The sequence below is a fragment of the Pseudomonas sp. GW821-FHT07F01 genome, assembly GCF_059418825.1.
Window position 1 is genome coordinate 660,040 of record NZ_JBWKQO010000006.1, and the last position, 55,293, is coordinate 715,332.

Annotated in this window: 54 protein-coding genes and 1 pseudogene (2 of these 55 cut by a window edge); 22 read left to right on the forward strand and 33 right to left on the reverse strand. The window is 64.7% G+C overall.

Annotated elements, in window-relative coordinates; translation table 11 throughout:
• A protein-coding gene (gene gcbA, locus AC07R1_RS24765; protein ID WP_495111025.1) for a diguanylate cyclase GcbA crosses the window boundary here: on the reverse strand, nt 1-840 show its 5' portion. 828 nt of this gene lie to the left of the window's left edge; 840 of the gene's 1,668 nt are visible here — the first part of the coding sequence; it begins with the start codon at nt 838-840; its stop codon lies off the left edge, out of view.
• Nucleotides 841-1,128: 288 nt separating this feature from the next.
• Between gcbA and AC07R1_RS24770 the strand changes: the two genes are divergently transcribed.
• The 4 genes from AC07R1_RS24770 to speA all read left to right on the forward strand — a co-directional run bounded on the left by AC07R1_RS24770 (nt 1,129) and on the right by speA (nt 5,428).
• Entirely contained in the window at nt 1,129-2,196 is a 1,068-nt protein-coding gene (locus AC07R1_RS24770) for a DUF2333 family protein (protein ID WP_011059045.1), read from the forward strand.
• A gap of 3 nt (nt 2,197-2,199) precedes the next feature.
• Nucleotides 2,200-2,736, forward strand: coding sequence for an NUDIX hydrolase (locus tag AC07R1_RS24775; RefSeq protein WP_011059046.1), 537 nt, complete (start codon nt 2,200-2,202; stop codon nt 2,734-2,736).
• A gap of 184 nt (nt 2,737-2,920) precedes the next feature.
• Nucleotides 2,921-3,292 carry a translation initiation factor Sui1 gene (locus AC07R1_RS24780; RefSeq protein ID WP_015634001.1) on the forward strand — a complete coding sequence of 124 codons (372 nt, stop codon included), beginning with the start codon at nt 2,921-2,923 and terminating at the stop codon, nt 3,290-3,292.
• 222 nt (nt 3,293-3,514) lie between these two features.
• Nucleotides 3,515-5,428, forward strand: a complete 1,914-nt coding sequence (speA, locus tag AC07R1_RS24785; protein WP_041115725.1) for an arginine decarboxylase — start codon at nt 3,515-3,517, stop codon at nt 5,426-5,428.
• Between the two features lie 86 nt (nt 5,429-5,514).
• Here the strand turns inward: speA and AC07R1_RS24790 are convergent, their stop codons facing one another.
• Together AC07R1_RS24790 and AC07R1_RS24795 are read right to left on the reverse strand one after the other, a co-directional pair.
• Nucleotides 5,515-6,861: an MATE family efflux transporter gene (locus AC07R1_RS24790; RefSeq protein ID WP_495111026.1), complete on the reverse strand. Its 1,347-nt coding sequence runs from the start codon at nt 6,859-6,861 to the stop codon at nt 5,515-5,517.
• Nucleotides 6,862-6,928: 67 nt separating this feature from the next.
• Nucleotides 6,929-7,222: a hypothetical protein gene (locus AC07R1_RS24795; RefSeq protein ID WP_011059050.1), complete on the reverse strand. Its 294-nt coding sequence runs from the start codon at nt 7,220-7,222 to the stop codon at nt 6,929-6,931.
• Nucleotides 7,223-7,412: 190 nt separating this feature from the next.
• Here AC07R1_RS24795 and AC07R1_RS24800 point away from each other — a divergent pair, with 190 nt between their 5' ends.
• The 5 genes from AC07R1_RS24800 (at nt 7,413) to AC07R1_RS24820 (ending at nt 11,834) form a co-directional block, all read left to right on the forward strand.
• A complete protein-coding gene (locus AC07R1_RS24800) occupies nt 7,413-7,718 on the forward strand; it encodes a MazG-like family protein (RefSeq protein WP_011059051.1) in 306 nt (101 codons plus the stop codon).
• Entirely contained in the window at nt 7,715-8,464 is a 750-nt protein-coding gene (locus AC07R1_RS24805; protein WP_011059052.1) for a methyltransferase, read from the forward strand. Before AC07R1_RS24800 ends, AC07R1_RS24805 begins: the two co-directional genes overlap by 4 nt.
• A gap of 11 nt (nt 8,465-8,475) precedes the next feature.
• Nucleotides 8,476-9,084 (forward strand): DUF4136 domain-containing protein, encoded by a 609-nt coding sequence (locus AC07R1_RS24810; protein ID WP_015634003.1) that lies wholly within the window; start codon nt 8,476-8,478, stop codon nt 9,082-9,084.
• A gap of 38 nt (nt 9,085-9,122) precedes the next feature.
• Complete coding sequence (locus tag AC07R1_RS24815; protein ID WP_011059054.1) at nt 9,123-9,680, forward strand: DUF4136 domain-containing protein; 558 nt, start codon at nt 9,123-9,125, stop codon at nt 9,678-9,680.
• 159 nt (nt 9,681-9,839) lie between these two features.
• Nucleotides 9,840-11,834, forward strand: coding sequence for a pilus assembly protein TadG-related protein (locus AC07R1_RS24820; RefSeq protein ID WP_495111027.1), 1,995 nt, complete (start codon nt 9,840-9,842; stop codon nt 11,832-11,834).
• Here AC07R1_RS24820 and AC07R1_RS24825 read toward each other — a convergent pair.
• Nucleotides 11,819-14,587 (reverse strand): ATP-binding protein, encoded by a 2,769-nt coding sequence (locus AC07R1_RS24825; RefSeq protein ID WP_495111028.1) that lies wholly within the window; start codon nt 14,585-14,587, stop codon nt 11,819-11,821. The genes AC07R1_RS24820 and AC07R1_RS24825 overlap by 16 nt on opposite strands.
• On the reverse strand, nt 14,584-15,021 hold the full coding sequence (locus AC07R1_RS24830; protein ID WP_011059057.1) for a TadE/TadG family type IV pilus assembly protein: 438 nt from the start codon (nt 15,019-15,021) through the stop codon (nt 14,584-14,586). The genes AC07R1_RS24825 and AC07R1_RS24830 overlap by 4 nt, the downstream gene beginning before the upstream one ends.
• A gap of 74 nt (nt 15,022-15,095) precedes the next feature.
• On the opposite strand from AC07R1_RS24830, the gene AC07R1_RS24835 reads away from it, so the two are divergent.
• On the forward strand, nt 15,096-15,563 hold the full coding sequence (locus AC07R1_RS24835) for a prepilin peptidase (protein ID WP_220223638.1): 468 nt from the start codon (nt 15,096-15,098) through the stop codon (nt 15,561-15,563).
• 126 nt (nt 15,564-15,689) lie between these two features.
• Nucleotides 15,690-16,481, forward strand: a complete 792-nt coding sequence (locus AC07R1_RS24840; protein WP_065364925.1) for a response regulator transcription factor — start codon at nt 15,690-15,692, stop codon at nt 16,479-16,481.
• A 43-nt stretch (nt 16,482-16,524) separates the two neighbouring features.
• On the opposite strand, the gene AC07R1_RS24845 is transcribed toward AC07R1_RS24840, so the two are convergent.
• The 8 genes from AC07R1_RS24845 to cpaB are packed head-to-tail and all read right to left on the reverse strand — an operon-like array spanning nt 16,525 to nt 23,987.
• Nucleotides 16,525-16,794: a DUF3613 domain-containing protein gene (locus tag AC07R1_RS24845; protein ID WP_015634009.1), complete on the reverse strand. Its 270-nt coding sequence runs from the start codon at nt 16,792-16,794 to the stop codon at nt 16,525-16,527.
• On the reverse strand, nt 16,794-17,528 hold the full coding sequence (locus AC07R1_RS24850) for a tetratricopeptide repeat protein (protein ID WP_492618003.1): 735 nt from the start codon (nt 17,526-17,528) through the stop codon (nt 16,794-16,796). Before AC07R1_RS24850 ends, AC07R1_RS24845 begins: the two co-directional genes overlap by 1 nt.
• An 11-nt stretch (nt 17,529-17,539) precedes the next feature.
• Entirely contained in the window at nt 17,540-18,424 is an 885-nt protein-coding gene (locus AC07R1_RS24855) for a type II secretion system F family protein (RefSeq protein ID WP_011059062.1), read from the reverse strand.
• Between the two features lies 1 nt (nt 18,425).
• On the reverse strand, nt 18,426-19,307 hold the full coding sequence (locus AC07R1_RS24860; RefSeq protein ID WP_103290402.1) for a type II secretion system F family protein: 882 nt from the start codon (nt 19,305-19,307) through the stop codon (nt 18,426-18,428).
• Nucleotides 19,308-19,323: 16 nt separating this feature from the next.
• On the reverse strand, nt 19,324-20,598 hold the full coding sequence (locus AC07R1_RS24865) for a TadA family conjugal transfer-associated ATPase (RefSeq protein ID WP_011059064.1): 1,275 nt from the start codon (nt 20,596-20,598) through the stop codon (nt 19,324-19,326).
• Nucleotides 20,595-21,782: a CpaE/TadZ family protein gene (locus AC07R1_RS24870; RefSeq protein ID WP_015634013.1), complete on the reverse strand. Its 1,188-nt coding sequence runs from the start codon at nt 21,780-21,782 to the stop codon at nt 20,595-20,597. The genes AC07R1_RS24865 and AC07R1_RS24870 overlap by 4 nt, the downstream gene beginning before the upstream one ends.
• Nucleotides 21,779-23,032 carry a type II and III secretion system protein family protein gene (locus tag AC07R1_RS24875; RefSeq protein ID WP_495111029.1) on the reverse strand — a complete coding sequence of 418 codons (1,254 nt, stop codon included), beginning with the start codon at nt 23,030-23,032 and terminating at the stop codon, nt 21,779-21,781. Before AC07R1_RS24875 ends, AC07R1_RS24870 begins: the two co-directional genes overlap by 4 nt.
• 19 nt (nt 23,033-23,051) lie before the next feature.
• A complete protein-coding gene (cpaB, locus tag AC07R1_RS24880) occupies nt 23,052-23,987 on the reverse strand; it encodes a Flp pilus assembly protein CpaB (RefSeq protein WP_495111030.1) in 936 nt (311 codons plus the stop codon).
• Nucleotides 23,988-24,314: 327 nt separating this feature from the next.
• Here cpaB and AC07R1_RS24885 point away from each other — a divergent pair, with 327 nt between their 5' ends.
• Together AC07R1_RS24885 and AC07R1_RS24890 are read left to right on the forward strand one after the other, a co-directional pair.
• Nucleotides 24,315-24,521: a Flp family type IVb pilin gene (locus AC07R1_RS24885; protein WP_065364927.1), complete on the forward strand. Its 207-nt coding sequence runs from the start codon at nt 24,315-24,317 to the stop codon at nt 24,519-24,521.
• A gap of 182 nt (nt 24,522-24,703) precedes the next feature.
• Nucleotides 24,704-25,114, forward strand: a complete 411-nt coding sequence (locus AC07R1_RS24890; protein ID WP_011059069.1) for a response regulator — start codon at nt 24,704-24,706, stop codon at nt 25,112-25,114.
• Between the two features lie 75 nt (nt 25,115-25,189).
• Here AC07R1_RS24890 and AC07R1_RS24895 read toward each other — a convergent pair whose 3' ends face one another.
• Nucleotides 25,190-26,866, reverse strand: coding sequence for a ShlB/FhaC/HecB family hemolysin secretion/activation protein (locus AC07R1_RS24895; protein ID WP_072451982.1), 1,677 nt, complete (start codon nt 26,864-26,866; stop codon nt 25,190-25,192).
• 191 nt (nt 26,867-27,057) lie between these two features.
• Nucleotides 27,058-28,569: a collagen-like triple helix repeat-containing protein gene (locus tag AC07R1_RS24900; protein ID WP_373939653.1), complete on the reverse strand. Its 1,512-nt coding sequence runs from the start codon at nt 28,567-28,569 to the stop codon at nt 27,058-27,060.
• A gap of 416 nt (nt 28,570-28,985) precedes the next feature.
• Here AC07R1_RS24900 and AC07R1_RS24905 point away from each other — a divergent pair, with 416 nt between their 5' ends.
• Nucleotides 28,986-29,435 (forward strand): DMT family transporter, encoded by a 450-nt coding sequence (locus AC07R1_RS24905; RefSeq protein ID WP_011059072.1) that lies wholly within the window; start codon nt 28,986-28,988, stop codon nt 29,433-29,435.
• Nucleotides 29,436-29,441: 6 nt separating this feature from the next.
• Here AC07R1_RS24905 and AC07R1_RS24910 read toward each other — a convergent pair whose 3' ends face one another.
• On the reverse strand, nt 29,442-30,296 hold the full coding sequence (locus AC07R1_RS24910; protein ID WP_495111031.1) for a MaoC family dehydratase: 855 nt from the start codon (nt 30,294-30,296) through the stop codon (nt 29,442-29,444).
• A gap of 2 nt (nt 30,297-30,298) precedes the next feature.
• Nucleotides 30,299-31,651, reverse strand: a complete 1,353-nt coding sequence (locus AC07R1_RS24915) for a 3-oxoacyl-ACP reductase (protein ID WP_495111032.1) — start codon at nt 31,649-31,651, stop codon at nt 30,299-30,301.
• A 130-nt stretch (nt 31,652-31,781) separates the two neighbouring features.
• On the opposite strand from AC07R1_RS24915, the gene AC07R1_RS24920 reads away from it, so the two are divergent.
• Nucleotides 31,782-33,059, forward strand: a complete 1,278-nt coding sequence (locus AC07R1_RS24920) for an acetyl-CoA C-acetyltransferase (protein WP_011059075.1) — start codon at nt 31,782-31,784, stop codon at nt 33,057-33,059.
• An 83-nt stretch (nt 33,060-33,142) separates the two neighbouring features.
• On the opposite strand, the gene AC07R1_RS24925 is transcribed toward AC07R1_RS24920, so the two are convergent.
• A complete protein-coding gene (locus AC07R1_RS24925; RefSeq protein WP_370059466.1) occupies nt 33,143-33,910 on the reverse strand; it encodes a methyl-accepting chemotaxis protein in 768 nt (255 codons plus the stop codon).
• A gap of 90 nt (nt 33,911-34,000) precedes the next feature.
• Nucleotides 34,001-35,089 (reverse strand): annotated as a pseudogene (locus AC07R1_RS24930) (cache domain-containing protein); the annotation flags it as partial.
• Nucleotides 35,090-35,532: 443 nt separating this feature from the next.
• On the opposite strand from AC07R1_RS24930, the gene AC07R1_RS24935 reads away from it, so the two are divergent.
• Nucleotides 35,533-36,429, forward strand: a complete 897-nt coding sequence (locus AC07R1_RS24935; protein ID WP_011059077.1) for a PA4780 family RIO1-like protein kinase — start codon at nt 35,533-35,535, stop codon at nt 36,427-36,429.
• A gap of 236 nt (nt 36,430-36,665) precedes the next feature.
• Here AC07R1_RS24935 and cueR read toward each other — a convergent pair whose 3' ends face one another.
• From cueR to AC07R1_RS24950, 3 genes are all read right to left on the reverse strand, one after another.
• Nucleotides 36,666-37,070, reverse strand: a complete 405-nt coding sequence (gene cueR / locus AC07R1_RS24940; protein WP_011059078.1) for a Cu(I)-responsive transcriptional regulator — start codon at nt 37,068-37,070, stop codon at nt 36,666-36,668.
• The gene (locus AC07R1_RS24945) at nt 37,067-39,463 is read right to left on the reverse strand and encodes a heavy metal translocating P-type ATPase (RefSeq protein ID WP_065364933.1); all 2,397 of its coding nucleotides are present in this window, start codon (nt 39,461-39,463) and stop codon (nt 37,067-37,069) included. The genes cueR and AC07R1_RS24945 overlap by 4 nt, the downstream gene beginning before the upstream one ends.
• 149 nt (nt 39,464-39,612) lie before the next feature.
• Entirely contained in the window at nt 39,613-39,996 is a 384-nt protein-coding gene (locus AC07R1_RS24950) for a hypothetical protein (RefSeq protein ID WP_011059080.1), read from the reverse strand.
• Between the two features lie 145 nt (nt 39,997-40,141).
• Here AC07R1_RS24950 and AC07R1_RS24955 point away from each other — a divergent pair, with 145 nt between their 5' ends.
• Nucleotides 40,142-40,339, forward strand: a complete 198-nt coding sequence (locus AC07R1_RS24955) for a heavy-metal-associated domain-containing protein (RefSeq protein ID WP_495111033.1) — start codon at nt 40,142-40,144, stop codon at nt 40,337-40,339.
• Between the two features lie 93 nt (nt 40,340-40,432).
• Complete coding sequence (locus tag AC07R1_RS24960; protein WP_011059082.1) at nt 40,433-41,629, forward strand: multidrug effflux MFS transporter; 1,197 nt, start codon at nt 40,433-40,435, stop codon at nt 41,627-41,629.
• 1 nt (nt 41,630) lies between these two features.
• On the opposite strand, the gene AC07R1_RS24965 is transcribed toward AC07R1_RS24960, so the two are convergent.
• From AC07R1_RS24965 to AC07R1_RS24975, 3 genes are all read right to left on the reverse strand, one after another.
• Nucleotides 41,631-41,807 (reverse strand): hypothetical protein, encoded by a 177-nt coding sequence (locus AC07R1_RS24965; RefSeq protein WP_015634024.1) that lies wholly within the window; start codon nt 41,805-41,807, stop codon nt 41,631-41,633.
• A 143-nt stretch (nt 41,808-41,950) separates the two neighbouring features.
• Nucleotides 41,951-42,964 carry a zinc-binding alcohol dehydrogenase family protein gene (locus AC07R1_RS24970; protein ID WP_495111034.1) on the reverse strand — a complete coding sequence of 338 codons (1,014 nt, stop codon included), beginning with the start codon at nt 42,962-42,964 and terminating at the stop codon, nt 41,951-41,953.
• A gap of 34 nt (nt 42,965-42,998) precedes the next feature.
• Nucleotides 42,999-43,292, reverse strand: coding sequence for a putative quinol monooxygenase (locus AC07R1_RS24975; protein ID WP_015634025.1), 294 nt, complete (start codon nt 43,290-43,292; stop codon nt 42,999-43,001).
• A 116-nt stretch (nt 43,293-43,408) separates the two neighbouring features.
• Here AC07R1_RS24975 and vimR point away from each other — a divergent pair, with 116 nt between their 5' ends.
• Nucleotides 43,409-44,320, forward strand: coding sequence for a transcription regulator VimR (vimR, locus tag AC07R1_RS24980; RefSeq protein WP_015634026.1), 912 nt, complete (start codon nt 43,409-43,411; stop codon nt 44,318-44,320).
• A gap of 135 nt (nt 44,321-44,455) precedes the next feature.
• Nucleotides 44,456-45,832, forward strand: coding sequence for an MFS transporter (locus AC07R1_RS24985; protein ID WP_041115768.1), 1,377 nt, complete (start codon nt 44,456-44,458; stop codon nt 45,830-45,832).
• Between the two features lie 78 nt (nt 45,833-45,910).
• Here AC07R1_RS24985 and AC07R1_RS24990 read toward each other — a convergent pair whose 3' ends face one another.
• From AC07R1_RS24990 to AC07R1_RS25000, 3 genes are all read right to left on the reverse strand, one after another.
• Nucleotides 45,911-46,864: an adenosine deaminase gene (locus AC07R1_RS24990; RefSeq protein WP_011059088.1), complete on the reverse strand. Its 954-nt coding sequence runs from the start codon at nt 46,862-46,864 to the stop codon at nt 45,911-45,913.
• 180 nt (nt 46,865-47,044) lie between these two features.
• Entirely contained in the window at nt 47,045-48,010 is a 966-nt protein-coding gene (locus tag AC07R1_RS24995) for a 2-oxoglutarate and iron-dependent oxygenase domain-containing protein (RefSeq protein WP_495111035.1), read from the reverse strand.
• Between the two features lie 65 nt (nt 48,011-48,075).
• Entirely contained in the window at nt 48,076-49,158 is a 1,083-nt protein-coding gene (locus AC07R1_RS25000) for a BMP family ABC transporter substrate-binding protein (protein WP_495111036.1), read from the reverse strand.
• 324 nt (nt 49,159-49,482) lie between these two features.
• On the opposite strand from AC07R1_RS25000, the gene AC07R1_RS25005 reads away from it, so the two are divergent.
• The gene (locus AC07R1_RS25005) at nt 49,483-50,571 is read left to right on the forward strand and encodes a calcium:cation antiporter (RefSeq protein ID WP_011059091.1); all 1,089 of its coding nucleotides are present in this window, start codon (nt 49,483-49,485) and stop codon (nt 50,569-50,571) included.
• Here AC07R1_RS25005 and AC07R1_RS25010 read toward each other — a convergent pair.
• The 3 genes from AC07R1_RS25010 to AC07R1_RS25020 form a co-directional block, all read right to left on the reverse strand.
• Nucleotides 50,568-51,575, reverse strand: a complete 1,008-nt coding sequence (locus AC07R1_RS25010; protein ID WP_015634030.1) for a formylglycine-generating enzyme family protein — start codon at nt 51,573-51,575, stop codon at nt 50,568-50,570. The two genes, AC07R1_RS25005 and AC07R1_RS25010, sit on opposite strands and share 4 nt — an antisense overlap.
• Before the next feature lie 111 nt (nt 51,576-51,686).
• A complete protein-coding gene (locus AC07R1_RS25015; RefSeq protein WP_194237374.1) occupies nt 51,687-53,045 on the reverse strand; it encodes an 8-oxoguanine deaminase in 1,359 nt (452 codons plus the stop codon).
• Between the two features lie 192 nt (nt 53,046-53,237).
• Nucleotides 53,238-53,921 (reverse strand): SDR family oxidoreductase, encoded by a 684-nt coding sequence (locus AC07R1_RS25020; protein WP_011059094.1) that lies wholly within the window; start codon nt 53,919-53,921, stop codon nt 53,238-53,240.
• A 162-nt stretch (nt 53,922-54,083) separates the two neighbouring features.
• On the opposite strand from AC07R1_RS25020, the gene AC07R1_RS25025 reads away from it, so the two are divergent.
• Nucleotides 54,084-54,236: a hypothetical protein gene (locus AC07R1_RS25025; RefSeq protein WP_495111037.1), complete on the forward strand. Its 153-nt coding sequence runs from the start codon at nt 54,084-54,086 to the stop codon at nt 54,234-54,236.
• On the opposite strand, the gene AC07R1_RS25030 is transcribed toward AC07R1_RS25025, so the two are convergent.
• Entirely contained in the window at nt 54,233-55,159 is a 927-nt protein-coding gene (locus AC07R1_RS25030; RefSeq protein WP_019092790.1) for an ABC transporter permease, read from the reverse strand. The two genes, AC07R1_RS25025 and AC07R1_RS25030, sit on opposite strands and share 4 nt — an antisense overlap.
• Nucleotides 55,159-55,293: the 3' end of an ABC transporter permease gene (locus AC07R1_RS25035; protein ID WP_011059096.1), read on the reverse strand. Its footprint extends 972 nt past the window's final position; the window shows 135 of its 1,107 coding nt (coding positions 973-1,107); the start codon falls outside the window, past its right edge; its stop codon occupies nt 55,159-55,161. Before AC07R1_RS25035 ends, AC07R1_RS25030 begins: the two co-directional genes overlap by 1 nt.

The window sequence follows — 55,293 nt, forward strand, 5'->3', positions numbered from 1 at the left end:
TTCGATCAGGGTGCGGGTGACGATCCCGGCACTGTTGAGCAGGCGCTCGGTGTGCAGGGCCTGGGCCCGGGAGTCGTCGATGATCAGCACTTTATAAGGTTCGTACTGGGCGACGCAGGTCAGTACTTCGATTTTTTCCAGCAGGCTGGAGGCTTCCAGGGTGCCGGTGAGGAATTCCTGGCCGCCGGCGCGCACTGCGGCCAGGCGCGTCGGGGTGTCGGTTTCATGCAGGCTGAAGAACAGCAGCGGGAGTTTCTGCTCCAGGCCGACCTGGGCCTCGGCGGCCAGGGTCAGGCCCATGCCGGCACCGCAGAAATCCACATCGATGACGATGGCCGCCGGCAGGCGTTCGACCATGGACGAACGAAAGGCCGGAATGCTGTCCAGGGACTGGGCGCTGAGGCCGAAGAATTCCAACTGCTTGGCCAGGCGCTCGGCCCGGTCGTGGTCCTGCAGCATCACGTAGATCGGCTTGCGCAGGGGCGGCAGGAAGGTCTGTTCCAGTTGGTCGCCTTGGCGCAGCCCGGTGCGCGACAGGCGCTGCATCAGGCGGTTGAGGTCGGTGATCAGGTTGCTGCTGAGGCGGCCACGGTTGGCGTCCACCGCTTCCAGGGACTGGCTGATGCTGCGGGCCAGCTGGGTATGTTCGGGTTGTTCGAAACGTTCGGCGAAGCGCAGCAGGCGCAGGTTGGCCTCGCACAGCTCCGACATGTCGGTGGTCGACCATTCGCTGCGTTGCAGACGCTGCCATATCTCAAGAATCTGACGTGCCTGATGAATTACCCGCTGGGCAAAGTGGTGCTTGAGGCGCTCACGGCTGGGGTCTTCTGGCTCGGTCATATCCTGACTACTAGTTAGGGTGCATGCTGAGATCGACTGGTGGCTCTATGCTAGCACCACTTTTGTGTCCCATGAGTGTCGTACGTCAATAATGTGCAAAGCGACGTTATTCAGTTCCTGACCGACTGGTCGCGTAGGCTCCGGACTGTGCTTCATTTATAGTGGCCAGCTGATTCGCAATCATTGCGCGGCGCGCATTTGCCGGAAGATTTATCCCGTCAAGGCAAGGCACGATGGAGTAGGGTTGTGGTCGAACCGATGAACTCAAGTGATTGAAAGGACATAGCCATGCTGGATTGGAAGAATCGCGCAGGCAGCGCGCCGGATCGTGCTGCCGAACCCAAGTCGGCGACACGCAGCTATTTCGGTGGCCTGCTGTTCAGTCGTGCCCTGGCCACCTTGCTGGGCCTGTATCTGCTGGTCACCGGTGCCCTGGGCTGGTACTGGAGCCAGGAGCCGGCGCTGTTCCCGGTCCAGCAGAACGCCCAGATCGCCGCCGAGAAGGAAGGCCGACAGATGGTGGTGGGCTACACCACCGTGGAAACCCTGAAGACCGTGGTCGGCACCCTGCTGGACAAGCCGGGTGGCTACATTTCCAACGACCGTTTTCCACCGGGGCTGTGGATGGACAACATGCCGAGCTGGGAATACGGCGTGCTGGTCCAGGTCCGCGACCTGACCCGTGCCCTGCGCAAGGACTTCGCCCGTTCCCAGTCGCAGTCCGCCGAAGACGCCGACCTGGCCAAGGCCGAGCCGCGCTTCAACTTCGACAACAAGAGCTGGATCCTGCCGTCCAGCGAATCGGAGTACCAGGAAGGCATCAACTCCCTGAGCCGCTACCAGGCGCGTCTGTCCGATCCGAACCAGAAGACCGCGCAGTTCTATGCCCGCGCCGACAACCTCAACAACTGGCTGGGCGACGTTGGCACGCGCCTGGGCTCGCTGTCCCAGCGCCTGTCGGCCAGCGTCGGCCGGGTCAAGCTCAATACTGCTCTGAAGACCGAAGTGCCGGCCCCGGGCCAGGGCCCGCAGGTTGATGAAGAAGTGGTGGAAACCCCGTGGATGCAGATCGACAACGTGTTCTACGAAGCCCGTGGCCAGGCCTGGGCGCTGTCGCACCTGCTGCGGGCCATCGAGGTGGACTTCGCCGATGTGCTGGCGAAGAAGAACGCCACCGTCAGCGTGCGCCAGATCATTCGCGAACTGGAAGCGTCCCAGGAGCCGGTCTGGAGCCCGATGATTCTCAATGGCAGCGGCTTCGGCGTGCTGGCCAACCACTCGCTGGTGATGGCCAACTATATTTCCCGGGCCAACGCGGCGGTCATCGACTTGCGTCAATTGCTCAATCAAGGCTGATCCATGGTCGCAACCGACAAAGAGGCGGCCCACCGCGCCGCCTCCGATGCAGAACAGATTGCCTGGGTCGATGGCGAAGACCAGTTGCTGGGTGCCATGGTCCGTTCCGAGTTGCGCGAGCGCGGCCTGATCGGGCGTGGCACCTACATCATGCTGTTCAACTCCGCCGGTGAGCTGTGCGTGCACCGGCGAACCCTGAGCAAGGCCATCTATCCGGGCTACTGGGACGTCGCTGCCGGCGGCATGGTCCTGGCCAGCGAGAGCTACGCCGAGTCGGCCGCCCGGGAACTGGAGGAGGAACTGGGGGTGAGCGGGGTGGAGCTGGTCGCCCACGATCATTTCTTCTTCGAGGACACCGGCAACCGCCTCTGGTGCTCGGCGTTCTGTGCGGTGTGGGACGGCCCGCTGCGCCTGCAGCCGGAAGAAGTCCTCGAAGCGCACTTCATGCCACTGGATCAGGTGCTGCGGGAAATCCACGAAAAGCCCTATTGCCCGGACTCCCTGGCTGCCCTGCAGCGCTATCTGGCACGGCGTCGCTAAAGTTGCATAAATTGGCGCTGATTGGCTCTTAGCAACCGGGCTTTTTGCCGTTACACTGCGCGACTTTTCAAGCTGAACCAGGCTGCCCTGGTTCAGTAGCGCTGCCCCTGCCTGAGTGGGGCTTCGCGGTCGATGGCACCGCCATGTGCTTCGACCAGTCTTTGTCCTCCCAAGAGGATTGCCGGTGGCCAAAAAAGCCGCATCCTTCGCCGCCCTTGGTGGCCTGGTATTTTCCACCGACGCAGGTCGACATTGCCCGGACTGTAGCCAGCCGGTAGCCGCCTGTATCTGCAAACAAACCGTGATCCCGGCCGGCGACGGCATTGCCCGCGTGCGCCGCGAAAGCAAGGGCCGTGGCGGCAAGACGGTGACCACCATCACCGGCGTGCCCCTGGCCGAAGATGCCCTCAAGGAGCTGGCCACGACGCTGAAGAAGCGCTGTGGCACCGGCGGCGCCCTGAAAGACGGCGTCATCGAAATCCAGGGCGACCATGTCGAGCTACTCTTGGCGGAACTGGTCAAGCACGGTTTCAAGGCGAAGAAGTCCGGCGGCTAGCAGCCTCTGTGAAAACCACCTGTGACTGGACCCTGTCTTGATTCGCTCAGGACACCGGCGTCGTCTCCATGGTTTTCACAGAGCCTGTTCATGAACGGTTTCTAAACTCGGCACGGCGGGCGCGGTCTATTGCGCTTGCAGGCTAATCGTCATTTTCATTCTTTAGACTGCGCCAGCCCTGGAGTGGGGCGGCGCTCTATGACTTCTTTATAGGGGACTTCGATGTCCGTACGACGCACACGTAAAGACGATGGCAGCCAATGGACAGTTGCGGACAGCCGCAGTGTCTACGGGATTCGCCATTGGGGGGCCGGGTATTTCGCGATCAATGACGCCGGTCGCGTCGAAGTTCGTCCGAACGGCCCGAGCAGCTTGCCCATCGATCTGTTCGAGCAGGTCGAGGAGTTGCGCAAGAGCGGCTTGTCCCTGCCGTTGCTGGTGCGCTTCCCGGACATCCTCCAGGACCGCGTGCGCCAGCTGACCGGTGCCTTCGACGCTAACATCGGGCGCCTGGAATACCAGAGCAAGTACACCGCGCTGTACCCGATCAAGGTCAACCAGCAAGAAGCGGTGATCGAGAACATCATCGCCACCCAGAATGTTTCCATCGGCCTGGAAGCCGGCTCCAAGCCGGAGCTGCTGGCGGTACTGGCCCTGGCGCCCAAGGGCGGCACCATTGTCTGCAACGGCTACAAGGACCGCGAGTTCATCCGCCTGGCGCTGATGGGCCAGAAGCTGGGCCACAACGTGTTCATCGTCATCGAGAAAGAGTCCGAAGTGGGCCTGGTGATCGAGGAAGCGGCGTCCCTCAAGGTCAAGCCACAGGTGGGCCTGCGGGTGCGCCTGTCGTCCCTGGCTTCGAGCAAGTGGGCCGACACCGGTGGTGAAAAGTCCAAGTTCGGCCTGTCGGCGGCGCAACTGCTGTCGGTGGTGGAACGTTTCCGCGCCGCCGGCCTGGACCAGGGCATCCGCCTGCTGCACTTCCACATGGGCTCGCAGATCGCCAACCTGGCGGACTACCAGCACGGCTTCAAGGAAGCGATCCGCTACTACGGCGAGCTGCGCAACCTCGGCCTGCCGGTGGACCACATCGACGTCGGCGGCGGCCTGGGTGTGGACTACGACGGCACCCACTCGCGCAACGCCAGTTCGATCAACTACGACATGGACGACTACGCCGGCGTGGTGGTGGGCATGCTCAAGGAATTCTGCGACGCGCAGAACCTGCCGCACCCGCACATTTTCTCCGAGAGCGGCCGCTCCCTGACCGCCCACCACGCCATGCTGGTGGTGCAGGTCACCGACGTCGAGAAGCACAACGACGACGTGCCGCAGATCGACAACAAGCAGGAGCTGCCGGAAACCGTGCAATGGCTGGTGGACCTGCTGGGCCCGACCGACATTGAAATGGTCACCGAAACCTACTGGCGCGCCACTCACTACATGAGCGACGTGGCCGCCCAGTACGCCGACGGCAAGCTGACCCTGGCCGAGAAAGCCCTGGCCGAGCAGTGCTACTTCGCCGTATGCCGGCGCCTGCACAACTCGCTCAAGGCGCGCCAGCGTTCCCACCGCCAGGTGCTGGACGAGCTCAACGACAAGCTGGCCGACAAGTACATCTGCAACTTCTCGGTATTCCAGAGCCTGCCGGACACCTGGGCCATCGGCCAGGTCCTGCCGATCCTGCCGCTGCACCGCCTCGACGAAGAGCCGCTGCGCCGCGCGGTGCTGCAGGACCTGACCTGCGATTCCGACGGCAAGATCAAGCAGTACGTCGACGAGCAGAGCATCGAGACCAGCCTGCCGGTACACGGCCTCAACGAGGGCGAGGACTACCTGCTGGGGATCTTCCTGGTGGGCGCCTACCAGGAAATCCTTGGTGACATGCACAACCTGTTCGGCGACACCGACTCGGTGAACATCTACCAGCGGGCCAATGGCAGCGTGTACCACGCCGGGATCGAGACCCACGACACCATCGAAGACATGCTGCGCTACGTGCACCTGTCGCCGGAGGAGTTGATGACCCACTACCGCGACAAGGTGGCCAGCGCCAAGATCAGCGCCGCCGAGCGTACCCAGTTCCTTGACGCATTGCGCCTGGGCCTGACCCGTTCGTCCTACCTGTCTTCCTGACAGCCCCGGCGAACCCTGGAAACCCACCGCTTGCGGTGGGTTTTTTTTGCCCGCAATTCAGGCTGTGCGGCCTGCGGGCACGAGGTTCAGCGAGCCTCGGCGAACCAGCGGTCGCGGCGCTGCAGGTGCCAGGCGAAGGCGCCCAGGGTCAGGCTGCGCAGGAACATGAACAGCAGGAACGTCAGCCACAGGCCGTGGTTGCCCAGGCCTTGCAGCGCCCAGGCAAAAGGCAGCAGCAGGAGCACGGTCAGCAACATGCCGTTGCGCATTTCCCGGGCCCGGGTGGCGCCGATGAACAGGCCGTCCAGCAGGTAGCTCCAGACCGCAATCAACGGCAGTACGGCGAGGTAGGGCAGGTAGGTAAAGGCGGTCTGGCGCACGTCGGGAATATCGGTCTGCATTTCGATGAACAGGTGGCCGCCCAGCAGGAACAGCACGGCGAACCCCAGGCTGGCCAGCAGCGACCAGCCACCGGCTACCACCAGCGAGCGGCGCAGGGCCGGGCGGTCATGGGCGCCGATGGCGTGGCCGCACAGGGCCTCCACTGCGTGGGCCAGGCCATCGAGGGCATGGGCGGTAAGCAGCAGGCCGTTGAGCAGCAGGGCATTGGCCGCCACTGTGGCATCGCCCAGACGGGCGCCTTGCACGGTGATCAGGAAGAACACCGACTGCAGGGCCAGGCTGCGGATGAAGATGTCACGATTGACCGCCAGCAGCGGGCGCCAGCTCTGCCAGCGGCGCAATGCCGCCCAGGCGATTTGCCCCGGATAGGCCCGCAGGGCCGGCCGGGTCATGGCCAGGCCGACCAGCGCGCCGCTCCATTCGGCGATCACCGAAGCCCGGGCCGAGCCCACCACGCCCCAGTCCAGGCCGAGGACGAACCACAGGTTGAGGGCGATGTTCAGCACGTTGGTGCTGAGCAGGATGGCCAGCGGTGCCCGGGCGTTCTGGGTACCGAGAAACCAGCCCACCAGGGCGAAGCTGGCCAGGGCCGCGGGCAGGCCCAGCAGGCGGGTGTGGAAAAAGCTCCGGGTCATCTGGTCCAGCTCCGCCGAGGGCTGCATCAGGTGCAGCGCCGCGCCGCTCAGGGGCACGCCTATGGCGCCCAGCAGCAGCGCCAGCCCCATGGCCAGTATCAAGCCCTGGAGCAGGATCTGCCGCAGCGCCGCCCCGTCGCCGCGCCCGGCGGCCTGGGCGGCGAAGCCGGTGGCGCCCATGCGCAGGAAGCCCATGGCCCAGGCCAGGAAGGTATAGAGGCTGGCACCGACCGCCACGGCGCCCAGCTGGTGGGCGTGGGGCAGGTGGCCGATCACCGTGCTGTCCACCAGCGCTACCAGGGGCACGGAAATGTTCGACAGGATCATCGGCGCGGCCAGGGCCCAGACGCGGCGATGGGTGGGGCGGTGACGCCAATCGGAAGTCAGGGGGGGCATGCAGGCTCCTTGCGAGAGCGGGCATTGTACCCGGCGCCCGCGGGCGCCGGGGGTTAGTGCGGGGGGATCAGTGGATGATCCAGCTCAGCAGCCAGAGGCCGAGCACCAGCCAGATGATGCCGAGGATGATCGAGGCTCGCATGAAGGCGCGGATCGCCGAGTACAGGAACATCAGGCCGATGATCAGGGCAATGATGCTGACGATCGAGGTGTCCATGCCCAGGGCGCGGGACAGGCCGTCGACAAAGTTGCCACCGGCGTGGGTCAGGGTATTGAACAACCCGCTGAGCAGGTCGACGATAAAGCGGATCACCGAGCCGATGGCCTGGCCGAGCCATTCGAAGAAACTTTCTACCTGCATGTGCGCGTCCTGATGAAAGATGGGCCGAGTGCCCGAGCTCAAGCTTGGGCCATGAACACCCGTGGCGAGTTCCCTGTTAAGCATAGAAGCTGCCGGGGGTTGCGCATTCTGGAGGAGCCGGCTTGCCGGCGAAAGCGCTCTTGCGTCCCACGCCCATCCCCCGGAAGCTATACGCCTTCAGGAGACCCCGATGAACCTAGAGCAACTGACCCAACGCCTGCACGCCATTCGTGACCGCAACGATTGGCGGCAATTTCACAGCCCGAAGAACCTGGCCATGGCCGCCAGCGTCGAAATGGCCGAGCTGGTGGAAATCTTCCAGTGGCTGAGCGAGGACCAGTCGCGGCAACTGCCAGCAGACAAGCTGGCCCATGCCGGCCAGGAAGTGGGGGATATCGTCCTCTACCTGCTGTTGCTGTGCAGCGAGCTGGGGTTGGACATGGACCAGGTGGTACGCAGCAAGCTGGCGGACAGCGAACGGCGGTTCTGCTCATGAGCGACCGGCATTTCGACCAGTTGGCGACCCGTTTCGCCGAGAAGATCTATGGCGGCGCCAAAGGCGCGATCCGCCTGGCGGTGCTCCAGGCCGATCTCAAGGAAGCGCTGCCCGAGCGGCCACTGCGGGTGCTGGATATCGGCGCCGGGCTGGGGCACATGTCCTTGTGGCTGGCCGAGCGCGGGCACCAGGTCACCCTGGCCGAGCCCGCCGCGCCCATGCTTGAAGGCGCCCGCCAGCGCTTTGCCGACGCCGGGCAGCAGGCCACCTTCATCCAGGCGCCCTGGCAGGAACTGCTGGGGCAACTGACCGAACCCTACGACCTGGTGCTGTGCCACGCGGTGCTGGAATGGCTGGCCGAACCCCACGCGATCCTGCCGGTGCTGCATCAGTTGACCGCCGCTGATGGTTGGCTGTCCCTGGCCTTCTACAACCGCGACGCACTGGTCTACCGCAACCTGCTCAAGGGCCACTTCCGCAAGATGCGCAAGAACGACATGGCCGGCGAGAAACAGAGCCTGACCCCGCAACAGCCCCTTGATCCTCGCGAGCTGGCGGCGCAACTTGAGGGCCTGTGGCGAGTCGAAAGCCAGAGCGGAGTGCGGGTTTTCCACGATTACATGCCGGTGGAGTTCCAGGCCCGTGCCGAGCTGACGGATCTGCTGGAAATGGAGCTGGCTCACCGTCGACACCCAAGTTTCGCCGGGCTTGGGCGTTATCTGCATTGGCTGTGCCGGCCGGTCTAACGGAGTGTGCAATGAAACACCGCCTGGGTCTGATCCTCCTGTGTTCGGGGCTTGCCGCCTGTCAGGGCAGCAACCCCTATGTCGCCAGCTCCAACCCGCTGCCGCCGGCCCCGCCGCAAGCGGCCAACACCTTTGACCGCAGCGCCTACCCGGCGCCGCAACGGGACTATGGCCGCTACCGCAACTGGGCCTGGCTCAATGGCCGCCTGCCCAGCGGTTCGGCCTGGGCCGACTCGGCGCAGATTGCCGAGGCGGTCAGCAATGCCCTGGATCAGCAGGGTTTGCGCCCTGTGCATGACAACCGGCCGGCGGACCTGTGGGTCAGCGCCGACCTGCACCTGGAAAAGCGCCTGCGCCAGGTCCAGGACGACTACGGGTATGGCGGTTACGGCGGCTATAACCGTTATGGCCCGGGCTACGGCATGTACGGCAGCGTGCCGGTGGTGCGCACCTACGAGGTGGAAGTGGTGGTGGTGCGGGTCAACCTGTATGACGGCGCCAGCGGCCAACCGGTCTGGAGCGCCAGCGCCGAGACCAGCAGCCGCGGCAGCCTCGGCGAGCGGGCCGATGCCTTGCGTGAGGCGGTGCAAAAGGCAATGGCGACCTATCCTCCCAGTTAGGATCGCCCCCGGTTTTTGTCTTCAAGCGGAGAAACAGCATGTTCCATCGAATCGCTCTACTGGTGTGTGCCGCCTTGCTCAGTGCCTGCGCCGCCAACCAGGTCAATCATGACTTCGACGCCAGCCGGGACTTTGGCGCCTACCGCAGTTGGAACTGGAAAGAACCCGCCCTGCAATACCGCCCGGATGATCCACGGATCAAGAGCGACTTGACCGAACAGCGCATCCGCCAGGCGGTGGCCGAGCAACTGGACCAGCGCGGCTTGCGTCCGGCCCAGGGCGGTGCCCGGGCCGACCTGAATGTGCAGGCGTACCTGATCGTCGAGGACCGCCAGCAGCAGGTCACCACCAACTATGGCGGCGGTTGGGGCGGCCCGTGGAATGGCTACTGGGGCGGGCCGATGTACAACGAAACCCGCAACATCACCTATAAGGTGGCAACCATCCAGATCGACCTGCTGGACGGCAAGGACGGCAAGCTGGTGTGGCGCGGCAGCGACGAGCAGATGCTCAGCAGCTCGCCCAACCCGGCAGATCGCAGCGCCGCGGTTCGCACTACGGTGATGCGCATCCTGCAGAACTACCCGCCCCACTGAAACCTTCGACCGGGCAGGGCGGCACAGGGTGTGCGGCCCTGCCTGCTGCCGCCAGTCCGGCGCCCCTGCGCCCCGGCCGGCGTCTGCCACGGCCTTTGACTACACTGCTTTCATCGATGGAGATAGCGCTCGGCTGCGAGCCGGTAAAGGAGTGCCCCGATGTCTCCCCTGAAGCGGTTTTACGGCCCGGCCCGTCAGCGCGGGGCCATTGGCCTGATGGCGGCGGTGACCTTCGGCCTGGCGTTGTTGCTGATGTTGCTGGTAGTGGACAGCGGCCGGCTCTACATGGAACAGCGCAAGTTGCAGCGCGTGGCGGACAACGCCGCGCTGGAGGCCGTCAGCCGTGGCGGCACCTGCCAGGCCGGCCTGACGGCCGCCGCCTACGCCGGCCAGAACGCCACCCGCAACGGCTTTACCGTAGCCACCGGCAGTAGCCTGAGCACTTCCTGCGGTTCCCTGACCACCGGGGCCAACGGCCTGCGGACCTTCACTGCCAACCCTGCACAAGCGGTGGCGATACGGGTGATCGCCACCCATACCGTGCCCATCAGCGTGGCATCGGGGGTGACGGCCCTGTTCACACCGGGGCCGATCAACCTCACCACCCAGCTCAGCGCCACGGCCGTTGCCGCGGCGCCGACGCCCACCGTGGCGCAGTTGAGCATTCGCAGCACCCTGGGCACCGTCAGTACCGCGCAATCGAGCATTCTCAACCCACTGGTGGGCGGGATGCTGGGGGGCAGCCTGAGCCTCAGCGCAGTGGGCTGGAACGGCTTGCTCAACACCAACATCAACCTGCTGAGCTACCTCAACCAACTGGCGATCAATCTGGGGGTGGCCGCTGGCAATTACACCCAGTTGCTCAATACCACCACCAGCGTGACACAACTGATCCAGGCGGCGATCACCGTGGTCCAGGCCAATGGCGCCACCGCCGACATCCTGACCGCCCTGGGCAACCTGCAGGTTGCCGCGATCAATGCCGCGCCCTTGAAGCTGGGAGATATCCTGCAGTTGCAGACCGGCCTGCCCAGCACCGCCCTGGATGCCAACCTGCAACTGTTCCAGCTGTTGCAGGCGGTGATCCAGTTGTCCAACAGCAACAGCGCGGTGGCGGCGACCTTGCCGATCAACGTGCTGGGGCTGGCCAATATCACGGTGCAGGCCAAGGTCATCGAGCCGCCGCAGTTGTCGGCCATCGGCAATCCGGCGCTGGCCAAGGCCGATCCCATGGGCGCCAACCGGATCTATGTGCGCACTGCGCAGGTACGGACCCTGGTGCGGGTCAATCTGTCCCTGCCGCTGGTTTCCGGGTTGAGCACCGCGGTGGGCAACCTGGTGGCGCCGCTGACCCCGGTGTTGAACAGCCTGCTGAGCCTGAACCTGGTGGCGACCCTGGGTTCGGCGTTATGCCTGCTGGGGGCGGGGTGCGAACAGCTATACCCGGCCATCGCCTCCTCATCGGAGATCGACCTGAGCCTGGACGCGGGGGGCGCGATTGCCTATGTCACCGACTACAGCTGCCCGGTGAACAACAGCGGGACCAAGAGCCTGACCGCCCATGCCATCAGTTCCATCGCCGACTTGAAGGTCGGCCAGATCGACCCGGCCAATGCCTTTTCGTCTGCCGCCGAGCCCGTGGTGAAGCCGTTGCCGCTGGTGGACCTGGGCATACGCACCTGCTACCAGTTCCTGGTCCTGCCGGGGCGCTGCGACCCGGTGGTGCACTACGCGGGCGGCGGCATCGCGGTGATGGTCAACACCAGCGTGGCGCAGAATACCCAGGACCTGGTGTTCTCCAGCTCGGCGTCGCCGTTTCCGATACCGCCCAACGTCAACCAGACCCCGACTTACCAGACGGCGGCCCCGACCACGAACATCGTCAACAGCCTGGCGGGCACCCTGGCCGGCATCAACCTGATCGTCTACAAGCCGGTCAACAACAACCCGCTGGGGGCCATTGTCACGGGGCTGGCTTCGGCCATCAGCGGGGTCAGCAACCTGCTCACGCCGTTGATCACCGGGCTCCTGAGCCCGCTGCTGGACCCTCTGCTGAATAACCTGCTGTCGGGGCTGGGGATCAACCTGATGGACGTGGAAGTGGGGGCCAACCTCACCTGCGGGCAGACCGGCAAGGCCTACCTGGTGATCTGATCCGCCTCGGCGATCGGCAGTTCGATGCAGAAGCGCGCGCCGTCCTGGCTGTTGCTGACGCTCAGGCGGCCCCCCATGTTCTGCACGATGCCATAGCTCACCGACAGCCCGAGCCCGGTGCCGATGCCCACCGGCTTGGTGGTGAAGAACGGCTCGAAGATCCGCTCCAGCAGGCGCGGGTCGATGCCGCCACCATTGTCCTCGACCCACAGGCGTACCCACTGCTCGTCGCGCTGGCCGTACACGGCGATCCAGGGTTTGAAGTCGTGCTGCTTTTCCTGTTTGCCCAGCAGGGCGTCCCGGGCATTGACCAGCAGGTTGATCAATACCTGCTCCAACTGGTCGACAAACCCCAGCACCTGGACCTCGAACCCCAGCTCGCTGATCCGCAACTCCAGACCCTTGCCACGCATGCCTTCGGCCAGCAGCGAGAGGGTGCCTTCGATGGCGTGGGCCGGGTTGAACGGCTGCTGTTCCACTTCCGAGCGTCGGCCGAACACCCGCATGTGGTCCACCACCCGGGCCGCACGCTGGACCTGGGCGTCGATGCGCTTGAGCTTGTCGGTGAGGTAGTCGATCTGCACGTCGCCATTGCCCAGGCGCTTGAGCACGTTGACGATGGCCATGCGCATCACGTTGAGCGGCTGGTTGATCTCGTGGGCAAGCCCGGTGGCCATTTCCCCCAGGGTGGCCATTTTCGCGCTTTGCGTGAGCTGCTGCTGGGCGCGCCGGACTTCGGTGTTGTCGCGGCCCACGGCCTGGATTTCCAGCAGTTGCCCCTGTTCATCGAACACTCCGCGATCCGACCACACCCACCAGGCATGTTCGCGCCCGGGCAATTGCAGGTTGATCTCGGCGGTGCTCACGGGATATTCCGGGCTCAACAGCTTGAGCCGGCGCTCGAAGCCTTCACGCTGTTCGGCGGACAGCCACTGCCCCAGGTTGCTGCCCGGCAGTTCCTCGGGGGCGCATTCCAGGTAGGCCGCCAGCGGCCGGTTGCCGAAGGTCAGGGTCAGGTCCGGGCGATAGCGGCAGATCATCGCCGGCGAATCTTCCACCAGGATCCGATAGCGTTCTTCGCTCTGGCGCACCTGCTCGGCGGCCAGGGTTGCCTCGGTGACGTCCAGCCACAGGCCGACGGCTTCTACCGGCAACCCCAGGTCGTCGCGCAGCAGCTTGGCTTCGTCCAGCACCCAGTGGTATGCCCCGTGGCGATCGCGCAGCCGATAGCGGGTATGCACACTGCCTTCGCGCAGCAACTGGCGGCAGCGCTGGAAATACAGGTCGCGGTCGTCGGGGTGTACCCACTCCGCCAGGGGCTGCGCCGTGCAGTCCGCCAGGCTCCAGCCCAGCAGGGGGTGCAGGCTGGCGCTGAAAAAGCTCGGCTGCAAGGCGCCTTCCTGGTAACGCTGGACGTAGATCACCGCCGGTGAACTGGCGATCAGGTTGTCCAGCCGGGCATGGGCGGCGGCGGCCTGCTGCTGTTGGTTCTTGATGTCGCTGATGTCCAGCATGAAACCCACCAGGCGTTGGCTTTCCCCTCGGCCCAGGGCCTGGCCCTGCAAGCGATACCAGCGCTGGGGGGCGCTGGGGTCGGGCTCGTGCAGGCGCACATTGAGCAGCAGCGGCTTGCCCAGTTTCAGTTCCTGCAGGCGGCTGCTGAGTTCACCGCGGTCGGCGGGATGAATCAGTTCCAGCCAGGCCTGCACGTTCAGGCGAGCGCCATCCTCAGGCAGGTGCAGGCTGGCGGCCAGGCGGCTGGCCAGCAGTATTTCGGCGGTGTCCGGGCACAGCTCCCACCAGCCGGCGCCCAGCAGCCCTTGGAGGGCCTCCAGGCGTTCCAGGTGCAGGTGATGGCGATGCTCTCGCAGGCGACTGAGCAAGGGCCCGGCGAGGGCTGCGGCGAGCATCAGCCAGTCGCGATCCAGCAGGTACGGGGCATGCTGCTGGACCGCGTAGCAGCCGCACAAGAGCCAGGCGGCGACGCCGTGATCATCCCGGTACGGCACCAGGAAGCCTTCGCGATGGCCGAAGATGCCTTGCAGTCGCGGGTGTTCGTTGAGGCCCTGGATCTGGTTCAGGTGCTGCGGGGTGTTGCCGCTCAGGCTGTCCAGGCCGGCCCCCAGGGCCTGGCCTTCCTGCCACAGGCGCGGGGCGTCATGGGCGCTGTAGCAGCTGTGGATCACCCAGCCCTGCTCCTGCTCGTCGAGCAGGGCCAGGCCGAGACAGGGAATGTGCCAATAGCGGGCCAGGTCGGTGAGTTGGTCGTGGAGCACGTCCGGCAGGCGGGTCAGGTTGCACAGGCGCAACTGTTCGCTGGCCTGGGCGGCAAACACCCGGCACTGCTCGCGCCCCAGGGCCTGTTGCCGCTGCTGGACCAGGTCGCCGATATCCAGCAGTTGCAGGTGCCATTCCTGCCCACAGCGCTGGACCCAGCCGCGCAGGTGCAGGGGCTGGCCGCCGGCGCCGCGCAGGTCCAGGTCCAGCACCTGGCCGCTCCAGTCGGCAGGGCCGCCCTCAAGGGCCAGGACGCTGCCGGGCAATACGTAGTCCAGCAGGTGCGGTGGCTCCCGGGAGGGGGGCAGCTGGATCAGGCTGTGGCGCAGCGGGCCGTGGCTGGTGAGGATGCGCCCCTGTTGATCGAGCACCAGTTGCAGGCCCACCGCCTGGGGCGGCAGCGGGCTGTGCGGCTGTGCGGCGGGAAGCGCCTGGCGGCCCAGTAGACGTCCGAGCAGCTTGTCGCCAGAGGTCAAAATTGCAGACTCGAGCTAGCGGTCAGGGTGGTGGGCAGGCTGGGTACCGGGCCGATTCCCGGCAGCACCAGCCGCGGCAGCACCTGGTTCAGCTTGCTGGTGGGGTAGTTCACCGAGACCGTCAGCACCCCGGCGCTGTACACCGCGCTGTAGTCGGTGGCGGCGAAGTTGAAGGGCGGGGGAATCCACTGGGTCTGGGTCTGCACCACGCTGTTGGCGAGGTTCTGCACCGTGGTGGCGTAGTTCGGGGTATTGGGGTCGACCATCACCGCGCGACGCACCGCTTCGGCAGTGGCCTGGTGGAACGACTGCATCATCAGCAGCGGCAGGCTGTAGCTGACAAGACCGTAGAACACCGCGAAAAAGATCACGAACACCGCGGCGAATTCGATCGCCACAGCGCCTTTCTGCTTTCTAGGGAGGCCCGGTTTCATGAGTGCGTCTACCCTGACAACCACTATGTCCATTGAGCATAGGACCATTCCGGCAAAAGGGACCGTTCTGGCTAATGCATTTCTGGGTTTTGTGGGGTTGGTTGGCAATCTGTGCGCTGCAGGATTTGCGTCAGCGGCATATTGCCAATGGTTTGACTCTTGGCGCCGCGCTCTTGGCGACGGTCTACCTGCTGTGGAGCGGCACGACCTGGCTGGGGGCCGGCGCGAGCCAGGGCGGTTGGGCGTTGTTGCTGGCGTTGCTGTTCACCTTGCCCGGCTACGCCAGCGGACGAATGGGCGCCGGCGACGTCAAGTTGATGGCGGCCCTGGGGCTGGCCTCCGGCCCCCTGTATCTGCTGGGGACGTTCATCGCCGCCGGTCTGTGCAGCCTGCTCTGGCTGCTTGTGCTCAGGCTCTGGCCCCAGCAGAAACAAGCACTTGATACCCCCGTGGCAGGGCGCGCTGGGAGGGGGTCAAAAAAATACCCTTTTGCCCCTTTTGTCCTGGCTGGAATGGTCTTAACTGTGAGCGTGATCCACTAGTCGCCGGACCCATTAATGCTATGTACATAGTCGGAAAGTAGGTCTAGGTTTTAAGTCGTGGCTGCCCGGATCATGCGTGGCAGCACAGGAGTGGCCAATCGGCGATTGGCCCGCACGGAGTAGCACGTGAACAAGCTCACCTCACAGATGAAGGTGCTCGTGGTCGACGATCAGCCCCTGATTGTCGAAGAGCTTTGCGAGTTCCTCGAAAGCAGCGGTTACCGTTGTGTCCCTTGCCAATCCAGCCGCCAGGCGCTGGAATGCTTCAACAGGGACCCGGAAATTTCCCTGGTGCTCTGCGATCTGCACATGCCCGATATGGACGGCATTCAGCTGGTCCAGGAGCTGCAACGGATGGCCGGCAAGCAGCGGGTGTTCGAAGCCATCATGCTCACCGGGCAGTCCGACAAGCAGGACGTGATCAAGGCCCTGCGCGCCGGCATCGCCGACTACTACCAGAAGCCCATCGACCTGGACGAACTCCTCGAAGGCCTGCAGCGTCAGGAGGTCGCCTTGCAGGAACGGCAGAAGAACCTGCACCTGGGGCACCTCAACCAGAAGCTGCAGTTTCTTTCCGAATCCATCGATGACCTGTACCAGGATCTGGACAAGGTCCGGCGCAGCCCGGCTACCAGCCGCAGCGAAGAGGCCCGGGGCGAAGGCGCCGGCGAAGGGGATGCCATCGAGATCCCGGCCATCTTCAACCAGCTGTCGCCGCGGCAACTGGATGTGGCCCGACTGGTGGGCAAGGGCCAGACCAACTACCAGATTGCCTGCGAGCTGGGGATCACCGAAAACACCGTCAAGCTGTATGTCTCCCAGGTACTGCGCCTGACCCACATGCATAACCGCACACAGCTGGCCCTGGCCCTGTCACCGAGCAATTCCGGGCTGCGCCAGCGGGTGACTGCCCACTGAGCCCGCGGCGGCGAGCCGTTCGCCACCGGTTGCGGGCTTTCTCCTACTTGGTTTCCACCTTGCCGCCGGCGTCCGGGTCGTACAGGTCCGGGATCTCGTATTTGTATTTCTTCAGCCAGCGCTGCAGCGCCAGCTCGCGTTCGGTGGGCGTGGCCGTCTGAGGCTGGGGCGAGGACGCCAGGTTGCGGTTCTGCAACAGTAGCCAGGCTTCGGTTTCCTGTTGCTGGGGTGAAGCAGGGCCGGCCTCGATGGCCTGGGCGGCCAGGGGCAGCGCCAGCAGGGCAGTGCAATAGAACATCGGCAGTTTCATCATCAGCGCTCCTTGGCGGGTGCGGCGTCTGGCTGCAAGGTGGTAGCGCCACTGGCGACCTGGGTCACCTTGGCGCGCGGGGCGGTCGGGGCCTTGAGCTCTTCGGCGCGGGCCTGGGCCTGGGCAAACTGCTGCGGGTTCAGGCTCGCCTGGCTGACCACTTGCGCGGCCTGCTGCCAGTTGTCCTGGTAGAGCAACAGGGTCACCAGGTTGATGGCCGCCAGGGGCTCGGACTGCTTGAGCTCGATGGCGGTGAGGAACTCGAAGCGCGCATCCTCGATGCGCAACTGGTTGAGGTAGACCACCCCCAGGTCATTGCGGATTTTTTCATTGGTCGGCGCCAGGCGCGCGGCCCGTTGCAGGTGCGCCTGGGCCTGGCCGTTGTCGCCCCTGGCTGCCGCCAACTGCCCCAGGCCGTGCTCGCCTTCGGCGGCCAGGCACGAGCCCAGCAGGCTGCGGTACAAGGGTTCGGCCTCACTGCGGCCCAGCAACCGATAGACTCGCGCCTTGCGTACGCGCACCTCGGCGAGGTTGTCCGGCAGGTTCTGCAGGTTGGCCAGGCTGGCGTGCAGCTTGCCATCGGTGGCCATTTCGTCGGCGAGGTTCACTGCCAGTTCCTGCTCGGAGCTGAGCTTGGCGCAACTGCTGGAGTTGGTCAGGGCCGCCCAGGGCGTCTGGCCGTTGCTGGCGCATCCTCCGAGCAGCAACAGGCCGGCAACGACAATCATGGCTTTCATCAGGTTCCCTCTTAGGAAGCGAAGGCCCGGGCGATGGCGGTGAAGCCTGGCCCGGCCAGCACGATCAACAGGGCGGGGAAGAGAAACAGCATCATCACCACCGACATTTTTGCGGACATTTTCGAGATGTATTCCTGCAGGCGGGTCAGGCGCCGGTCGTCCAGCAGTTGCTTGAGCGCCTGCAGCGATTTCATTGCCCCGCCGCCTTGCAGGATCAGTTGCTGGAGAATCACGCAGGTGTCGGTGAACTCGTCCACCGCCAGCAGGGTGGCGGTCTGGTTGAGTTCATGGCCCAGCTCCAGCCCCGAGTCGACACGGGCCAGGATCAGGCGCAGTTCCTGGGTCAGTTCCGGCAGCAGCTTTTGCGCTTCGCTGCTCAGTACGCGTAACGCCTGTTCCACTGCCATGCCCGACTCGAACAGGATGCGCAGCAGGGGAATGAAGGTCGAGATCTCCAGGGCGATGTGCTTCTGCCGGCGCTTGGCGGCGTAGGCCAGCGCGCGCTTGGGTAGCAGGTAGCCGGCACCGAGTGCCAGCATGGGTACCAGCCACTTGCTCTGGGCCTGGGCAAAGGCCACTTCCTGGATGAAGATCACCAGGCACACGGCCAGCACCGGCGTGGCGATCTGGCTGGCGGCGAACAGTGAGCGCTCTCTGGCGCGGCGCCAGCCCAGACGGTTGAGCAGGGTCTGGGTTTCACTGTCCATGCTCACCGCGCGCTGCCCGAAGCGGCTGTCGCCCAGCAGTCGCAGCCAGTTGCCCAGGCGGCTGTCGCGGGTCATGTTGCCCTGCAAGCGCTGGGCGATCTGGCGCTCGCGCCGGCGCTGTTCCAGCACACCGTTGCCAAGCAGCAGCAACGCCCCGAGAAACATCAGTGCAGCGGCCAGTACCAGCATTTCAGATGCTCCTCAACATGCGCCAAAGGGCCAGGCAGCCGAAGATCTGCAGGCACACCGCGGTGATCAGCATTTTCTGCCCCGCGGAGTCGTGCCACATGCCCAGCATGTAGCCCGGGTTGGTCAGCATGAAGTAGCCCACCAGCAACAGCGGCAGGGTTCCCAGGACCCAGGCGGTCATGCGGGTTTCCCCGGTCATCGCGCTCAGTTGCCGCGCCCCTTGCTCGCGCTCGCGGATCAGCTTGATCAGGTTTTCCAGCAACTCGCTGGCGTTGCCGCCGTAGCGATGATTGACCTTCAGGCCCAGGGCGAACATGCGCAGTTCGTCCTGCTCGTAGAACTCGGCAAAATCGCTGACCGCGTCCGGCAGGTTGACCCCCAGTTGCACGTTGCGCTGGATGCGGCCCATGGCGTTCTTCAGCGGGTCGTTGCTGGCCTCGATGGCACCCAGCACGGCGTCCGCCAGGGTGCGCCCGGACTTCAGGCTGCGCACGCTGTGATCGAGCAAGGCCGGCAGTTGTTCGATCATGCGCTTGAGCCGGCGCTGATACAGCCAGGCGATATACAGCCGCAGCAGCAGGGGTGGCAGGAGGATGCCGCCCAACAGGCCGAGCCAGCTCGCCAGCACATAGCCCAGCAGCATCAGCACCACCCACACCGCCAGCCACAGGCCCAGGCGCTCGCTGGGCTGGCCGAGGCCGGCTCGGGCGAACGCGCGCTCCAGGCCACTCCAGGAGGTGCGTTGCGGCGTCAGGTCGGGCTGCCCTTCGGCCAGGCGGTTGAGCACTCGTTCCCGCTCGGTCTTGCGCACGCCGTGGTAGAACAGCCAGCCGGAAAGCCCCAGCAGAAGCAGGCAGATCAAGGTAAACAGCAGACCGATCATGGGCCACCTCGCCGGTTCAATTGACGCCCAGCCCGCTTTCGCGGCGCAGTTTGTCACCCGCAGGGTTCATCGCCTCGCGCAGGAAGCCGAAGCCGGTACGACGATCCAGGCGGAACAGGGTATTGGTGACGTAGATGTCGTCACGTATGCCCACCACTTCCACGACTTCGCTGACGCAACGCCGGCCATCGGGCATCCGGGTCAACTGGATCACCACATCCAGGGCGGCACAGATCATCTGCCGCAGGGTGCGCTCGGCGATCTGGCGGCCGGTCAGGCCCACCAGGGTTTCCAGGCGCAGCAGGGCATCCTGGGCGTTGTTGGCGTGCACGGTGCTCATGGAGCCGTCGTGGCCGGTGTTCATTGCGGTCAGCACGTCCAGTACTTCCACACCACGGATCTCGCCGAGGATGATCCGGTCCGGACGCATCCGCAGGGCGTTGCGGATCAGGTCGCTGGCCTTCACCTCGCCGTGCCCCTCGGCATTGGGCGGGCGGGTTTCCAGGCGGACCACGTGGGGGTGGCCCAACTGCAGTTCGGCCACGTCCTCGATGGTGACCAGCCGTTCATGGGGGTTGATCAACTGGCTGAGGATGTTCAGCAGGGTGGTCTTGCCGGTGCCGGTGCCGCCGCTGATCAGGATGTTGCAGCGCTTGCCCACCGCTTCCTGGATGAATTCGAAGATCGCCAGGTCGATGGTCTGCATGGCAATCAGGTCGCTGCTCTTGAGCATGTCCTTGCGAAACTTTCGAATCGACAGGCAGGGCCCGTCCAGGGCGATGGGCGGGATGATCGCGTTGACCCGGCTGCCGTCCGGCAGGCGCGCATCGACCATCGGCGAGGACTCGTCGAGGCGTCGGCCCAGGGGCGCGAGAATCCGCTGCATCACCCGCTCCACATGGTGGGCGTCGATGAAGCGCAGGTCGCTCTGGTGCAGCACGCCTTCACGTTCGACGAACACCCGATGCGGGCCGTTCACCAGGATCTCGGTCACCGCCGGATCGCGCAACAGCACTTCCAGGGGGCCGAAGCCGGTCAGCTCGTCGACGATCTCTTCGGCCAGCCGCTCCATTTCATAGCGCGAGATCGCCAGGTGCATGCGCGCGATGTACTCCGCCACCTTGTCGGTGACGAATTGCGAGAGGTTCTGCCGGGAGCTTTCCAGCAGGTTTTTCCCCGACTCTTCGATGGCATCGATGATGTAGCGATGCAGCACCAGCTTCAGGCCTTCGTGGTCGCTGTTGCCGGCGCCTGCGCGGGGTGGGGCGCCAAAGAGTTTTTCGCCGCTCATCTGCCCCCCATGATGCGATTGAGCCAGCCGGCCTTGGGCTTGGGCAGGCCCTGGGAGCGTTTCGCCAGCCGCTCGCCCAGGGTACGCAGGCTTTGGGTCAGGGCCTCGCGCGGGGCCAGTTCGAACAGGGTAACGCCCTGGTTCTTGGCGTTCAGTCGCACCTCGGGGCTGTAGGCCAGCACCGCGATCACCTCCAGGCCGAAGGTCTTGCCCAGGGTTTCGGAATCCGGTGCCACGGTGCGCAGGTAGCGGTCGACCAGCAAGCGCGCATGCTCGAGTTTCATGCCTTTTTCACGCCAGTGATTGAGTATGGCCAGGTTGCGCCGGCAGTCGAGCACGTTCTGGTCGGTGCACCACAGCAGCTTGTCGCAATGGCTGACGAAGGTACGCAGGGCCTCGCTGTCCGGCTGGCCGACAAGGTTCACCACAATGTGCTGGAAGTGCTGGCGCAAGGCACTGAGGAGCATGTACAGCTCCGCCGCGCTGGTGTGCTCCAGAGGCGCGTCGTGGCTGGCGTAGGCGAGGATCCGCAGGCCCGCCTCGGCGCTGGTGAAGGCGCTGTCGATCAGCGTGGCATCCAGGCGCCGCAGGTGGCGCAGGGCGTCGCCGAAGTGGAACGAGCTTTCCAGGCCCAGCAGCGCCAGGCTGTCGCCCCGGGGCAGGCCCAGGTCCAGCAGCAGGGTCTGCTGGCCGCTCTTTTGCACCACCAGCGCCAGGTGGCTGGCCAGGAGGGCGCCGTCGCCATCGCCCTGGGCGCCATAGAGCACGGTCAGGCCGCCCAGTTGCGTGTTGGGTGTCACTGCCGGCAGGCGTTTGCTCAGACGCCGGACCAGCCCGGCCACTTCACTGGAGCGCGAGCCGTAGGCGACAAAGTCGCGGGCGCCGGCGCGCATGGCATTGAGCACCAGCTGGTTGTCCATGCCATCACCGAGGGCGACGATCGCCAGCATCGGCTTGGCCTCCAGGGCGCCTTCGATCAGGGCCGCCTGGGCCACCACGTGTTCGCGATCGAGGCCGACGAACACCAGGTTGGCGAAGGTCACATCCACCAGTGCCAGCAGTTCGTCGAGACTGCCATCGGCACCCACGACCTGGCCCAGGGGCGCCAGGGCGCCTTGCAGCCACTCCAGGTCGGTGCTGTTGCGGGTGATGGCGAGAAACGTCTGGCTCAGGTCCTGGTTCATTGCGACAACCCGCTGCGCTTGTCGAAGTTGCCGTTCTCGAGGAAGAACATGCGGTAGAAGTTTGGGTCGTAGTTGCGCAGCCGTTCGCCGGGCAGGGCCGGCAGCTTGGCGTCCGCGGCCAGGGGCTGGACCAGGTGCGGGGTCACTACCATCAGCAGTTCACGCTCTTCGCGATTGATCGTGGTGTCGCGAAAGAAGGCACCGAGCACCGGAATGTCCCCCAGCCCTGGAAACTTGTTCACTTGAGAGCTGTTGTTGGTGCTGATCAGGCCGCTGATGACGAAGCTTTCGCCGTCGGCCAGGGAAATGCTGGTATCGGTGCGGCGTATGGTCAGCGCCGGGACTTGGGTCCCGGCAATGGTCACGGCGTTGCTGTAGTCCAGTTCGCTGACCTCCGGGGCAACCTTAAGGGAGATACGCCCGCGGTCGACGATAGTGGGCGTGAGGGTCAGGCGGATACCGAACTCCTTGTATTCGATGGTCACGCTGTTGCTGCCGGTGCTGGGCACCGGGATGGGGATTTCGCCCCCGGCCAGGAAGCTTGCGCTCTGGCCGCTGAGGGCCACCAGGGACGGGCGGGCGAGGGTGTAGGCGAAGCCGCTGCCTTCCAGGGCGTTGATCAGGGTCAGCACCCGACCGTTGCCGAAGCCGATGTTGAAGGTGCCGTTGTCCAGCGGGATGTTGGTCCGGCGGCCGCCGAAGGTGGGGGTCACGCTGCCGGAGGTGCCACTGGTAACGGGGGCGGTGCCGGGCGCGCCGAACAGGAAGTTGTGCCCGCGGCCGAAGATCGAAACGCTGGCCTCCTTGAGCTTGGTGCGGCTGACTTCGACAAAGCGGATGTCGGTCTGCACCTGGCTGGGCAGCAGTGGATCGTCACTGGCCGGCAGGCGGCCGGTGCTCATGTCGGCGGTGGCCCGGCCCTGGACAAACACCATGCTCTGGCGTGGGGTACTGGCGCAGGCGGTCCAGACCATCAGGCTGGTGGCGCCGGGCGCCATGCCGGTGAGCAGGAAGGCTTTGTTGCCGGTGGTCTGGACGTCCGCGATCTTGGGGTCGCCCACCGCCAGGCGGGTGATGGCCACCGCAGATTGCAGCTCCTGCTGCAAGCCTTCGCCGATCTCCAGCATTGCGGGCAACGGTGCCAGGCTCGAACAGCCTGCCACCGCCGCAGCCAGGGCCTGGGTGCAGAGCAGCGGGCCAAGGCTCAGGGTCAGCAGTGCGGAGAACAGTGGCATGGAACGACTGCGCATGTAGTGCATCCTTGCTCAATCAGGGAGTTTGTTGAGTGACTTGGTTGCCCCGGATCACTTCCACCGCCGACCGTGCGGCGCCACCTTGGGCGGCCGGTGCGCGCGGGGCGCTGCCCAGGGCAAGTTGGGTGAACTGGAACAGGTTGCTGTTGGCGGCATCGAGGTGCTCGCGGGCTTCTTCGTTGCCGGCCCAGTAATGGGCCAGGCGCTGTTCCTCGCTGCTGCGCACGGCCAGGCGCAGCACTCCGACCTGAGTGGCGAGCATCAGCCGGCTCAAGAGCTGTTCGGGGACGGCCAGGACCACCGTGCGCACATTCAGCCGGCGCTGGTCCTGCTTGAGCTTTTCTTCGTTGCTCAACCCGGGGGAGGCGGGCTGCCCGTCATTGGCCAGGCCCAGCTGTTCGCCCACAGCCAGCACGCGCATGGCGGGCACGGCGATCTGTGCCGACTGCTGCGGGTTGCTGGTGTCCTGGCGCAGGAACAGCACGACATCGACATAGTCCCCCGGGCTCAGTTGCCCGGCGGCGCCGATCACCTCGTCGACCGCGACCGCCAGGGCTCGTTCGTCGCTGTGAATCATCCGCGCCAGGGCGCCGCCGGTACTGAAGCTCTGCTCATTGAGCCAGGTGCCGGCATTCAACTGCCGCCAGGGTGTACGGCCCACCGCCTGGCTGATGGCGCTGAGGCTGCCGGCCGGCGCGGTACGCAGTTTTTCCAGCGCCAGATCGTCGGCGGCGAGGGGCACGAAGGGCGGCACATCGCGCACCAGCACGACCACCGGTTGGCGGGTCTGGTCTTCTGCGCTGGTGGTGGCTGGTTCGACGACACTGGGCGCCACGGGTTGAACCGGTGGTGCTGGTTCGGGTTTACGACTGAGAACCAGGCCCCAGTAACCGAAAAACACCGCACCTACCAGAAGAAGTCCGGCCAGACCCATGGTGAGGCGACTGTTCATGAAGGCTCTCCCTTTCCTGCTGCACTACCAGCCCGTGATTCCAAACGAGTTAATTTCGCAATCAGGCAGCTATGAACATGCAACTATTTCGCTATGTGAAGGTAGTAGAGCTAGGATGAAATGCCATTAACTCATCCAAAAATAGCTAACAAAGGGATGAGTCTGTCCACATGGGCAGGTTTTTTGGCGCCTACCTTCCAATTAATACTTACTGACTAATCAGTTCTTACAGTTGCTGGGCCGGTCTTTGTTGACAATGCTCAGGTGGCACCGGGGAATTTGCCCGGTGCTGTTCCAACGGCGCCTTGCGGCGCAAGGAGAGCTAGGATGATTTTCCAATACTTGTTGCTCAGGGCGCGCCAGTTTTTTGACCGCACCGAAGGCGCATCCGCCATCGAGTACGCCATTGTCGTGGCCATGGTGGCCGTTGTGGTCGTGGCGTTCGTCACCCCCCTGGGTGATCGTGTTCTGGCCATTTTCAACAACATCCTGACTAACCTCGGAGGCGCCACCGTCACCCGCCCTACCCCTTGAGCATGGAGGGGCCCAGCTGAGCAGCCGCTGGGCTGTGATCGCCCGACCTTCCAGCCATCCGGGTCTCGTGCAGGCCTGCGGTTTGCCTAACCAAAGGCCTGCCGGTGGTTGGGTTCCGCCCGGCCTGCTGTGCCTTGGCTGCGCTCACCTACTTGCATGAAGTTCACACCAGGGTACCGTCCATGACTTCCCCATCCTCACGTCAGCAACTTCTTCTGGTCGATGACGAAGAGGATGCATTGCTGGAGCTTGCCGAACTGCTCGAAGGCGAGGGTTTCTGCTGCTTCACTGCCACCTCGGTGAAACTTGCCCTGGACCACCTCACCCGGCATCCGGATATCGCCCTGGTAATCACTGACCTGCGCATGCCCGAGGAAAGCGGCCTGTCGCTGATCAAGCGCCTGCGCGAGCACACCGCGCGCCAGCACCTGCCGGTGATCGTCATGTCGGGGCATGCCGACATGGATGACGTCAGCGACCTGCTGCGGCTGCAGGTCCTGGACCTGTTTCGCAAGCCGATCTACCACGTGCGCCTGCTGGAAACCCTCAACAATCTGTTTCCCGAACCCCGGCTGCATATCGTTGGCCCCTGACCCCAGGGTTGGCCGGTGCTGTCCTGGCGGCAAAAAAAAGACCCGCTCGAAAGCGGGTCTCAGTCATCCGGATGCTCAAAGTTGATAGCTGAAGCTCAGGGTATAGCGTGGCTTGCGGTTGTAGGTGTCGAGGGCTTCATCGGACATTGGCTTGGCCGCTTCCAGGGCGATGTTGTAGTGCTTGGCATCACCGAAACGCAAACCGACCGCGGCGGATGACAGGCTGCTGCCCCTGACCGGCAGCTGGTTGAACCAGGTCTTGGAGCGGTCCAGCACCACATAGGGCTGCAGCACACGCACCCAGGGCCCCTCGCGGTTGAAACTGTAGTTCACTTCGTAGGCCACGCCCCAGCCCTTGTCCCCGGTCGCCTGGTCATCGGGATAGCCGCGAGCGAAGTTCTGCCCGCCAAAGGACGCCCGCTCGCTGTCGGGCAGGTTGTCGTTGCTCCAGTACCAGGCGGCGGAAAGCACGCCTTGCCAATTGTCCAGGAAACGATCGCTCTGCACCCCGGCCAGGCGCAGGCGGAAGAAATCCAGATCATAGAGGCTGTTGTTGGTCTCGGCGCCCATGCTGTCCAGGCCCCGATACAGGCCGGCGCTGAGAATCCGCAGTTGGCGCGGATCGGACTTGCTCCAGTCCGCCTCAAGCGCCAGGGCGCGGATGTCGGTTTTTTCTTCCAGGGTCAGCGGGCTGTTGCTGACCCGGTAACGGGTCTTGTCATTTACCGCATACAGGCGTGTGCCGGCGGTGAGCATTTCATTGGGCGAGGCGATGAAAGGGTGGCTGACGCCGATGGAAAAGCGGTCGTTCTCCCGATGGGGCTCCAGCTCGATCCCGTTGTCCAGCTGCACGTTGCTCCGTGGGTCGGCGCGGTAGCGGGCGCCATAGAGGCTCAGTTGCGTGCCTTCCGAACCCAGCAACTGGCTGTAGTCCAGGCGGTAGTAGTGTTCCTTGTCGTGGCCCGGCGGGAACAGCCCGCTGAGGCTGAGCTGTTCGCCCCAGGCGGTCTGCGAGTTGCTGGTGATGCCCACCAGGGCCTGCAGGCCGTTGCGGTTGTCGTCGGTGCTGTTGAGGGTGGTGGCGATGGCCTTGCGGCTGGCCACGGCCACCAGTTGGGTTGCGCCGTCGGTAGTGCCCGGTGGCGGCACTACCGCCTGCAGGGTGACCCCGGGAACCTTGCTCATCAGTGTGGTGTAGCGTTCGAAGGTCTTGCGGGTCAGCGGGCGCTCGGCCTTGAGCTTGCTCACCAGTTTGTCCAGGTAAGCAGATACCGGGCCTATATCGCCCTGCAGCTGGTAGTCCCGAATGTAGCCTTCCACCAGCACCACCCGCAGCACGCCCTGGTCGAAGTTCTGCTGTGGCATGAAGGCGTAGGACAGCAGGTAGCCGTCGTTCTGATAGCGCCGGGTGATGTTGCGCGTGGCCTCGATCAATTGGCCGAAGCTGGCCTCGTGGCCGATCAGCGGCTGGTAGATCGCTGCCAGTTCTTCCAGGGGGTAGACCGTGCCGCCCTCGATCTGCACCTGGCGCACCGTGACCTTGGTGCCCATCATCAGCGGCTGCTGGCCTTGCGGCGCAGTGGGCTGCTCGGGCAGTTGCAGTTGCGGGGTAGCCGGGCGGTAGGCATCCACCGGCAGGTTGGGTTGGGGCAGGTTGTTGATGCTGTCATTGCTGTTGAGAAAGCGCGGAAGGGAGTCGGCGTAAACGGAGGTACAGCATCCAACTAACAACAAACTGGCCAACGTGCGCATAGGACACTCCATGGTCGAGCCGCAGCGGTGTAGAAAGTTCCTGGCTCCAGTTGCCGCTCGGGTCTTGGCCACGATCTGGCTCTGGATGCTTGTCTCTGGATAAACAAAAAGGCGAGAGACTCGTGGGAATCTCTCGCCCTCAACCAAGCGTAGGCGCTGTAGGTGAGGCCGTCGAATCGGCCAGGTGCAAATTATTTCTTGTTGCCGCCCAGGGCGCCGGTCAGGCCGCCGAGCACGCCACCCAGGCCGCCATTGAGGCCCGCACCGGCAGAGGCACTGCCACTGGCGCTGGCGCCAAGGCCACCGAGCAAGCCGCCACTGGGTGCTGTGCCGCCGTTGACCAGGCCACCGACCGAAGCCACGGTGTTGCCCAGCGCACCGAGGGTGCCACCCAGAGCGCCGCCCACCTGATTGCCGCCGGTGCTGCCGGCGATACCGCTGCCTACGTTGCTGACCGCGCCGCCGACCTGGCTCAGCAGGCCGCTGACCGGGCCGCCGAGGCCGCTGGCTGCGCCCACTTGCTGGGTCAGCCCGGTGACCGAACTGGTAACTGGATTCAATGCCGAGCCCAGGTTCACGCCAACACTGGCCAGTGGTGCGGTGACGACCAGGTTGGGTGTGCCGCTACCGCCCAGGGCACCGCCGACCGAGGCGATCAGGTTCCCGGCTGCAGCCCCGGTGGTGCCGCCGGCACTGACGGTGCCGTTGGTGTTGCCGGTATTGAGGCCGTTGCCCAGGTTGGCCACGGCGCCGCCGACCACTTCCAGCAGCCCGGTGCCGCCAAGGCCAGTACCGCCACCTGTGCCGCTACCACTGCCACTGCCACCGGCGGATTTGTCGACGTAGCCGCCAGCGGTGCCCACTGCGTTGCTGGCGTTGCTCAGGGCGTTGCCCAGCAGGTCGGTCACCGGATTGCCGTTGCCGGCGTCAGTCACTTTATCGCCGGTGTCATCGACGGCATCGGCGACGCCTTTGAGCAGCCCCTTGACTGGTGCCCCGAGGCCCGTGGCGCTGCCGACCTTGCCGGTCACGCCTTCTGCCAGGCTGACCACCGGCACCAGTACCTTGTCGCCCACACCATCGGTCAGGGTGCCCAGAGGGCCGCTGCTGGTGACGGTGCTCAGGGTATTGCCCAACATGGTGACCCGGGTACCGACGCCGCCAAGAACCGGTGCAACTTTGGTCACCACGCCGCCGACCACCGGAACGCTCTGGGTGGTGGTGGCCAGTTTGCCGCTGAGGTCGGTGACCCCGGTGCCCACATCGCCGACCACATTGCCGACGGTGGCAGTGGTCTTGCTCAGTGCCTTGGGATCGGTGCCCAGTTTGCCCAGGCCGTTGGTCAGGCCTTCGCCTACGGTATCCACCACATTGCCGGTGGTGTTGACAGCGCTTTGTACCACGCCGCCGACCAGGGGCACGGCAGCCAGGGAGTTGCCCAGATCACTCACGCCATTGCCGACGCCGCTGACGGTGGTGCCCAGGTCGGATACCAGGGAGCTGGTGGTCAGGGTCGAAGTGGTACCACCTGTGCCTCCGTCGGTACCGCCACCAGTGCCGCCACCGCCACCGCCACTGGCACTGGCTGGCGAACTGCTGCCACCACTTTTATGACCGCCACCACCGCCGCTGCAGCCTGCCAGGCTGAGGGTCAGGATCATGGTTATTGCCGTTAACGCTTTCCATCCGAATTGAGTTTTCATGGCTGGTATTCCTTGCACCTGTTACAACGTTCGTTGTTTTCGATAGCTCTCCAGTTCTTGCGCTGGAGATACCTTCGTCCGTTGTCTACATAAAAGGCGCAGGGAACAAATTGAACAATTATGAACTTGGTATTAATGACTTATTTTGTTCGGTTAATTGATTTACAAGTAGCTAGTCTCAAAGTATTGGTTGGCGCCCCTAGTGTGTGATGAATTGTTTTAAAACAATGATTTGATGTTTTGTGGTGTCCTTGAAAAGTGCTCGTTCAACTAAAGTTATATATACACAATTAATAGGCAGTTTTTGTGCTGAGCTCGCGGTACTTGCACTTTTTCGCTGGCGTTTAATGGCTGGCAGGGGGATGGGATGGTGGCCTGGTTTATACTGCGCCGCCCAAAACTCTCTGGAGCTCAATATGCTGACGCCTGTCTGGTGGCTGCTGTGCCTGCCGTTTGTTGCCGGAGCCTTTCTCGCCCTGCAAGCCGGAATCAACGGTCAACTGGCCAAGCAGGTCGGCGGGGTGCTGGCTGCGGCCCTGATCTCTTTTTTCGTCGGCACCGCGGCGCTGCTGGTGCTGGTGGTGCTGCAGCGCGAAATGCCGACCCTGGGTGCCCTCAAGGGCCTGACCTGGTGGCATTGGTGCGGCGGCCTGCTGGGGGCGTTCTTCATTACCACGGCCGCCTTTGCCGGGCCGCGGGTCGGCGCCCTGCTGTTCATGTCGCTGGTGCTGGCCGGCCAGTTGAGCATGGCTCTGGCGCTGGACCACTTTGGCTGGGTAGGGTTTCGGGAAGCGCCGGTCAGCCTCGGCAAGATTGCCGGATTGCTGCTGATCGTCGTCGGGGTGGTGTTGATCCGCCGGGGCTGAGGCCCCTCAGGCGATGGGCTGCCAGTTGCCCAGCATATGCTGCAACTCGCCGCTGCCCAGCAACTGCAGTTCTCCGCTTGAACCCCCGGCACTGGCCAGCAGGCGTACTTCGCCGGGCAGCAGCACGGGCTTCATGAACTGCACCGTCACTTCGATGTTCGCTGCTGGCAGATGCTCGCTCAGGGCTGCCAGGGTGCGCGCCTTGTTCCACAGGCCATGGGCGATGGCCTGGGGAAAGCCGAACAGCCGGGCGCTCCAGGCGCTCAGGTGGATCGGGTTGTAGTCGCCGGAAACCCTGGCGTAGCGCCGGCCGATATCGCGCTCGGCGCGCCAGCAGGCGACTTCGCCGAGGTTGTCGGCGTTGGGCAAGTGTTGGCTGGAAGGTTCTCCCGCCAACTTGACTCCACGGCAGAGCATGCGGCTTTGCGCTTCCCAGAGGGGGCCCAGCAAATCGTCCACTGTGGTCACCAGGTCGAATGTTGCGCCTTTGGCGTGGGGTTGCAGGTTGCACACCTGGACCCCGATTCGAACGCTGCTGACATTGCCCATGGGGCGCAACACACGAATCCTGTTGCCCAGGTGAATCAGCCCCAGTAGCGGCAATGGAAAGTCCCGGGCAGTGAGCAGCTGCATCTGCAAGGGAAACGCCAGTACATGGGGGTAGGTCGCGGGCAGCAGGCCGTTATCGGCAAAGCCGCAGACCTTGCGGTAGCCCGCCAGTTGCCCGGGGGCCAGGCTGATCCAGCAGCGCAGGCCGTATTCGGGTAACTGCGTGCCGTTGATCCGTCGGCGCATTGCCGCTTTGAGAAACAGCGGCGGCAGGGACGCGGGCAGGTTCAGTTCGTGCCAGTGTGCAGTCATTTTCAGGCCCCCAAGAGACTTTGTCCGCAGACCCGCAGGGCCTGCCCGCTGACGGCGCCGCTGCCCGGCTGGCCGAGCCAGGCCACCGCTTCGGCAACGTCCTGGGGCAGGCCGCCCTGGCCCAGGGAACTCATGCGCCTTCCAGCTTCGCGCAGGGCGAAGGGCACCTTGGCGGTCATCTGGGTCTCGATGAAGCCCGGCGCCACGGCATTGATGCTGATATCCCGGGCGTGCAGCAGCGGCGCCCAGGCCTGGGCCAGGCCAATCAGCCCGGCCTTGCTGGCGGCGTAGTTGGTTTGCCCGCGGTTGCCGGCGATGCCGCTGATGGAGGCCAGCAGGATCACCCGGCCATGGTCGTGCAAGCGTGCGCTGTCCAGCAGGGCCTGGGTCAGCACCTGGGGCGCATTGAGGTTCACCGCCAGCACCGCGTCCCAGTATTCCGGGGTCATGTTGGCCAGGGTCTTGTCCCGGGTGATGCCGGCGTTGTGCACCAGGATGTCGATGCCCTCCGGCAGTTGCTCGATCAACTGTGCCGGAGCGTCTTCGGCGCAGATATCCAGGCAGATGGCGCGGCCGCCGAGACGGGCCGCCAGGGCTTCCAGATCGGCCTTGGCCTGGGGCACGTCCAGCAGCAGGACCTGGGCGCCGTCCCGGGCCAGGGTTTCGGCGATGGCCGCACCAATGCCGCGGGCGGCGCCGGTGACCAGGGCCTTGCGCCCGGCCAGCGGGCGGCTCCAGTCCTGGACCTGGGTCGCGCAGGGCTGCAAGCGGATCACCTGCCCGGAAACATAGGCGCTCTTTGGCGAGAGAAAGAAGCGCAAGGCGCCTTCCAGCTGTTCTTCCGCTCCGGCTGCCACGTACAGCAATTGCAGGGTAGCGCCGTTGCGCAGTTCCTTGGCCAGGGAGCGGCTGAAGCCTTCCAGGGCGCGCTGGGCGCTGGCGGCGAAGGGCTCGTCAAGGGTTTCCGGGGCGCGCCCGAGGATGACCAGGTGGGCGTTGGGCTCGAGGTTTCTCAGCAGTGGCTGGAAGAATTCCCGCAATTGATTGAGCTGGTCTGTGTGCAGCAGCTCGCTGGCGTCGAACACCACCGCCTTGAGCCTGGGCCCGTGGCCCGGAATCCAGGGGGTGGCCAGGGACGGGTCGGCGCCATAGCTGTAGATGCCATCGGTCAGGCGCGGCGCCAGGGTGGCCACCTGTTGTGCCAGCGCGCCGCCGCCGAGCAACAGCGCACCTTCGATAGGCCGCAGGCGACCGGCTTGCCAGCGCTCCAGGCGTACCGGCGACGGCAGGCCAAGAGCCCCGACCAGGCGCTGGCCGATGGACGAGTTGGCGAAGTCGATATAACGGTCAGACATGGAACGCACTCCGAAGGTTGGGGTTCAAAGTGTGGACCATGAATGGCCCTGGGTCGTTCGATCGGCCAGATCCCTCCTACGCTGGAGGAGGTACCCACCGCAGTCGCACTCAAAGAATAGGGAGCTTTCCATGACACAGCTGCGTCGCGTCGCGATTATCGGCGGCAACCGCATCCCCTTCGCCCGTTCCAACGGCCCCTATGCCACCGCCAGCAACCAGGCGATGCTCACCGCAGCCCTGGAGGGCCTGATCGAGCGCTACAACCTGCACGGCCTGCGCCTTGGCGAGGTGGCCGCCGGTGCGGTGCTCAAGCATTCCCGGGACTTCAACCTGACCCGCGAATGCGTGCTCGGCTCGCGGCTTTCGCCCACCACCCCGGCCTACGATATCCAGCAGGCCTGCGGCACGGGCCTGGAAGCGGCGCTGCTGGTGGCCAACAAGATCGCCCTGGGGCAGATCGACTGCGGCATCGCCGGCGGGGTGGATACCACTTCGGATGCGCCGATCGGGGTCAACGAAGGCCTGCGCAAGATCCTGTTGCAGGCCAACCGCGCCAAGAGCACCGGCGACAAGCTCAAGACCCTGCTGCAACTGCGGCCCCATCACCTCAAGCCGGAACTGCCGCGCAATGGCGAGCCGCGCACCGGCTTGTCCATGGGCGAGCACTGCGAGCAGATGGCCAAGACCTGGAACATTGCCCGCGCCGATCAGGATCAACTGGCCCTGGAAAGCCATCAGAAAATGGCCGCCGCCTACGCCGAAGGCTGGCAGGACGACCTGATCACTCCCTTCCTCGGCCTGACCCGGGACAACAACCTGCGCCCGGACCTGACCCTGGAAAAGCTCGCCAGCCTCAAGCCGGCCTTCGACCGTAGCGCCAGCGGCACGCTGACGGCGGGCAACTCCACGCCCCTGACCGATGGCGCCTCGCTGGTGCTGTTGGGCAGTGAAGCGTGGGCCAGGGAGCGGGGCCTGCCGGTCCTTGCCTACCTGCGCGACGGCGAGGCCGCGGCGGTGGATTTCGTCAACGGCGCCGAGGGGCTGCTGATGGCCCCGGTATACGCCGTGCCGCGCTTGCTGGCGCGCAATGGCCTGAGCCTGCAGGACTTCGACTACTACGAGATCCACGAAGCCTTCGCCGCCCAGGTGCTGTGCACTCTCAAGGCCTGGGAAGACCCCGAGTACTGTAAGGCCAGGCTGGGCCTGGAGGCACCTCTGGGCAGCATCGATCGCGCCCGGCTCAACGTCAAAGGCAGTTCCCTGGCGGCAGGGCACCCGTTTGCCGCCACCGGCGGGCGCATTGTCGCCAACCTGGCGAAGCTGCTGAGTGTGGCGGGGCAGGGGCGCGGGCTGATTTCCATCTGTGCCGCGGGCGGCCAGGGTGTGACGGCGATCATCGAGCGCTGAGGTTCGTGGCCTTCCCCGGCACGCAGGCTCCTACACAGAAATGCCGCCCATCCGTAGGAGCCGGCTTGCCGGCGAAAGCGTCTTCAGGTCTTGAAGCGCCGTACCAGGGCGTCCAGCTCATTGGACAGCCCCGCCAGGCTCTGGGAGTCCAGGCGCGCCGAGTTCGCCAGTTCCGCCACCAGTTGCGCATCGCCATGGATCTGGCTGATGTGCCGGTTGATGTCTTCCGCCACCTGATGCTGCTCTTCGGCGGCGGTGGCGATCTGGGTATTCATGTCGCGGATCACGTCCACCGATTCGCGGATCTGCCCGAAGCTGTTGCGCGCCAGGCCGATGCGGTTCACCGATTGCTGGGATACTTCCAGGCTGGCGTGCATCTGCTGGGTCACGGCGCTGGTGCGTTTGGCCAGGTTGCCCAGCAGCCCGTCGATCTCGGCAGTGGAGTCGGCGGTACGCTTGGCCAGGGCCCGCACCTCGTCGGCCACCACGGCAAAACCGCGACCCTGCTCCCCGGCCCGGGCGGCCTCGATGGCCGCGTTCAGCGCCAGCAGGTTGGTCTGTTCGGCGATCGAGCGGATGGTGCCGAGGATCGACTGGATGTCGGTGCTGTCGCGTTCCAGTTGCTGCATCGACTGCGCCGACTGTTCGATCTCCTGGCTCAGGCGATCGACGCTGTGCACCGCGTCATCGATCTGCTGCTGGCCTTCCCGGGCCTGGCGCTGGCCGCTGTCCGCCGACTCGGCGGCCTGGCTGCAGGAGCGGGCCACTTCGTTGGCGGTGGCGACCATTTCGTGGAAGGCGGTGGACACCATGTCCACCGCTTCGCGCTGGCGCCCGGCGGCTTCGGCCATGTCGCTGGAGACCTGGGTCGAACTGTGGGAAGTGGCGAGGATCTTCTGCGCGGCCTGGCCGATGCTCTGGATCAGGTTGCGGATTGCCGCCAGGAACTGGTTGAACCAGTTGGCCAACTGCGCGGTTTCGTCGCTGCCACGGATATTCAGGCTGCGGGTCAGATCGCCTTCGCCTTGGGCAATGCCTTCCAGGCCACTGGCCACGCCGCGGATCGGCCGCACGATGAGGCTGGCGAAACTCGCCCCGAGCACTGCGAACAGTACCGCCAGGATCGCGGCAATACCGGCGATGATCCAGGTCAGCTGGGTGGCCGCGCCCATGACTTCGTTCTGCTTGATCAGGCCGATGAAGGTCCAGCCCAGTTGCTCCGAAGGCCAGACGTTGGCCATGTAGTGCTCCCCGCCCAGCTCCACCTGCACCAGGCCCTTGCCGGCCTTGGCCAGTTGCGCGTAACCCTCGCCGAGGCTGCCCAGGGCCTTGAAGTTGTGCTCCGGCTGCTTGGGGTCCACCAGCACCGTGCCGTTGTTTTCCATCAGCATCAGGTAGCCCGATTCGCCCAGCTTGATCTGTTTGACGATCTCGGTGAGCTGCTTGAGCGACACGTCGACTGCGACCACGCCGCCCTGGGGGCCCAACTGGTTGGCCAGCGAGCGCACGGTGCTGACCAGCACCGCATCGTCGCTGGCCCAGTAATAGGCCTCGGTGCGCAGGGTCTTGCCCGGGTTGGCCTGGGCGGTCTTGTACCAGGGGCGTACGCGGGGGTCGTAGTTGGCCAGCTTCAGGTCAGCGGGCCAGGAGACGTATCCGCCGTTGCTCACGCCATAGGACACATAGGAATAGGCAGGATGGCTGGCAGCCATGGCGGCGAACAGCTCGAAGATTCGTTTGTCCTGCTCGCCTTCCGGGGCCTTTGCGGCATCGGCGCTCATCCAGGTCTTGAGGTTGTCGCCGGCCTGGGTGATCAAGGGTTGAGCGGCCAGGTAATCGATGTTCTGGCTGATGCCTTCGAAGAACAGCTGCATGGCGTTGGCCACTTGGCGGATCTCGCGGCCGCTGCCGTCGACGAAGGTGTTTTCGGCCTCGCTGCGCAGGTTGATCACCACCAGCGTGGCTACCAGCACCACGGGCAGGCTGGCGATGACGGCAAAGGCCCAGGTCAATTTCTGTTTGATGTTCATCCGCGCTCCAGTTTTTTGTAAGACCACGAAGTGCAGGCGACTCGCGGATTTATCGGCAGCTTGAAAGATGACGCTGATTGCATCCCTGGGGTGAAGTCGAGCCCGCGGCGATCGAACCTTGGCCGGTGGCTGACGTCTTTATTGGATTGTCGGACAAACTCCCTGTCTCTCTGAGGGCTTCGGCTGGCGCCGGGCAATATTGAGCCGCAGGCAGAAAAAAACTTCCGCGGGCAGGCCCGCGAAGGGGCTGGCCTGAGTGCCACTGATGGACGGTTGCGGACGCCGTCTCGGCTATGATCCTTGACGGCGTCGATGGATTGATCTGGCACATTGAGTGCATTGCTGTCGCTCGGTGGTCGGCAGCCCTTTCCCGTCGTGGGAGGATTGCCGTATAACGAGTGACTTTCGCGTGTTTGGTAACAAGGGACCCACAATAAAAGCTGATGAAGACTCCAAAACGCATTGAACCGCTGATCGAAGACGGTCTGGTAGACGAGGTGCTGCGCCCACTCATGAGTGGTAAAGAGGCAGCTGTGTATGTGGTGCGCTGCGGCAACGAGCTACGTTGCGCCAAGGTCTACAAGGAGGCGAACAAACGCAGTTTCCGTCAGGCGGCGGAGTATCAGGAGGGGCGCAAGGTTCGTAACAGCCGTCAGGCGCGGGCCATGGCCAAGGGCTCGAAGTTCGGGCGCAAGGAAACCGAGGACGCCTGGCAGAATGCCGAAGTGGCGGCGTTGTTCCGTCTGGCCAATGCCGGGGTGCGGGTGCCCAAGCCGTTCGACTTCCTCGAAGGTGTGCTGTTGATGGAGTTGGTGGCCGACGAGTACGGCGATGCGGCGCCGCGGCTCAACGATGTGGTGCTGGAACCGGACCAGGCCCGTGAATATCACGCCTTCCTGATTTCCCAGATCGTGCTGATGTTGTGTACCGGCCTGGTGCACGGTGACCTTTCCGAGTTCAACGTGCTGCTGACCCCGGATGGCCCGGTGATCATCGACCTGCCCCAGGCGGTGGATGCTGCCGGCAACAACCATGCCTTCAGCATGCTGGAGCGTGACGTCGGCAACATGGCGTCCTATTTCGGGCGTTTTGCCCCGGAACTCAAGGGCACTCGGTATGCCAAGGAAATGTGGGCCCTGTACGAGGCTGGCACCTTGCATCCGGGCAGCGTGCTGACCGGCGAGTTCGACGACCCCGAAGAACTGGCGGATGTCGGCAGCGTGATCCGCGAGATCGAAGCGGCGCGCCTGGACGAGGAGCGTCGCCAGGCAGTACGCGCGGCGGATGATGCGCCGCCGGGCAAATCCGAAGAACCACCGCCTCCGCCCTGGATGCAGTGATGCCATAAAAAATCCGGCCTTGGCCGGATTTTTCATTCCCGCAAACTACCCGGCCCCTGGGCCCCTTGCACCTTGCATCTTGTAGCCGCTGCCGAAGGCTGCGCACGGCCCGAAGGGACGCAGGGATCTTGAGGGCGCCGAGGTCTGGCGGGAGATCGCCAAGCAAGGTCCTGCGGGCCTTTTCGCAGCCTCGTCCAGGGCTCGGCAGCGGCTACATGGGCCGGCAGGTCACAGGCTCAGGATCCGCAGCAACTGCCCGAGGCCAGTTCCTTGAGGATCGGGCAGTCCGGGCGGTGGTCGCCCTGGCAGTGCTCCACCAGGTCCTGCAGGGTGTCGCGCAGCCCTGCCAGCTCGCGGATCTTCTGGTTCAACTCGTCGATATGCTGGCGGGCCAGGGCCTTCACATCGGCGCTGGCCCGCTGCCGGTCCTGCCACAGGGTCAGCAGCTTGCCCACCTCTTCCAGGGAAAACCCCAGGTCCCGGGAGCGCTTGATGAAGGCCAGGCTGTGCAGGTCGTCATCGCCATACAGGCGATAGCCGCTGTCACTGCGATGGGCGGGCTTGAGCAGGCCGATGGACTCGTAGTAACGGATCATCTTGGCGCTCAGGCCGCTCTTTCGGGCTGCTTGGCCGATGTTCATTCGGCGTTCTCCAGGTCTTTGGGTTTCCAGGTTTTCAACAGTAGCGCATTGCTGACCACGCTGACGCTGGACAGCGCCATGGCCGCCCCGGCGAGCACCGGGTTGAGCAGGCCGAAGGCCGCCAGCGGGATGCCGATCAGGTTGTAGACGAAGGCCCAGAACAGGTTCTGGCGAATCTTCGCGTAGGTCTTGCGGCTGATTTCCAGGGCCGCCGGGATCAACCGTGGATCGCCGCGCATCAGGGTGATGCCGGCCGCATGCATGGCCACGTCGGTGCCGCCGCCCATGGCGATGCCGATGTCCGCCGCCGCGAGGGCCGGGGCGTCGTTGATACCATCCCCGACCATGGCCACCACGCCGGTCTTTTTCAGCTCGGCCACCGTGGCCGCCTTGTCCGCCGGCAGCACTTCGGCGTGCACGTCGGTGATGCCCAGGGCGTCGGCCACCACCTTGGCGCTGCCGCGGTTGTCGCCGGTCAGCAAATGGCTGCTGATATGCCGTGCATTGAGTTGCTGCACCGCCTGCAGCGCGCCGGGCTTGAGGGTGTCGCCAAAGGCGAACAGGCCCAGCACCCGGGATTGCGGGCTCTGCTCGATCAGCCAGGACAGGGTCCGGCCTTCGTGTTCCCAGTCCCTGGCCGCCTGGGCCAGGTCGCCGGGGTTGAGGCCGCTTTCTTCCAGCAGGCGGCGGTTGCCCAGGGCCAGTTGTCGGCCCTCCAGGGTGCCGGCGATGCCTCGCCCGGTGAGGGACTGGCTGGCGCTGACGTCAGCCACCGGCAGTTGGCGTTCCTGGCACAGGTCCAGCACGGCCTTGGCCAGAGGGTGCTCACTGCCGCGCTGCAGGGCACCGGCCAGTTGCAGCACGCTGTTTTCATCGCCTTCCACCGCCTGCATATGGGCGATGCGCGGGGTGCCGGAGGTCAGGGTGCCGGTCTTGTCGAAGACCACCGAACTGACTTCGTGGGCCCGCTCCAGGGCTTCGGCATCCTTGATCAGGATGCCGTGGCGGGCCGCCACGCCGGTGCCGGCCATGATCGCCGTGGGCGTGGCCAGCCCCAGGGCGCAAGGGCAGGCGATCACCAGCACCGCCACGGCGTTGATCACCGCGGTTTCCAGCGGTGCGCCGTACAGCCACCAGCCCACCAGCGTGATCAGCGCCAGCACCAGGACAGTGGGCACGAACACCTGGCTGACTTTATCCACCAGTTTCTGGATCGGTGCCTTGCCGGCCTGGGCGTCTTCCACCAGGCGAATGATCCGCGCCAGCACGGTTTCCGCCCCCAGGGCCAGGGTGCGCACCAGCAGCCGGCCTTCGCCGTTGATGGCGCCACCGGTGACCTTGTCGCCGGGTTGCTTGGGCACGGGCAGGCTCTCGCCGCTGATCAGCGCTTCATCGGCATGGCTCTGGCCTTCGATGACTTCGCCGTCCACCGGAAAGCGCTCGCCGGGCTTGACCAGCACCAGGTCACCCAGGCGCAAGGCGCTGATCGCGACTTCCTGTTCGCGGCCGTCGATAACCTGGATCGCTCGTTCCGGACGCAGGGCTTCCAGGGCGCGGATGGCACTGGCGGTCTGGCGCTTGGCGCGGCTTTCCAGGTATTTGCCCAGCAGCACCAGGGCGATTACCACCGCCGAGGCCTCGAAGTACAGGTGCGGCATGCTGCCCGCGGCGGCGGTGGCCCACTCGTACAGGCTCAGGCCATAGCCGGCGCTGGTGCCCAGGGCCACCAGCAGGTCCATGTTGCCGCTGCCGGCGCGCACGGCCTTCCAGGCCGCGACATAAAAGCGTGCACCGAAGATGAACTGCACCGGGGTGGCCAGGGCGAACTGGGCCCAGGCCGGAAGCATCCAGTGCAGGCCGAACGGCTGCACCAGCATCGGCAGCACCAGGGGCAGGGCCAGGAGGATGGCCAGCACCAGGCTCCAGCGCTCGCGTCGCAGGTTCTGCTGTTGCTCGTCGCCCTGTTTCTGCTCGGCCTGCCACAGGCTGGCGGAGTAGCCGGCCTGGGTCACGGCATTGATCAGCAGCGCCGGGTCGACCTGGCCCAGCAGTTCGACATTGGCACGCTCGGTGGCCAGGTTGACGCTGGCGCTGCGGACGCCGGGGAGTTTGTTCAAGGCGCGTTCGACTCGCCCGGCGCAGGTGGCGCAGGTCATGCCGCCGATGCTCAGTTCGACGGCTTGTACCGGCACGCTGTAGCCGGCGTTTTCCACGGCTTCCAGCAGGGCCGGCAGGCTGTCTTGCGGTGCTTCGACCCGAGCCTGTTCCGTGGCCAGGTTGACGCTGACCGTGCGAATGCCGGCGACCTTGCCCAGGGCACGCTCTACGCGCCCGGCGCAACTGGCGCAGGTCATGCCGGCAATCGGCAGGTCGAAAGTGGTTGATTCAGGCATGGCGACGCTCCCTGTGAATGTTGCCTACAGGATCAACCTTGCCACGCAGGCAAGGTCAAGGGGGCATTGCACGGGTGCTTCATTTTGTCCCAGGGGCTGCTCGCAGTGCGCGAACAGCAGGCCCCGGGAGCTCGGCAGGGGGCGGGGTGTCAGTATTCCAGGGCGGCGGGCTTGAGGTACATGCCCGAGGCGTTCATGGCGATGCGGAACTTCAGCACATCGCCAGCCCGCAGGCTGATGTCCTGGGAACTCGGGGCAAGCAGCCCGGCATTGCAGCCCGGGGCCTGGCCTGGCAGCAGTTTCAGGCGCAGGGAAACCTTGCCCGGCGGCAGGTTGAACGAGGCGCTCTGTTCCTGGAACAGCCGGCCGGCGAGCTGGTCCTGGATGTACAGGCCGATCTCGCAGGACGTGGCGACTTCCAGCCGCTCCCTGGAAATGATCAGCACGCCGTAGTCCTCTCCGGCGGCCAGCGCCGATGGGGTTGCCGCGAACAGGCCCAGGAGGCCGACGAGGCTGAAAGTTGACCAGCGCATGGCTGAATCTCCCGCTGTGATGTCGTAAGACGTGCAGCTTGGCCGAGCGCGCCGCCGATTTCCAGCCCGGCAGATCAATCCGGAACTTGACCTTGCCACGGTGGCAAGGACAAGACTTGCTCCAACCCAATACAGGAGAAGCGCAATGCAAGTATTCAACGTTCAAGGCATGTCCTGCGGTCACTGTGTGCGTGCCATCACCCAGGCGCTGCAAAGCAAGGACCCGGCGGCCACCGTGCGGGTGGATCTGGCGGCCAAGGAAGTCGGGGTCGAGAGCCGCCTGTCCACCGATGAGGTGATCAGCCTGATCAGCGAGGAAGGCTACGCGGTCAAGGTTGCCTGAGCCTTTTTATATAGTTAGCGACCTATCGGAATGTTCAAGGCGTCCAAGCGCGGCTAGACTGTGCGACCGCTGACCAACGCTCGTTTGGATGCCATGAACCTCCGCACAATCCTGATTCTCGGCGCTCTGAGCGCTTTCGGCCCGCTGGCCATCGACTTCTACCTGCCGGCCTTCCCCTCGATGGCCCTGGCTTTCGGCACCGATGAAAAACACGTTCAGCTGACCCTGGCCGCCTACTTCCTCGGCCTGTCCATCGGCCAGCTGGCCTATGGCCCGGTGGCCGATCGTTTTGGCCGGCGCCTGCCGCTGCTGGCGGGGGTGGGCCTGTTCACGCTGGCCTCCCTGGCCTGCGCCTATGCGCCGAACCTGGAATGGCTGATCGGCGCACGCTTTGTCCAGGCCCTGGGCGGATGCGCCGGGATGGTGATTTCCCGGGCCGTGGTCAGCGACAAGTGCGATGCGGTGGGTTCGGCCAAGGTCTTCTCCCAACTGATGCTGGTGATGGGCCTGGCCCCGATCCTGGCGCCAATGCTGGGCGGCCTGCTGGTCAACCTCTACGGCTGGCAGTCGATCTTCATCATGCTCACGGTGTTCAGTGCACTGTCCGGGCTGGCAGTGGCCCTGGGCCTGCCGGAAAGCATGCCGGCCACCCGCCCGCGCCTGCCTCTGTCCGGGGCGCTGCGCCAATATGGCCTGCTGCTGTCGGACCGGGTATTTCTCGGCCATGCCTTGACCGGCGGGATCGCCATTGCCGGGATGTTTTCCTACATTGCCGGTTCACCCTTTGTCTTCATCAAGCTCTATGGCGTGCCAGCGGAGCACTTCGGCTGGTTCTTCGGGATCAATGCCGGGGGCTTCATCCTGGTGGCGCAGATCAATGCGCGCCTGCTGGCCAAGCGTGGCCCGGCGTTCCTGCTGGCGCGCACCGTGTGGATCTACCTGGCAGCGGGCCTGACCCTGCTCGGCGTCAGTGCCTTGCACACCAGTGCGCTCTGGCCGCTGCTGCTGCCGCTGTTCGTGTGTATCGCCAGCCTGGGCTGCATCATTCCCAATGCCGCAGCCTGCGCCATGAATGGTCAGGGCGCACGGGCCGGCAGCGCCTCGGCGATGCTCGGTTGCCTGCAATTCAGCGTGGCTGCAGGGGCGGCGTACCTGGTGGGTGTGCTGCATGACGGCAGCGCCATGCCGATGGCCATGGTCATCAGCCTGTGCGGTGTGCTGGCGGTGAGCATGGCGGTCATGACCCGGCGCTTGCAGAATGCCCGGGCGCTGAAGGCTGCCGAGCTCTGAGTCAGCCGGTGGCGCGCTGGCTCTGGGGAATCGGGTGGGGGGCTTGCAGGCGGCTTTGCAGGGTCTGGGTGAAGGCCCGGGCTTCGGCCTCGCTGCGGAACGTCACCACATGCTGGTCGAGCCGTACCTGCCATTGAGAGCCCTGGGGGTGTGCCAATTCTTTTATCAGGATCTTCATTGCTGACCTCCTAACGGTAAAAGACTGCGCTGCAAGGGCCCCCAGTGTAGACCCGAATACGGTCACAAATATGACCGGAATCAACTCTCGGACTGACGGCAGCCAGCACCTTTTACCGGTGCCGGCTGCCGTTCGTTAACGCCTCAGAAACCTTCGAGGACGATCTTGCCGCGAGCCTTGCCGCTCTCCAGCAGGGCGTGGGCGCGGCGCAGGTTGGCTGCGTTGATCTGGCCGAAGTGCTCACCCACCGTGGTCTTCAAGGTGCCGGCGTCAATCAGTTCGGCGACCCGGTTGAGCAGCACGTGCTGCTCTTGCATGTCGGCGGTTTCGAACAGCGAACGGGTGTACATGAACTCCCAGTGCAACGACAGGCTCTTGCGCTTGAGCTTGGTCACGTCGAGGCTTTTCGGATCGTCGATCAGCGCCAGCTTGCCCTGGGGTGCCAGGGCTTCCACCAGTTGGTCGAGGTGGGCATCGGTCTGGGTCAGGCTGGCGACGTGGGTCACCTGGCCTGCGCCAATGCGCTGGAGTTCGGCGCTCAGTGGCTGGCTGTGGTCCACCACCGCATGGGCGCCCAGCTCGCGGACCCAGGCCTGGGTCTGTTCGCGGGAGGCACTGCCGATCACCTTGAGGCCGGTGAGCTGACGGGCCAGTTGGGTGAGGATCGAACCGACCCCGCCGGCAGCGCCGACGATCAGCAGTCTCTGGCCTTTGTCAGCCGGCTCCTGGCTGATCTGCAGGCGTTCGAACAGCAGCTCCCAGGCGGTGATCGCGGTCAGCGGCAGGGCGGCGGCCGCGGCGAAGTCCAGGCTCTTGGGCATGTGGCCGACGATCCGTTCATCCACAGTGTGCAGCTCACTGTTACCGCCGGCCCGGGCGATGGAGCCGGCGTAGAACACCCGGTCACCGACCTTGAACAGGCTGACGTCGCTGCCCACGGCCTTGACCACCCCGGCCACGTCCCAGCCCAGCACCTTGGCCGCGCCGCCTTCGGGCTGGACGTTCTGGCGCACCTTGGTGTCCACCGGGTTGACCGAGATGGCCCTGACTTCCACCAGCAGATCGCGAGGGCCGGCCACGGGCTCGGGCAGCTCGATGTCTTGCAGGGACTTGGGATCGTCGATGGGCAGGGAAGCGTAATAAGCGATGGCTTTCATGTTGAGTTCCTGATGATGAGTAGGGAAAAAAGGCTCAGACAATCAACTGCAGGCGCTTGAGCTCGAAGTGCTCGATCGCCTCGCGGGTCTGATGGAGGAAATGCCGGAAGTGCGCGGTGTTGTTGTGAAACTCCAGGGCTGCTTCATCGTCCCAGCGCTCCAGCACGTAGAAGGTGCCCGGTTGCTCGGCATCCTGGTGCAGCTCGTAGTACTGGCAACCGCTTTCCTCGCGGCTGGGAGAGACCAGGGCGCTGAGTTCGCGCTTGAGAACGTCTTGCTGCTGGGGCTTGGCGATCAGGGTGGCAATCGCGGTGAAGGCTTGGGACATGTGGGCTTCCTCAGGTGCTGGACGATGGGAGGGATGATTGGCTATTTCTCCCGAGGATAAAACCGGCTAAAAGAGCAGGCTCTTTCAATATTTTTTTGATAATCCAGGAAAGCCTCATGCTGCGATTCGATGACCTGCAGTTGTTCGTGCGTGCCGCAGACCTGGGCAGCCTGTCGGCGGCGGCCCGGGTCATGGACCTGTCGCCGGCGGTGGCCAGCGCTGCCCTCAAGCGCATCGAGGAACACCTGGGCGCACGGCTGCTGGCCCGTTCCACCCGCAGCCTGCGGCTCACCGCCGAGGGCGAGGGCTTTCTCGAATACGCCCGGGCGGCCTTGAGCAACCTGGATGAAGGCCGGCGCCTGCTGGCCAGCGGTCAGGATCAGGTCAGTGGCGTGTTGCAGCTTTCTGCCCCTTCGGATTTTGGCCGCAACCTGCTGTTGCCCTGGCTCGACGAGTTCCAGCGTGAACATCCCAAGCTCAGCGTGCGCCTGCTGCTGGGGGACCGGATTGCCGACCTGTTCCGCCAGCCGGTGGACATTGCCCTGCGTTACGGCGAACCGGAGGACTCCAGCCTGGTGGCGCTGCCAGTGGCTCCGGACAACCGCCGGGTGCTGTGCGCCGCCCCCAGTTATCTGGCTCGCTACGGCGAGCCGCGCCAGCTTGAGCAACTGGCCCAGCACAACTGCCTGTTGTACATGCTCGACAGCCGGGCTCATGACCTCTGGAGCTTTCATGACGGCAAGCGCGAGGTGAGCCTCACCGTCAGTGGTGACCGCCTGAGCGACGACGCCGATGTGGTGCGGCGCTGGGCCGTGGCCGGTGAGGGGATTGCCTACAAGTCCTGGCTGGATGTGGCCGCCGATGTGCTGGCCGGCCGCCTGCAGATACTGCTGCCGGAACTGCGCTGCGAAGGCGCGTCGCTGAACCTGCTGTGCACCCACCGGGCGCACCTGAGCAAACCGGTGAAATTACTGCGTGACCTGCTCCAGGAGCGTTGCGCGCAGATCAGCGCGCAACGCCCGCGATAGGAGCCGGCTTGCCGGCGAGCCTGGGCACCGTGCCCTCGGCGTCGCTGGCGGACGCGAACAGGTCGCCCTCGGCAATCAGCCCCGGCCTCGATCCCGCACACTCGGGCGGTCAAGCATTCAACCGGGGGAACGGGCATGGGCATACAGGAATACAGCGCCGCAGAGCGCCTGGAACGGCTACCCATCAGCGGCTATCACCGGGTGATTTTCATCATCATCGCCCTGGCGTTTTTCTTCGACTCCATGGACCTGGCGATGATGACTTTCCTCCTCGGCTCGATCAAAACCGAGTTTGGCCTGAGTTCGGCCCAGGCCGGCCTGCTGGCCAGCTCCAGTTTCTTCGGCATGGTGCTGGGCGCCTCGCTGTCGGGCATGCTTGCCGACCGCTATGGGCGCAAGCCGGTGTTCCAGTGGAGCATCGTGCTCTGGGGCGTGGCCAGTTACCTGTGTTCCACCGCCCAGAGCGTGGACAGCCTGACCCTGTTCCGGGTGCTGCTGGGGATCGGCATGGGCATGGAGTTTCCCATCGCCCAGTCGATGCTCTCGGAGATGATTCCGGCCCAGCGTCGCGGGCGCTACATCGCCCTGATGGATGGCTTCTGGCCCCTGGGTTTCGTCGCCGCCGGGGTGCTCTCGTATTTCCTCCTGCCGCTGATCGGCTGGCGTGACATCTTCCTGGTGCTGGCAGTACCGGCGGTGTTCGTGCTGGTGATCCGCTTCTTCATTCCCGAGTCACCGCGCTGGCTGGAACAGGCCGGGCGCCACGCCGATGCGGATCGGGTGCTGTGTGGCATCGAAGACAAGGTGCGCGCTTCCCTGGGCACGGCGCAATTGCCGGAGCCGCTGCACCTGCCGCGTATCGAGAGTGCGCCGGGGCACTTTTTCTCGGCACTGAAGCAGATCTGGTCGCCGCTCTATCGCCAGCGCACGATGATGATCTGGAGCCTGTGGTTCTTCGCCCTGCTGGGCTTCTACGGGCTGACGTCCTGGCTCAGCGCCTTGCTCCAGCAGTCCGGTTTTGCGGTGACCCAGTCGGTGTACTACACGGTGCTGATTTCCCTGGGCGGGATTCCCGGGTTCCTCATGGCGGCCTGGCTGGTGGAGCGCTGGGGGCGCAAGCCGGTGTGCATCGTGACCTTGCTCGGCGGCGGGGTCATGGCCTTCTTCTACGGGCAGAGTGCGGTCTTTGGCGGCAACGTCAGCCTGCTGATCGGCACCGGGCTGCTGATGCAGTTTTTCCTGTTCGGCATGTGGGCGGTGCTCTACACCTATACCCCCGAGTTGTACCCGACGTCGGCCCGGGCCACGGGCTCGGGGTTCGCTTCGGCGGTGGGGCGCATCGGTTCGCTGTTGGGGCCGCTGGTGACCGGGCTGGTGTTTCCGTTGACCGGGCAGGGCGGCGTATTCGCCCTGGGGGCGGCGTGCTTCGTGATTGCCGCGGGGGTGGTCTGGCTGTTCGGGATGGAAACCCGGGGCAAGACCCTGGAGGAGTTGAGCGAGGCGGGGAGCTGATAGAGACGGGGGGGACCTGTTCGCCGGCCAGCCGGCTCCTACAGGTTCGTGTAGGAGCCGGCTGGCCGGCGAAGGCCGTTACGGCTTGACCAGCCGTGCATCCAGGCTGTTCTGCGCCAGGCGCCGGGCCTGGTCCTGGGTCATGCCCAGGTCGGTGTGCAGGGCGTGGAAGTTCTCGGTGACGTAGCCGCCGAAGTAGGCCGGGTCATCGGAGTTGACCGTGACCTTCACCCCGCGCTCGAGCATTTGCAGGATGTTGTGCTGGGACATGTGGTCGAACACGCAGAGCTTGGTGTTGGACAGCGGGCACACAGTCAGCGGGATCTGCTCGTCGATGATCCGCTGCATCAGCCGCTCGTCTTCGAAGGCACGTACACCGTGGTCGATGCGCTGGATCTTCAACAGGTCCAGGGCTTCCCAGATGTACTCCGGCGGGCCTTCTTCACCGGCGTGGGCGACGGTCAGGAAGCCTTCGCTGCGCGCGCGGTCGAATACCCGCTGGAACTTGCTCGGCGGGTGGCCCATTTCCGAACTGTCCAGGCCCACGGCGACGAATGCATCGCGAAACGGCAGCGCCTGGTCGAGGGTCTTCTGCGCCTCTTCTTCGCTCAAGTGGCGCAGGAAACTGAGGATCAGGCCGCTGGTGATGCCCAGTTGCTGCTCGCCATCTTTGAGTGCGCTGGCGATGCCGTTGAGCACCACTTCGAACGGCACGCCACGGTCGGTGTGGGTCTGCGGGTCGAAGAAGGGTTCGGTGTGGATCACGTTCTGTTCTTTGCAGCGCAGCAGGTAGGCCCAGGTCAGGTCGTAGAAGTCCTGGGAGGTGCGCAGCACGTCGGCGCCCTGGTAGTACAGGTCGAGGAATTCCTGCAGGTTGTTGAAGGCGTAGGCCTTGCGCAGGGTCTCGACGTCGCTCCAGGGCAGGGCGATCTTGTTGCGTTCGGCCAGGGCGAACAGCAGTTCCGGTTCCAGGGAACCTTCCAGGTGCAGGTGCAACTCGGCCTTGGGCAAGGCGTTCAGCCAGTCATACATGGTGTCGTCTCATCAGGTGCAGGCGGGCGCTGCGAGAGTGATGCGCTGCCGGGGCCGTGCCCTTCTGTGGGGAACTGGCTGTGGCTTGCGGCTTTCGCCAGGTTTTCACCGGGCCCGAAAAAGCCGCCATTCTACATCTGGCGGCGCAAATGTTCGGCAAAACCTGACCGGGGGGGGCGGTCAGGCCTGCTCCAGCTCCCGGCGGTAGGCGTAGGTATCGGCAAAGCGCGACAGCAGGAATTGGGCGCAGGTGGTCACCGGGTACTTGGCCGGGTGCTCCGCGTCCTGGCAACCGTGCAGGCATTCGATGCGGGTATCCGGGTGCGGCTCGGCGAAGAACGGCATCGAGTAGCGGTCCACCCCCAGCGGGCTGATGACCCGGTGCGGGGTCGACAGGTAACGGTCGTTGCTCCAGCGCGCCATCATGTCGCCGAGGTTGACCACGAAGCTGCCGTCGATGGGCGGGGCGTCGATCCACTGGCCCTTGACGTTGCGCACCTGCAAGCCGCCAGCGGCGTCCTGGTAGAGCAGGGTGATGCAGCCGTAGTCGGTGTGGGCGCCAGCGCCTTGCTGCTCTGCGCTGCTGGCGGTGTGGCGCGGCGGATAGTGGATCATCCGCAGCACGCTCACCGGGTCCTGGAAGCGGCGGTCGAAGAAATCACGTTCGATGCCCAGGGCCAGGGTCATGGCCCGCAGCAGGGTCTGGGCCAGGGCCTGCATGTCCTGGTAGTGCTGCTCCATCAGGGCTTGCCAGCCGGGCAGGTCAGGGTGGCGGTTGGGCCCGCGCAGGGGCTTTTCCGCCAGCACGTCCGGGTGCTCGGCCGGCAGGTGAAGGCCCATGTCGAAGGTTTCCTTGAGGTCGCTGGGCTTGCTTGGGTCCAGCTGCTCGGTGGCGATGGCGCCGTAGCCGCGATGGTGACGGCTCTGGGTGATATCGATCTTGAGTTTTTCAACACTGGGCAGGGCGAAGAAGTGCTTGGCCGTGCTCAGCAATTGCTCGATGCGTTGTGCGCTGATCGGGTGACCCTTGATGTAGAAGAAGCCCCATTCGCGACAGGCGCGGTCGATCTGCTTGGCGACACTGTCCCAGCCTTGCTGCTCATCCTGATACAGCGGGCTGATATCGATGATCGGCAGTTGATTCATGAAAGTGCTCCCATCCTGTTGGCGGTCCGTCGTCGCTGGCGGATGCTCCGACAGCGACGGCCAGATTATTTGGGGATGTCCGCCTTCAGGCCTTCGACGTAGTAGTTCATCGAGGCCAGTTCGGCATTGCTGGCGCTGACCCCCGCGGCGATTTTTTCGACCCCGGCCTGGTCCTTGATCGGGCCGGTGAACGGGTGGAACTCGCCGCTCTTGATGCTGGCGATGATCTGTTCGGCCTCGGTTTTCACCGGGGCCGGCAGCAGGTCGCTGAGGGGCAGTTCAACCGTACCCTCTTTCAGCCCACCCCAGTAGTCCTGGGGTTTCCAACTGTGGTCCATCACCCCCTGGGTGGCCTGGATGTAGTGCGGGCCCCAGTTGTTGACGATGGAGGTCAGCACCGCCTTGGGGCCGAAGTGGGCCATGTCCGAGGCATAGCCCACCGCGTACACGCCACGCCGTTCCGCGGCCTGGATCGGCGCCGGGCTGTCGGTGTGCTGGAAGATCACGTCGGCGCCCTGGTCGATCAGGGCATTGGCGGCGTCGGCTTCCTTGCCCGGATCGAACCAGGAATTGACCCACACCACCTTGATCTCGGTGCCCGGGTTGTACTTGTTCAGGGCCAGCTGGATGGCGTTGATGTCGCGGATCACCTCCGGAATGGGGAAGGAGGCGACGTAGCCGATCTTCTTGCTCTTGGTCATCTTCGCCGCGAGGAAACCACCCACGTAGCGGCCCTCGTAGGTGCGCGCCAGGTAGGTGCCGAGGTTCTTGTCCTGCTTGTAGCCGGTGGCGTGTTCGAAGGTCACCTTGGGGAACTGCCTGGCGACCTTCAGCGTGGGGTTCATGTAGCCGAAGGAGGTGGTGAAGATCAGGTCGTAGTTGTCCTTGGCCATGTTGCGGATCACCCGCTCGGCGTCGGCGCCTTCGGCTACGTTCTCCACGTAGTTGGTCTTGATCTGGTCGCCGAATTTTTCCACCAGGGCCTTGCGCCCCTGTTCATGCTGATAGGTCCAGCCGTGATCGCCTATGGGGCCGATGTAGACGAAACCGACCTTCAGCGGATTGGCGGCGCTGGCGGTAAGGCTGGCACTCAGGCCGATGGCGGCGGCCAGGGTGCAGAGCAACTTGTGCAACGGGCGTGTATGCATGAATGGGAGCTCCATCTTGTTGTGGGGGGCTGGGGCGGCAAGCACTGGAGGGCAATGCAAATAGCTGACCAAGAGGACAACAAAGATGGCCGTTGCGCCGGCGAGGCGGTTTCTACGGGGGCTTTGGGGCGCGCTTTTCGCTGGCAAGCCAGCTCCTACGGGGCTGGAATGCAGGAGGCCGCTTGCCGGCGAAGGGCTTTTCAAGAACCAACCCGGTGCGCGGCGCCTGGGGCTGGTGCACTAACATGTAACGAAACGTTAGTGACTTGGTGCAGTCTTTCAGTCATCTCCTGTACTCGTTTTTATTCCCGTCAAAGGACTGCAATGCTCAATTCCCTCAAGCAAGAAAAGTTTCTACTGCTTGCGCTGCTGGCCGCCGTGGCCGCCTATCCGCTTGAACATCTGTTGCTGGGCAGTGGCCAGGGCATCGCCCTGGGCGCCGGGCTGGTGCTGATCGGCTTTATCGTCATGGCTTCGATGCGCGTCGCCCACCACGCTGAACTGCTGGCGGAAAAGGTCGGCGACCCCTACGGCACCATGATCCTGACCCTGGCCGCGGTGCTGGTGGAAGTGGTGATCCTGGCGATCATGATGAGCAACGAAGCCTCGCCGACCCTGGTGCGCGACACCATCTACTCGGCGGTGATGCTGGACATCAACGGCATCCTCGGCCTGGCCGCGCTGATGGGCGGCATCAAGCATGGCGAGCAGCCCTACAACGACGACTCGGCGCGTACCTACAGCGTGATGATCCTCACCGCCATGGGCGTGTCGATGGTGGTGCCGGAGTTCATCCCCGAGGCCGACTGGAAGGTCTACTCGGCCTTCACCATCGGCGCCATGGTGGTGCTCTATACCCTGTTCCTGCGCATGCAGGTCGGGCCGCACAGCTATTTCTTCAGCTACAGCTACCCGGAAAAACGCCGCAATAAAGAGGCCCAGGAACAGCCCCATGCCATCAACCTGGCCTGGAGCATCGGCATCCTGGTGTTCGGGGTGGTGGTAATCGGCGCCCTGGCCGAGGTGATGTCCAAGACCCTGGACCTGGGCCTGGAAGGCACGGGCGCCCCGCCGGTGATCACGGCGATCCTGGTGGCGGCGATTTCCGCCGCGCCGGAAATCCTGACCGCCCTGCGCGCCGCCCTGGCCAACCGCATGCAGTCGGTGGTCAACGTGGCCCTGGGCGCTTCCCTGTCGACGGTGATCCTCACGGTGCCGGTGATGGAGGCCATGGCCTTGTACACCGGCCAGCCCTTCCAGATGGCCATGACCCCGGTGCAGACGGTGATGGTGTTCATCACCCTGATCGTCAGCGCGATCAACCTCAACGACGGTGAAACCAATGCCATAGAAGGCATGACTCACTTCGTGCTGTTTGCGACCTTCATCATGCTGTCGCTGCTCGGTCTTTAAAGGGGTTGCGCCGACTGGATAGCGCAGCGAAAGCTGACCCCGGGGGCATTCCAGGCCGCGAGTGCGCCCCAACGCCAACGGCGGACGGTGCTGGCCGAAGGAGAAAAGGTCGGGTCGTTGGCAAACTTGTTGTTGGCGCCCCGTTGCGCTCGATAAATGCCTGTTTCAGGCCCTTGCGGGTTCTCCACGGGAGATTCGCGGTAGTAGTGTTTGTCGTACCAGTCGTTGACCCATTCACTGGCATTGCCGGTGAGGTTGTAGAGGCCCAGCGGGTTAGGCACAAACCTGTCCACGGCGAAGGTTTCGTTGTCGTCAGGCGCCGGAAAGTTGCGGCCATAGTCCAGATTGCCGTTGTCGGTCGCGAACATCACCGGCTGGCCACGGTTGCGCGCCGCATATTCCCATTGGGCCTCGGTCGGAAGATCCACGGCATAGCCGCTGAGGTCTGCCAGCCAGCCACAGTAATCCTTGGCCTCTTGCCATTTTCGAGACGCCGGGGCGGGCAGGTTTTCCTGGTAGAGGTGTTTCATGTCGGCGCGGTTGCGCAGTGCCGCGTCGAATTGCGGCCGGCCTTGCGCCAGGAAGAACAGATCGAAATCGCCCAAGGTGGTTTGCAGCGAGGACAGGTAGTAGCTGCTCAACTTGACCGGGTGAACGAAGTCGTCATCGATGTCGAGGCTGATCCGTTCCATGTTTGCCGGGTCCACGCCACAGGGCCATTGGCACAAGGCCTGTGGGTCGAAGCCACGGGGCCAGCCGAAATCCCCCATCTGGAATTCGCCACCTTCAATCAGCACCATGTTGTCCATCGAACGCACGACGGTGTTGAGCACCGCATCGCGGACTTGCGGGGACAGGTCCGGGTATCTGCGGCTGATGGTCGAAGCAATGTCTGCAACTTTTTCAGGTGACAGCACTTTGCTGGCGGGGCCTGCAACCTCCTGTTTCCCACAGCCCGAAATCAGCAGCGCGACGCAGAGCGCCAGTCCGTGCTTTTGTTTCACGTAATGTCCCTATAACGGTTCGGATGAGGGCGGCAAACTAACATGTTTCCTCCCTCTGATACCGTCAACGCACAGGCGAGGGATACGCTCCCTCGCCGTGGGCGCCAAAGATCAGGTGCCGGCGATCAGTTGCCGGGCCGCCTGGCTGTGATCGGCGATCAGGTTTTTCAGATCCAGCCCTTCGACCTGGCCATCAATCACCCGCCACTTGCCGCCAATCATGACCCGGTCCGCTCGATCCGCAGCGCACAACAGCAGCGCTGAAACCGGATCATGGCTACCCGAGAAACGCAGTTCATCGAGCTTGAACAACGCCAGGTCTGCCTGCTTGCCTACCGCCAGTTCGCCGATGTCGGTACGGCCCAACAGGCTTGCCGACCCCTGGGTCGCCCAGCCCAGTACACGCTCCGGGGTGATCTTTTCGGCGCCGTAACGCAGGCGCTGGATGTACAGCGCCTGACGCGCTTCGAGGATCATGTTCGAGGCGTCATTGGACGCCGAACCGTCCACGCCCAAGCCGAACAGCGCCCCTGCATCGGTCAGCTCGATGCTGGGGCAGATGCCGGACGCCAGGCGCATGTTCGAACTCGGGCAATGGCAGATGCCGGTACCGGCTTGGCCGAGGCGGGCGATCTCATCCGGGTTGAAGTGGATGCCGTGGGCCAGCCAGGTACGCGGACCAAGCCAGCCGACGCTGTCCAGATAATCCACCGTGCGCAGGCCGAAACGCTGCAGGCAGAAGTCTTCTTCGTCGAGGGTCTCGGCCAGGTGAGTGTGCAGGCGCACATCGAGCCCGTTGGCCAGTTCGGCGCTGGCCGACATGATTTCCGGGGTCACCGAGAACGGCGAGCACGGTGCCAGGGCGATCTGGATCTGCGCACCGTCGCCACGCTCGTGGTACTCGTGAATCAGGCGCTGACTGTCGTCGAGAATCACCTGGCCTTCCTGCACAGTCTGTTGCGGTGGCAGGCCGCCGTCCTTTTCGCCAAGGCTCATCGAGCCGCGGGTGAGCATGGCGCGCATGCCCAGTTCACGCACGGTTTCGACTTGCACGTCGATGGCGTTTTCCAGGCCGTCCGGGAACAGATAGTGATGGTCGGCGGCGGTGGTGCAGCCGGAGAGCAGCAGTTCGGCCAGTGCCACTTTGGTCGCCAGGGCGAGTTTTTCCGGGGTCAGCCGGGCCCAGACCGGGTACAGGGTCTTGAGCCAGGGAAACAGCGGCTGGTTGACCACCGGCGCCCAGGCGCGGGTCAGGGTTTGATAGAAGTGATGGTGGGTGTTGATCAGGCCCGGCAGCAGCACGTGCTCGCGGGCATCGAAGACCTGCTGGCAGGGGCTTGCAGGTTGCTGGCCGAGGCCCAGCACTTCAACGATCAGGCCGTCTTGCAGCACCAGGCCGCCACGGGCGTCGAGGGCATTGCCGGTGAAGATGGCCAGGGGATTTTTTAACCAGGTACGGATCGCAGGCATGGTTGCCGGCTCCTCTGAAAGTGGGTTCAGGTTAGCCAGCTCAGTGATGCCCTGTCTGCTGATCCAGGGTCGCCGCAAGGGGCGAGGTGCGCAGTCTAGCGAAAGATTTGCCGGGGGACAAAACTTGCATTTTGCCCCCCGTTCCAGAGCCTTCGCTGGCCTGTGCAAGGGCTGCCCGGGGCAGCCGCGGCCTTACCAGGGGATGGTTTCGCCTTTGTAGTTGACGAAGTGATGACCGCCCTTGCCGGTGTAGGCATTGACCTGGGCGATCAGCCCGCGGGTGCTGGTCTGCACATCGATATCGGCGCCTTCGCCGCCCATGTCGGTCTTCACCCAGCCCGGGTGCAGCGAAAGCACGGTGAGCTTCTGCCCCAACTGGGTCACGAAGCTGTTGGTCATGGAGTTCAGCGCGGCCTTGCTGGCCTTGTACAGGGCCAGCTCCGGCGCGTCGGGCATGGTCACGCTGCCCAGCACCGAACTCATGAACGCCAGCACGCCGCTGTCCTTGCGGATCTGCCCGACGAAGCGCTGGGCCAGGTTGATCGGCGCCACGGCGTTGGTGAAGAACAGTTGGCCGACTTCGGCCAGGGTCGCCTGGCCCGGCAACTGGTTGTCCGGGCCCTTGACCCCGGCGTTGACGAACAGCAGGTCGAACACCTGGTCCTTGAGCTTCTGGCTCAGGGCAATCACCGCTTGCTGATCGTCCATGTCCAGTTGCTCGATCTGCACCTTGCCCAGGGCTTGCAGCGCCTCGGCCTTGTGCGGGTTGCGCACGGTGGCGGTGACCTGCCAGCCGTCTTCCAGCAGGCGCTGGACCAGGCCGAGGCCCAGGCCCCGGGAGGCGCCGATGATCAGTGCGGTTTTTGCCGTGGACATGATGAGGTTCCTTGATAAGTGAGGATCACGGATTCAATGGACAGGCTTGCCCCAGTCGCAGTTGCAGCACGGGGCGTAACTGGCCCGGTTCTCCGATGCGCAAGCATGGGGCTCGAAAGGGCTGACCCTGAAGCATACTCCAGGCTTTGGCCTGCGCGCTCCTTGAATCGATGGCGCGACATCTATGTGGACCACGCCCTGGCTCACGCAGCCACGGCATTGATCGGGGTGATCCTGTTCTTCGAGCTGGCCTGGTGCGTGGCCCAGTTGCTGCCGGTGCGAGCGGCTGCCGGTAAGGCCCCGGCAGCCATCTAGTGTCCCGACTGCCACGGCTGGCCGAGGGACACCGGTGCATACAGCCGGGTGCGCAAGGCATCCCGGGATAGCAGCACCAGCACCAGGATGGTCGCGGCATAGGGCAGCATCGCCAGCAGGTTGGAAGGAATCGCCAGGCCCAGGCCCTGGGCCACCAGGTGCAGGATGCTCGCCAGGCCGAACAGGTAGGCGCCGAGCAGCAGCCGCCACACCCGCCAGCTGGCGAATACCACCAGCGCCAGGGCGATCCAGCCGCGTCCGGCGCTCATGTTCTCGGCCCACATCGGGGTGTAGGCCAGGGACAGGTAGGCCCCGGCCAGCCCCGCCATGGCGCCGCCGAACAGCACCGCGAGCGTGCGCACCCGCAGTACCGGCAGGCCCATGGCGCTGGCGGCGTCTGGGTTCTCGCCGACAGCCTGGATGATCAGGCCGACCCGGCTTTTGAGCACCACCCAGGCCACCAGGGCGAACAGGGTGAAGGACAGGTACACCAGCAAATCCTGGGCGAACAGCATGCGACCGATCAGCGGGATCTCGCTCAGCAGCGGCAGCGCCAGCGGTTCGAAGCCGGCCAGGGGCTTGCCGACCCAGGCCGCGCCGACAAAGCTCGACAGGCCGACCCCGAAGATCGTCAGCGCCAGCCCGGTAGCCACCTGGTTGGCGGTGAACACCAGGGCCACCAGGGCGAACAGCGCCGCCAGCAGCATCCCGGCGGCCATCGCCAGCAGCACCCCGAGCCACAAATGGCCGCTGTTGAGGGCGACGATAAAACCTATCACCGCGCCGAACAGCATCATGCCTTCCTGCCCCAGGTTGAGGACGCCGCTCTTTTCACAGATCAGTTCCCCCAGGGCCACCAGCAGCAGCGGGGTGCCGCAGCGGACCATGGCGTAGAGAATATTGCTCAGCAGATCGATATCCATCACAGGGCTCCGGCGGTAGCAGTGGCGCTGGCGTTACGGCGCACCCAACGCAGGTTCAGGCGCGGGCGATAGAGAATCAGAACGTCGCTGGCCAGGAGGAAGAACAGCATCATTCCCTGGAACAGCTGGGTGAT

Coding starts and splice junctions, on each gene's coding strand:
- AC07R1_RS24925 (WP_370059466.1), bottom strand. CDS start 33,910: ATGGCCGAAGCCGCCGGGCGCCAGCGCGAAGCGGTGGACATGGTGTCC.
- cueR (WP_011059078.1), bottom strand. CDS start 37,070: ATGAACATCGGCCAAGCAGCCCGAAAGAGCGGCCTGAGCGCCAAGATG.
- AC07R1_RS24900 (WP_373939653.1), bottom strand. CDS start 28,569: ATGAAAACTCAATTCGGATGGAAAGCGTTAACGGCAATAACCATGATC.
- AC07R1_RS24915 (WP_495111032.1), bottom strand. CDS start 31,651: ATGTCTGACCGTTATATCGACTTCGCCAACTCGTCCATCGGCCAGCGC.
- AC07R1_RS24870 (WP_015634013.1), bottom strand. CDS start 21,782: ATGAACCAGGACCTGAGCCAGACGTTTCTCGCCATCACCCGCAACAGC.
- AC07R1_RS24945 (WP_065364933.1), bottom strand. CDS start 39,463: ATGCCTGAATCAACCACTTTCGACCTGCCGATTGCCGGCATGACCTGC.
- AC07R1_RS24975 (WP_015634025.1), bottom strand. CDS start 43,292: ATGTCCCAAGCCTTCACCGCGATTGCCACCCTGATCGCCAAGCCCCAG.
- AC07R1_RS25015 (WP_194237374.1), bottom strand. CDS start 53,045: ATGCCTGCGATCCGTACCTGGTTAAAAAATCCCCTGGCCATCTTCACC.
- AC07R1_RS24860 (WP_103290402.1), bottom strand. CDS start 19,307: ATGATCGGTCTGCTGTTTACCTTGATCTGCCTGCTTCTGCTGGGGCTT.
- speA (WP_041115725.1), top strand. CDS start 3,515: ATGTCCGTACGACGCACACGTAAAGACGATGGCAGCCAATGGACAGTT.
- AC07R1_RS24820 (WP_495111027.1), top strand. CDS start 9,840: ATGTCTCCCCTGAAGCGGTTTTACGGCCCGGCCCGTCAGCGCGGGGCC.
- AC07R1_RS24990 (WP_011059088.1), bottom strand. CDS start 46,864: ATGTATGACTGGCTGAACGCCTTGCCCAAGGCCGAGTTGCACCTGCAC.
- AC07R1_RS24805 (WP_011059052.1), top strand. CDS start 7,715: ATGAGCGACCGGCATTTCGACCAGTTGGCGACCCGTTTCGCCGAGAAG.
- AC07R1_RS24890 (WP_011059069.1), top strand. CDS start 24,704: ATGACTTCCCCATCCTCACGTCAGCAACTTCTTCTGGTCGATGACGAA.
- AC07R1_RS25005 (WP_011059091.1), top strand. CDS start 49,483: ATGCTCAATTCCCTCAAGCAAGAAAAGTTTCTACTGCTTGCGCTGCTG.
- AC07R1_RS24895 (WP_072451982.1), bottom strand. CDS start 26,866: ATGCGCACGTTGGCCAGTTTGTTGTTAGTTGGATGCTGTACCTCCGTT.
- AC07R1_RS24995 (WP_495111035.1), bottom strand. CDS start 48,010: ATGAATCAACTGCCGATCATCGATATCAGCCCGCTGTATCAGGATGAG.
- AC07R1_RS25000 (WP_495111036.1), bottom strand. CDS start 49,158: ATGCATACACGCCCGTTGCACAAGTTGCTCTGCACCCTGGCCGCCGCC.
- AC07R1_RS25020 (WP_011059094.1), bottom strand. CDS start 53,921: ATGTCCACGGCAAAAACCGCACTGATCATCGGCGCCTCCCGGGGCCTG.
- AC07R1_RS24935 (WP_011059077.1), top strand. CDS start 35,533: ATGAAGACTCCAAAACGCATTGAACCGCTGATCGAAGACGGTCTGGTA.
- AC07R1_RS24965 (WP_015634024.1), bottom strand. CDS start 41,807: ATGAAGATCCTGATAAAAGAATTGGCACACCCCCAGGGCTCTCAATGG.
- AC07R1_RS24800 (WP_011059051.1), top strand. CDS start 7,413: ATGAACCTAGAGCAACTGACCCAACGCCTGCACGCCATTCGTGACCGC.
- AC07R1_RS24775 (WP_011059046.1), top strand. CDS start 2,200: ATGGTCGCAACCGACAAAGAGGCGGCCCACCGCGCCGCCTCCGATGCA.
- AC07R1_RS24770 (WP_011059045.1), top strand. CDS start 1,129: ATGCTGGATTGGAAGAATCGCGCAGGCAGCGCGCCGGATCGTGCTGCC.
- AC07R1_RS24795 (WP_011059050.1), bottom strand. CDS start 7,222: ATGCAGGTAGAAAGTTTCTTCGAATGGCTCGGCCAGGCCATCGGCTCG.
- AC07R1_RS24845 (WP_015634009.1), bottom strand. CDS start 16,794: ATGATGAAACTGCCGATGTTCTATTGCACTGCCCTGCTGGCGCTGCCC.
- AC07R1_RS24985 (WP_041115768.1), top strand. CDS start 44,456: ATGGGCATACAGGAATACAGCGCCGCAGAGCGCCTGGAACGGCTACCC.
- AC07R1_RS24955 (WP_495111033.1), top strand. CDS start 40,142: ATGCAAGTATTCAACGTTCAAGGCATGTCCTGCGGTCACTGTGTGCGT.
- AC07R1_RS24950 (WP_011059080.1), bottom strand. CDS start 39,996: ATGCGCTGGTCAACTTTCAGCCTCGTCGGCCTCCTGGGCCTGTTCGCG.
- AC07R1_RS24970 (WP_495111034.1), bottom strand. CDS start 42,964: ATGAAAGCCATCGCTTATTACGCTTCCCTGCCCATCGACGATCCCAAG.
- AC07R1_RS24830 (WP_011059057.1), bottom strand. CDS start 15,021: ATGAAACCGGGCCTCCCTAGAAAGCAGAAAGGCGCTGTGGCGATCGAA.
- AC07R1_RS24810 (WP_015634003.1), top strand. CDS start 8,476: ATGAAACACCGCCTGGGTCTGATCCTCCTGTGTTCGGGGCTTGCCGCC.
- AC07R1_RS24875 (WP_495111029.1), bottom strand. CDS start 23,032: ATGCGCAGTCGTTCCATGCCACTGTTCTCCGCACTGCTGACCCTGAGC.
- AC07R1_RS24920 (WP_011059075.1), top strand. CDS start 31,782: ATGACACAGCTGCGTCGCGTCGCGATTATCGGCGGCAACCGCATCCCC.
- cpaB (WP_495111030.1), bottom strand. CDS start 23,987: ATGAACAGTCGCCTCACCATGGGTCTGGCCGGACTTCTTCTGGTAGGT.
- AC07R1_RS24910 (WP_495111031.1), bottom strand. CDS start 30,296: ATGACTGCACACTGGCACGAACTGAACCTGCCCGCGTCCCTGCCGCCG.
- AC07R1_RS24815 (WP_011059054.1), top strand. CDS start 9,123: ATGTTCCATCGAATCGCTCTACTGGTGTGTGCCGCCTTGCTCAGTGCC.
- AC07R1_RS24865 (WP_011059064.1), bottom strand. CDS start 20,598: ATGAGCGGCGAAAAACTCTTTGGCGCCCCACCCCGCGCAGGCGCCGGC.
- AC07R1_RS24850 (WP_492618003.1), bottom strand. CDS start 17,528: ATGAAAGCCATGATTGTCGTTGCCGGCCTGTTGCTGCTCGGAGGATGC.
- AC07R1_RS24790 (WP_495111026.1), bottom strand. CDS start 6,861: ATGCCCCCCCTGACTTCCGATTGGCGTCACCGCCCCACCCATCGCCGC.
- AC07R1_RS24905 (WP_011059072.1), top strand. CDS start 28,986: ATGCTGACGCCTGTCTGGTGGCTGCTGTGCCTGCCGTTTGTTGCCGGA.
- AC07R1_RS24855 (WP_011059062.1), bottom strand. CDS start 18,424: ATGCTGGTACTGGCCGCTGCACTGATGTTTCTCGGGGCGTTGCTGCTG.
- AC07R1_RS25030 (WP_019092790.1), bottom strand. CDS start 55,159: ATGGATATCGATCTGCTGAGCAATATTCTCTACGCCATGGTCCGCTGC.
- AC07R1_RS24835 (WP_220223638.1), top strand. CDS start 15,096: ATGCATTTCTGGGTTTTGTGGGGTTGGTTGGCAATCTGTGCGCTGCAG.
- AC07R1_RS24885 (WP_065364927.1), top strand. CDS start 24,315: ATGATTTTCCAATACTTGTTGCTCAGGGCGCGCCAGTTTTTTGACCGC.
- vimR (WP_015634026.1), top strand. CDS start 43,409: ATGCTGCGATTCGATGACCTGCAGTTGTTCGTGCGTGCCGCAGACCTG.
- AC07R1_RS24960 (WP_011059082.1), top strand. CDS start 40,433: ATGAACCTCCGCACAATCCTGATTCTCGGCGCTCTGAGCGCTTTCGGC.